This window comes from Janthinobacterium sp. EB271-G4-3-2 (assembly GCF_020858035.1).
Taxonomy (GTDB): Bacteria; Pseudomonadota; Gammaproteobacteria; order Burkholderiales; family Burkholderiaceae_D; genus Janthinobacterium; species Janthinobacterium aestuarii.
Genome location: NZ_JACYMG010000019.1, coordinates 1 through 56,663 on the forward strand (window position 1 = coordinate 1; position 56,663 = coordinate 56,663).

General features: G+C 64.2%; 52 protein-coding genes and 1 pseudogene (1 of these 53 running past the window's edge). 38 read left to right on the forward strand and 15 right to left on the reverse strand.

Annotated features, from left to right (window positions below; translation table 11 throughout):
• The 3 genes and pseudogenes from IGS55_RS26715 to IGS55_RS26725 form a co-directional block, all read left to right on the forward strand.
• Nucleotides 1–198, forward strand: a pseudogene (locus tag IGS55_RS26715) (DDE-type integrase/transposase/recombinase); the annotation flags it as partial.
• Nucleotides 199–253: 55 nt separating this feature from the next.
• Nucleotides 254–613, forward strand: a complete 360-nt coding sequence (locus tag IGS55_RS26720) for a transposase (protein WP_230519244.1) — start codon at nucleotides 254–256, stop codon at nucleotides 611–613.
• The gene (locus IGS55_RS26725; RefSeq protein ID WP_230519245.1) at nucleotides 610–1,476 is read left to right on the forward strand and encodes an IS3 family transposase; all 867 of its coding nucleotides are present in this window, start codon (nucleotides 610–612) and stop codon (nucleotides 1,474–1,476) included. Before IGS55_RS26720 ends, IGS55_RS26725 begins: the two co-directional genes overlap by 4 nt.
• Nucleotides 1,477–1,524: 48 nt before the next feature.
• On the opposite strand, the gene IGS55_RS26730 is transcribed toward IGS55_RS26725, so the two are convergent.
• A complete protein-coding gene (locus IGS55_RS26730) occupies nucleotides 1,525–2,364 on the reverse strand; it encodes an AraC family transcriptional regulator (protein WP_230519246.1) in 840 nt (279 codons plus the stop codon).
• 66 nt (nucleotides 2,365–2,430) lie between these two features.
• On the opposite strand from IGS55_RS26730, the gene IGS55_RS26735 reads away from it, so the two are divergent.
• On the forward strand, nucleotides 2,431–2,688 hold the full coding sequence (locus IGS55_RS26735) for a hypothetical protein (protein ID WP_230519247.1): 258 nt from the start codon (nucleotides 2,431–2,433) through the stop codon (nucleotides 2,686–2,688).
• Between the two features lie 66 nt (nucleotides 2,689–2,754).
• Nucleotides 2,755–3,360, forward strand: a complete 606-nt coding sequence (locus IGS55_RS26740) for an IMPACT family protein (RefSeq protein ID WP_230519248.1) — start codon at nucleotides 2,755–2,757, stop codon at nucleotides 3,358–3,360.
• A 3-nt stretch (nucleotides 3,361–3,363) separates the two neighbouring features.
• On the opposite strand, the gene IGS55_RS26745 is transcribed toward IGS55_RS26740, so the two are convergent.
• A complete protein-coding gene (locus IGS55_RS26745) occupies nucleotides 3,364–3,753 on the reverse strand; it encodes a hypothetical protein (RefSeq protein ID WP_230519249.1) in 390 nt (129 codons plus the stop codon).
• Nucleotides 3,754–3,766: 13 nt separating this feature from the next.
• Nucleotides 3,767–4,144: a nuclear transport factor 2 family protein gene (locus tag IGS55_RS26750; protein ID WP_230519250.1), complete on the reverse strand. Its 378-nt coding sequence runs from the start codon at nucleotides 4,142–4,144 to the stop codon at nucleotides 3,767–3,769.
• A gap of 262 nt (nucleotides 4,145–4,406) precedes the next feature.
• Between IGS55_RS26750 and IGS55_RS26755 the strand changes: the two genes are divergently transcribed.
• The 5 genes from IGS55_RS26755 to IGS55_RS26775 all read left to right on the forward strand — a co-directional run bounded on the left by IGS55_RS26755 (nucleotide 4,407) and on the right by IGS55_RS26775 (nucleotide 11,109).
• Entirely contained in the window at nucleotides 4,407–5,807 is a 1,401-nt protein-coding gene (locus IGS55_RS26755) for an L-cystine transporter (RefSeq protein ID WP_230519251.1), read from the forward strand.
• Nucleotides 5,808–5,887: 80 nt separating this feature from the next.
• A complete protein-coding gene (locus IGS55_RS26760) occupies nucleotides 5,888–6,652 on the forward strand; it encodes a histidine phosphatase family protein (protein ID WP_230519252.1) in 765 nt (254 codons plus the stop codon).
• A 17-nt stretch (nucleotides 6,653–6,669) separates the two neighbouring features.
• Nucleotides 6,670–7,548, forward strand: coding sequence for an NAD(P)H-hydrate dehydratase (locus IGS55_RS26765; protein ID WP_230519253.1), 879 nt, complete (start codon nucleotides 6,670–6,672; stop codon nucleotides 7,546–7,548).
• 112 nt (nucleotides 7,549–7,660) lie between these two features.
• Complete coding sequence (locus IGS55_RS26770; protein WP_230519254.1) at nucleotides 7,661–10,168, forward strand: TonB-dependent receptor plug domain-containing protein; 2,508 nt, start codon at nucleotides 7,661–7,663, stop codon at nucleotides 10,166–10,168.
• A gap of 17 nt (nucleotides 10,169–10,185) precedes the next feature.
• The gene (locus IGS55_RS26775) at nucleotides 10,186–11,109 is read left to right on the forward strand and encodes an SAM hydrolase/SAM-dependent halogenase family protein (protein WP_230519255.1); all 924 of its coding nucleotides are present in this window, start codon (nucleotides 10,186–10,188) and stop codon (nucleotides 11,107–11,109) included.
• Nucleotides 11,110–11,213: 104 nt separating this feature from the next.
• Here the strand turns inward: IGS55_RS26775 and IGS55_RS26780 are convergent, their stop codons facing one another.
• The 4 genes from IGS55_RS26780 to IGS55_RS26795 form a co-directional block, all read right to left on the reverse strand.
• Nucleotides 11,214–11,645: a hypothetical protein gene (locus IGS55_RS26780; protein ID WP_230519256.1), complete on the reverse strand. Its 432-nt coding sequence runs from the start codon at nucleotides 11,643–11,645 to the stop codon at nucleotides 11,214–11,216.
• 160 nt (nucleotides 11,646–11,805) lie between these two features.
• On the reverse strand, nucleotides 11,806–15,027 hold the full coding sequence (locus tag IGS55_RS26785) for an efflux RND transporter permease subunit (protein WP_230519257.1): 3,222 nt from the start codon (nucleotides 15,025–15,027) through the stop codon (nucleotides 11,806–11,808).
• A gap of 3 nt (nucleotides 15,028–15,030) precedes the next feature.
• Nucleotides 15,031–16,203, reverse strand: coding sequence for an efflux RND transporter periplasmic adaptor subunit (locus tag IGS55_RS26790; protein WP_230519258.1), 1,173 nt, complete (start codon nucleotides 16,201–16,203; stop codon nucleotides 15,031–15,033).
• A 240-nt stretch (nucleotides 16,204–16,443) separates the two neighbouring features.
• A complete protein-coding gene (locus IGS55_RS26795; protein ID WP_230519259.1) occupies nucleotides 16,444–16,869 on the reverse strand; it encodes a divergent PAP2 family protein in 426 nt (141 codons plus the stop codon).
• A gap of 247 nt (nucleotides 16,870–17,116) precedes the next feature.
• On the opposite strand from IGS55_RS26795, the gene IGS55_RS26800 reads away from it, so the two are divergent.
• From IGS55_RS26800 to IGS55_RS26850, 11 genes are all read left to right on the forward strand, one after another.
• Nucleotides 17,117–18,199: a DUF475 domain-containing protein gene (locus IGS55_RS26800; RefSeq protein ID WP_230519260.1), complete on the forward strand. Its 1,083-nt coding sequence runs from the start codon at nucleotides 17,117–17,119 to the stop codon at nucleotides 18,197–18,199.
• Between the two features lie 101 nt (nucleotides 18,200–18,300).
• Entirely contained in the window at nucleotides 18,301–18,876 is a 576-nt protein-coding gene (locus tag IGS55_RS26805; RefSeq protein ID WP_034759261.1) for a TerD family protein, read from the forward strand.
• Between the two features lie 187 nt (nucleotides 18,877–19,063).
• Complete coding sequence (locus tag IGS55_RS26810) at nucleotides 19,064–19,780, forward strand: TIGR00266 family protein (RefSeq protein WP_034759265.1); 717 nt, start codon at nucleotides 19,064–19,066, stop codon at nucleotides 19,778–19,780.
• 95 nt (nucleotides 19,781–19,875) lie between these two features.
• Nucleotides 19,876–20,913: an ATP-grasp domain-containing protein gene (locus IGS55_RS26815; RefSeq protein ID WP_230519261.1), complete on the forward strand. Its 1,038-nt coding sequence runs from the start codon at nucleotides 19,876–19,878 to the stop codon at nucleotides 20,911–20,913.
• Nucleotides 20,910–22,067 (forward strand): phosphoribosyltransferase domain-containing protein, encoded by a 1,158-nt coding sequence (locus tag IGS55_RS26820; protein ID WP_230519262.1) that lies wholly within the window; start codon nucleotides 20,910–20,912, stop codon nucleotides 22,065–22,067. Before IGS55_RS26815 ends, IGS55_RS26820 begins: the two co-directional genes overlap by 4 nt.
• A complete protein-coding gene (locus IGS55_RS26825) occupies nucleotides 22,045–22,797 on the forward strand; it encodes an HAD family hydrolase (protein WP_128140105.1) in 753 nt (250 codons plus the stop codon). The genes IGS55_RS26820 and IGS55_RS26825 overlap by 23 nt, the downstream gene beginning before the upstream one ends.
• Nucleotides 22,794–23,900 carry a cysteine protease StiP family protein gene (locus IGS55_RS26830; protein WP_230519263.1) on the forward strand — a complete coding sequence of 369 codons (1,107 nt, stop codon included), beginning with the start codon at nucleotides 22,794–22,796 and terminating at the stop codon, nucleotides 23,898–23,900. The genes IGS55_RS26825 and IGS55_RS26830 overlap by 4 nt, the downstream gene beginning before the upstream one ends.
• Complete coding sequence (locus IGS55_RS26835) at nucleotides 23,893–24,879, forward strand: HpcH/HpaI aldolase/citrate lyase family protein (protein ID WP_128140107.1); 987 nt, start codon at nucleotides 23,893–23,895, stop codon at nucleotides 24,877–24,879. Before IGS55_RS26830 ends, IGS55_RS26835 begins: the two co-directional genes overlap by 8 nt.
• Nucleotides 24,876–26,120 (forward strand): TerD family protein, encoded by a 1,245-nt coding sequence (locus IGS55_RS26840; RefSeq protein WP_230519264.1) that lies wholly within the window; start codon nucleotides 24,876–24,878, stop codon nucleotides 26,118–26,120. The genes IGS55_RS26835 and IGS55_RS26840 overlap by 4 nt, the downstream gene beginning before the upstream one ends.
• Nucleotides 26,121–26,220: 100 nt before the next feature.
• Nucleotides 26,221–26,595 carry a hypothetical protein gene (locus IGS55_RS26845; RefSeq protein ID WP_034759290.1) on the forward strand — a complete coding sequence of 125 codons (375 nt, stop codon included), beginning with the start codon at nucleotides 26,221–26,223 and terminating at the stop codon, nucleotides 26,593–26,595.
• A 250-nt stretch (nucleotides 26,596–26,845) separates the two neighbouring features.
• Nucleotides 26,846–27,799 carry a hypothetical protein gene (locus IGS55_RS26850; protein ID WP_230519265.1) on the forward strand — a complete coding sequence of 318 codons (954 nt, stop codon included), beginning with the start codon at nucleotides 26,846–26,848 and terminating at the stop codon, nucleotides 27,797–27,799.
• Between the two features lie 121 nt (nucleotides 27,800–27,920).
• On the opposite strand, the gene IGS55_RS26855 is transcribed toward IGS55_RS26850, so the two are convergent.
• Nucleotides 27,921–30,359: a hypothetical protein gene (locus IGS55_RS26855; protein WP_230519266.1), complete on the reverse strand. Its 2,439-nt coding sequence runs from the start codon at nucleotides 30,357–30,359 to the stop codon at nucleotides 27,921–27,923.
• Nucleotides 30,360–30,604: 245 nt separating this feature from the next.
• Nucleotides 30,605–31,618 (reverse strand): serine/threonine protein kinase, encoded by a 1,014-nt coding sequence (locus tag IGS55_RS26860; protein ID WP_230519267.1) that lies wholly within the window; start codon nucleotides 31,616–31,618, stop codon nucleotides 30,605–30,607.
• A 102-nt stretch (nucleotides 31,619–31,720) separates the two neighbouring features.
• Here IGS55_RS26860 and IGS55_RS26865 point away from each other — a divergent pair, with 102 nt between their 5' ends.
• The 6 genes from IGS55_RS26865 (at nucleotide 31,721) to IGS55_RS26890 (ending at nucleotide 38,048) form a co-directional block, all read left to right on the forward strand.
• Nucleotides 31,721–32,419: a UPF0149 family protein gene (locus IGS55_RS26865; protein ID WP_034785080.1), complete on the forward strand. Its 699-nt coding sequence runs from the start codon at nucleotides 31,721–31,723 to the stop codon at nucleotides 32,417–32,419.
• A 77-nt stretch (nucleotides 32,420–32,496) separates the two neighbouring features.
• On the forward strand, nucleotides 32,497–33,417 hold the full coding sequence (locus tag IGS55_RS26870) for a LysR family transcriptional regulator (protein WP_230519268.1): 921 nt from the start codon (nucleotides 32,497–32,499) through the stop codon (nucleotides 33,415–33,417).
• 117 nt (nucleotides 33,418–33,534) lie between these two features.
• Nucleotides 33,535–35,070, forward strand: a complete 1,536-nt coding sequence (locus IGS55_RS26875; RefSeq protein WP_230519269.1) for an MFS transporter — start codon at nucleotides 33,535–33,537, stop codon at nucleotides 35,068–35,070.
• 28 nt (nucleotides 35,071–35,098) lie between these two features.
• On the forward strand, nucleotides 35,099–36,181 hold the full coding sequence (locus IGS55_RS26880) for an HlyD family secretion protein (protein ID WP_230519270.1): 1,083 nt from the start codon (nucleotides 35,099–35,101) through the stop codon (nucleotides 36,179–36,181).
• Complete coding sequence (locus IGS55_RS26885) at nucleotides 36,178–37,617, forward strand: efflux transporter outer membrane subunit (RefSeq protein ID WP_230519271.1); 1,440 nt, start codon at nucleotides 36,178–36,180, stop codon at nucleotides 37,615–37,617. Before IGS55_RS26880 ends, IGS55_RS26885 begins: the two co-directional genes overlap by 4 nt.
• Complete coding sequence (locus tag IGS55_RS26890; RefSeq protein ID WP_230519272.1) at nucleotides 37,614–38,048, forward strand: hypothetical protein; 435 nt, start codon at nucleotides 37,614–37,616, stop codon at nucleotides 38,046–38,048. Before IGS55_RS26885 ends, IGS55_RS26890 begins: the two co-directional genes overlap by 4 nt.
• A 9-nt stretch (nucleotides 38,049–38,057) precedes the next feature.
• Here IGS55_RS26890 and IGS55_RS26895 read toward each other — a convergent pair whose 3' ends face one another.
• The 5 genes from IGS55_RS26895 to IGS55_RS26915 form a co-directional block, all read right to left on the reverse strand.
• Entirely contained in the window at nucleotides 38,058–38,846 is a 789-nt protein-coding gene (locus IGS55_RS26895; RefSeq protein ID WP_230519273.1) for an ATP-binding cassette domain-containing protein, read from the reverse strand.
• An 8-nt stretch (nucleotides 38,847–38,854) separates the two neighbouring features.
• Nucleotides 38,855–39,901, reverse strand: coding sequence for a FecCD family ABC transporter permease (locus IGS55_RS26900; protein ID WP_230519274.1), 1,047 nt, complete (start codon nucleotides 39,899–39,901; stop codon nucleotides 38,855–38,857).
• Nucleotides 39,898–40,824: a heme/hemin ABC transporter substrate-binding protein gene (locus tag IGS55_RS26905; RefSeq protein WP_230519275.1), complete on the reverse strand. Its 927-nt coding sequence runs from the start codon at nucleotides 40,822–40,824 to the stop codon at nucleotides 39,898–39,900. Before IGS55_RS26905 ends, IGS55_RS26900 begins: the two co-directional genes overlap by 4 nt.
• Nucleotides 40,812–41,897: a hemin-degrading factor gene (locus tag IGS55_RS26910; RefSeq protein WP_230519288.1), complete on the reverse strand. Its 1,086-nt coding sequence runs from the start codon at nucleotides 41,895–41,897 to the stop codon at nucleotides 40,812–40,814. The genes IGS55_RS26905 and IGS55_RS26910 overlap by 13 nt, the downstream gene beginning before the upstream one ends.
• 212 nt (nucleotides 41,898–42,109) lie before the next feature.
• Nucleotides 42,110–43,009, reverse strand: coding sequence for a DMT family transporter (locus tag IGS55_RS26915; protein ID WP_058051029.1), 900 nt, complete (start codon nucleotides 43,007–43,009; stop codon nucleotides 42,110–42,112).
• 237 nt (nucleotides 43,010–43,246) lie between these two features.
• On the opposite strand from IGS55_RS26915, the gene gcvA reads away from it, so the two are divergent.
• Nucleotides 43,247–44,191 (forward strand): transcriptional regulator GcvA, encoded by a 945-nt coding sequence (gene gcvA, locus IGS55_RS26920; RefSeq protein ID WP_070220093.1) that lies wholly within the window; start codon nucleotides 43,247–43,249, stop codon nucleotides 44,189–44,191.
• Nucleotides 44,188–44,553 carry a hypothetical protein gene (locus tag IGS55_RS26925; RefSeq protein WP_230519276.1) on the forward strand — a complete coding sequence of 122 codons (366 nt, stop codon included), beginning with the start codon at nucleotides 44,188–44,190 and terminating at the stop codon, nucleotides 44,551–44,553. Before gcvA ends, IGS55_RS26925 begins: the two co-directional genes overlap by 4 nt.
• 81 nt (nucleotides 44,554–44,634) lie before the next feature.
• Here the strand turns inward: IGS55_RS26925 and orn are convergent, their stop codons facing one another.
• Nucleotides 44,635–45,231, reverse strand: a complete 597-nt coding sequence (gene orn, locus IGS55_RS26930; protein WP_170846480.1) for an oligoribonuclease — start codon at nucleotides 45,229–45,231, stop codon at nucleotides 44,635–44,637.
• Nucleotides 45,232–45,287: 56 nt separating this feature from the next.
• Here orn and IGS55_RS26935 point away from each other — a divergent pair, with 56 nt between their 5' ends.
• The 9 genes from IGS55_RS26935 to IGS55_RS26975 form a co-directional block, all read left to right on the forward strand.
• The gene (locus IGS55_RS26935; RefSeq protein WP_230519277.1) at nucleotides 45,288–46,568 is read left to right on the forward strand and encodes a M48 family metallopeptidase; all 1,281 of its coding nucleotides are present in this window, start codon (nucleotides 45,288–45,290) and stop codon (nucleotides 46,566–46,568) included.
• Complete coding sequence (locus IGS55_RS26940) at nucleotides 46,565–46,930, forward strand: 4a-hydroxytetrahydrobiopterin dehydratase (RefSeq protein WP_046682282.1); 366 nt, start codon at nucleotides 46,565–46,567, stop codon at nucleotides 46,928–46,930. Before IGS55_RS26935 ends, IGS55_RS26940 begins: the two co-directional genes overlap by 4 nt.
• Entirely contained in the window at nucleotides 46,927–47,832 is a 906-nt protein-coding gene (rsgA, locus tag IGS55_RS26945; RefSeq protein WP_034785059.1) for a ribosome small subunit-dependent GTPase A, read from the forward strand. The genes IGS55_RS26940 and rsgA overlap by 4 nt, the downstream gene beginning before the upstream one ends.
• Nucleotides 47,833–48,115: 283 nt before the next feature.
• Nucleotides 48,116–48,532, forward strand: coding sequence for a hypothetical protein (locus IGS55_RS26950; RefSeq protein WP_230519278.1), 417 nt, complete (start codon nucleotides 48,116–48,118; stop codon nucleotides 48,530–48,532).
• A 225-nt stretch (nucleotides 48,533–48,757) separates the two neighbouring features.
• Nucleotides 48,758–51,613 carry an ATP-binding protein gene (locus IGS55_RS26955; RefSeq protein WP_230519279.1) on the forward strand — a complete coding sequence of 952 codons (2,856 nt, stop codon included), beginning with the start codon at nucleotides 48,758–48,760 and terminating at the stop codon, nucleotides 51,611–51,613.
• A gap of 277 nt (nucleotides 51,614–51,890) precedes the next feature.
• Nucleotides 51,891–52,811: an ornithine carbamoyltransferase gene (gene argF, locus IGS55_RS26960; protein WP_139090833.1), complete on the forward strand. Its 921-nt coding sequence runs from the start codon at nucleotides 51,891–51,893 to the stop codon at nucleotides 52,809–52,811.
• Nucleotides 52,812–52,880: 69 nt separating this feature from the next.
• A complete protein-coding gene (locus tag IGS55_RS26965) occupies nucleotides 52,881–54,116 on the forward strand; it encodes an argininosuccinate synthase (protein WP_035825961.1) in 1,236 nt (411 codons plus the stop codon).
• A 310-nt stretch (nucleotides 54,117–54,426) separates the two neighbouring features.
• Nucleotides 54,427–56,238 (forward strand): methyl-accepting chemotaxis protein, encoded by a 1,812-nt coding sequence (locus tag IGS55_RS26970; protein ID WP_230519280.1) that lies wholly within the window; start codon nucleotides 54,427–54,429, stop codon nucleotides 56,236–56,238.
• A 4-nt stretch (nucleotides 56,239–56,242) separates the two neighbouring features.
• Nucleotides 56,243–56,663, forward strand: the 5' portion of a protein-coding gene (locus IGS55_RS26975; RefSeq protein WP_230519281.1) for a chemotaxis protein CheW. It continues 38 nt past the right edge of the window; the window shows 421 of its 459 coding nt (coding positions 1–421); its start codon is at nucleotides 56,243–56,245; the stop codon falls past the right edge of the window.

Below are 56,663 nucleotides of genomic sequence, written 5' to 3' on the forward strand. Positions count from 1 at the left end.
CGAGGTCGACCACAGGGCCTACTGTTGCATTCGGATCAAGGTAGCCAGTACGCCAGTCGAAAATTCCGTCAGCGCTTATGGCGCTATCGGATACGACAGAGCATGAGCCGGCGGGGAAATTGCTGGGATAACTCCCCGATGGAACGGCTGTTCCGCAGCTTCAAAACGGAATGGCTGCCGTCAACTGGTTACATGAGCTAGTCCGGTTTTCATGGACATTCTAATAGGGGACAATGTGCCCCGGAGGATATTCATGAAGAAGAAACAATTACCTTCGAAGCGGGAGATCATTCCCACTTCACCGGAGTCAGCACCTAAGTTGCGTGCCACATTCACAGATGAGTTCAAGCGCGATGCGGTAGCGCGACTGCGTGCGGGCAATCAAAGCGCCACTAATTTGGCAGTAGAGCTAGGGCTACGTCGCAACCAGCTCTACAAGTGGGCGAAGAAGCTCGATGAGCAATCCTCGGGGGAAGCCCTGCGCTCTCCCGGCCGGCCACCGACGGGCAATCTGAGCGAAATTGAACAGTTAAGATGTGACCTTGCCAGTGCCCAGGAGGAGCTGGCCATCTTAAAAAAGTTAGATGCGTACTTAACTCGCCTAAAGAAGTGAAGTACGCCGTCATTGATGCACACCGCAGCGAGTTTTCAGTCACTTCGTTATGTCGTGTGCTCGATATCAGCCGCAGCCTGTACTACGCCTTCAAGAAGGCCAGACCAAGCTTACGCAGCCAGCAGGACTTGGCTTTGCGTGCCAAAATCGTTGCCATCAATACAGCGCATCGCTGGGCACCTGGGGCGGTGAAGATGTGGCATTTGCTCAAGGCCGAAGGCATCCAATGTGGGAAGCATCGCGTGATCAGACTGCGCAAACTGGAAGACATTCAAACGACCCGCATGAAACGCTTCCGCGTCATGCAAGCGAAGGAGCGTGTGCAGCCTCCAGCGCCCGATCTGGTCAAGCGCGCCTTTCAGGTTGATGCCCCTGACAAGATTTGGGTGGGAGACATTACGTCATTGCGTACTAGAGAAGGATGGATCCATCTGGCTATCGTGCTCGATTTGTTTGCACGTCGAGTGGTCGGCTGGGCCATGAATTGCACCCAGGCGGCGGCACTGCCGATCGCGGCGCTGAACATGGCACTGGCTCAGCGGCAGCCCCGCTCGGGAGTGATTTTCCACAGTGATCAAGGCACAGTTTATGGGTGTAATGATTACCGTGAACTACTGCAAAAACATGGCGTACTGGCGAGCATGAGTCGTAAAGGCAACTGCCATGATAATGCTGTAGCCGAAAGTTTCTTTTCTAATCTGAAGAACGAAGTGATGCATGATCGTCTGTTTGCATCCCGAGAAGAAGCCAGGGCGGTCGTCAATGACTATATCGAGATGTATTACAATCGCAGCAGGCTACATCAAACCCTCGCCTACCAAACGCCAGCGCAAGTAGAAGCACAGTTTCGTGTGCTTAATTAACTGTCCTGAAAATCCGAACTACCTCAGGTCCGACATTCGTACACGATTTCAGCTTTGACCGTCTCTATCAACAGCAAGTTGCGCTTTATCAAATACCGATATTTCCCATTCACTGCCATCCCCATACCTCCCCGGCGTTACGCCCATCACCCGCTTGAACATGGCGATGAAGGCGCTGACGTTGTCGTAGCCCAGGTCCACCGCAATATTCGTGACGGGCTGGCCGGCGGCCAATAGTTCCAGGGCGCGCAGGATGCGGGCGCGCTGGCGCCAGGCCGAGGGCGTAAAGCCTGTCTCGGCCGTGAATCGGCGCGCCAGGGTGCGCGGCGAGACGCCGGCCCAGGCGGCCAGCGCTTCCACGCCACGCTCGTCGGCGAGGTCGTCGAGCACGGAGCGCGCCACGCGCAGCAGGCGCGGGTCCGTGGGTAGCGACAAACCGAACGGCTCGTGCGGCGCGGCGGCGATCTCGTCGAGGATCACGCCCGCCACCCGGGCTTGCCGCGCGTCCAGTGCGTCAGACACATCCTCGTCCCAGGTGCTGGCGCGGCCCACCGCTTCGCGCAGCAGGCCCGAGACGCGCATCACGCAAGGCGCGGCGGGCAAGCCGGCGCAACTGGCCTCGTCCACATACACGCTCCAGCCCGCAAACGGGCCGTGCGAACGCAGCGCGTGCACGTGATGGGGCGGCACCCACACGCAGTGGCTGGCCGGCACCACCCACTGTCCGCTGTCGGCCGTAACGGAGAGCAAGCCCCGCATGGCGCCGAACAGCTGGCCGCTGGCATGGCGGTGCGCCGCCGTCACCCTTTCCTGCGGCTGGACAATGCGCAAGGCGCGCAGCGGCGGCGATGCGGGAAAAATTGGCGGATTTGACGTATCGAATGACATAAACAACGCAGGCAAGACAATCTGCTCATCATACAGTGACGTCTTTCCAACCTTCAGGAGTTCAGCATGCGTGCAGAAGACGTCCTAGCCGATCAACAAAACGAGGGCCAGTTCAATGGCGTCACCGTGCGCAAGGGCACGGTGGGCGCTTTCCTGGCCAATGCCCGGCTATGGCTGGACGATACGAGCAGCGTCGACGACAAGGCCATCGCCGAGCGCGACATTGTCGACGCCCTGCCCGCCCTGCACGCGCTGGGACTGTTCGAAATCCTGCAGGTGCGCGATGCGGCGCTGCGCGAACTGGTGTCCGTCGCCGCCGCGTGAGCGGACTGGCTCGTCCCCGGCGCGCATTTCCTCTATCATGCTGCTTTGCCCGCCTTCGCACCCGCCATGCCGTTTACCATTGCCGCCCCCGTCCACAGCGAACTGATTATCAAGAAAAGCCGTTTCATCGGTTGCGTGCAGCCGATGACGGACCGCGCCAGCGCGCAGCAGGTGGTCAATGACCTGAAGACGCAGCATCCGGGCGCCTGCCATGTGTGCTGGGCGCTGCTGGCGGGCGGACAGTCGGCGGCCGTCGATGATGGCGAGCCGAGCGGCACGGCCGGGCGGCCCATGCTCGACGTGCTGCGCCACCAGGACCTGGAAGGCGTGCTGGCCACCGTCGTGCGCTATTTTGGCGGGATCAAGCTCGGTGCGGGCGGGCTCGTGCGCGCCTACACGGACAGCGTGGCGCAAGCCCTGCTGCAGGCGGAAAAGACGGCCATCGTGCGCCAGCGAACCCTGCGCTGCACGGTGCCGTATGCGATGGAAGGCATGCTGCGCCGCGAACTCAATGGCGCCGGCGCCACCTTGCTGAACGTGGAACACGGCGACGCCGTGCTGTTCGACTTCAGCCTGCCTGAAACGGCGGCCACCGCCCTGCTCGCCCATCTGCATGAGGCGGGCAATGGGCGGATAACCTGGCTGAAAGTGGAAGCCGAAGAGGAAGAATAAACCCTACAAGTCGCGCGGTCGCTTGATCTGCAACAAGATGAAGTGCGTCCACGCCAGCGCCGGCAGCACCAGCAACAGCAGCATCAATCCGGCCGGCATGTCCGGCACGAAACGCACGAAGCAGGCGAGAAAACCGGCGATGGCCAGCCAGAAGCGCCAGTTGAACGCATAGGCCTTGCGCGCCACCGTCGCCAGCGCGATACGCCAGAATTCCAGCAAGGCCCACAGGCCGCCCGTCAGCAGCAGCGCGGCCAAGGCGTTGGCGCCGGGAGCGTCGGCCCAGGTGCGCACCAGGTTGTACAGCAGCACGGGATAGCCGGCCGTGATGGCCAGGGTGGCGGGGCCGGCGGCGATGACAGCTTCAAACAGCTGCCCTTTGGAACGATGATCCACTAAATCCTGCTCCTCAAGCCACGACGCCGGAATGGGCGGCGATCACTTGCAGCGCGCCGGCCGCATTGAGCGCCCAGACGCGCGTAAAACGGAAGTCGCCATGCGTTTCCACATCGTGATAGGTGCCCGCCAGCTGCATGCGCACGGAGACGACGGCCACGCTGCCATTGATGCGCACATGGCGTTCGGACGCGCGCAGATCCGTGATGGCCAGCAGGCGCTGCTCGTGCGCGGCCAGGTCCGCATGCTTGCTCAACAAATGGCCCAGGTGATTGGTAAACAACAAGTCGTCGGCCAGCAAGACATTCAACTCGGCCACGTCGGAGGCCATCATGGCCAGGCGCAAGCGCTCTTCCGCATCGAGCACTTGTACTTCAGTTAATGCATTCATCTTCTTCCTATCAAATAGTCTGGCGCATCTTAGCAAACGGGAAAACCATGCTGGCACGAAATAGCTAAATTCACAATCAGCCACAAGGCTTATACCTGTGAAGCATATTTATATAGCGTAATATTCGCAGCGGTATTGCGCAAAACGCCACCATAGTACTGTACAGTGCTTGCCCTTCCGCCCCGGGCTGGGGCAGCTGTCAGTTGTAGTACAGTTTATGTGCTCCGTGCAGTCTCGAATAAAACCAAGATAAGGCCCCTTCATGGCAATTAACATCATCCTGAACCTGCTCGTTGCGTTGTTCGTCTTCGCTTTCATGTTCCACCAGCAACGCAAACATGCGACGTTTACCGTGCGCGTCTTCACGGGCCTGGGCCTGGGCGTGCTGCTCGGCGCGGCCGTGCAGTGGCTGTACGGCGCCGGCTCGCCCGTCATCGCCGGCACCAATGAATACATGGGCATCGTCGGCAGCGGCTACGTCAAACTGCTGCAGATGATCATCATGCCGCTGATCATGGTGTCCATCATTTCCGCCATTTTAAAGCTCAAGGATGCGAGCTCGCTGGGCAAGATCAGCGCGCTGACCATCGGCACCCTGCTCATCACCACCACGATCGCCGCCGCGATCGGCATCCTGATGGCCAAGCTGTTCGGCCTGACGGCCGTCGGCCTGACGTCGAGCGTGGCCGAAGTGGCGCGCGGCGTGCAGCTGCAAGGCTCGCTGGAAACGGCGAAAGCCCTGTCCTTGCCGAAACTGCTGGTCAGCTTCGTGCCGACCAACCCCTTCCTCGACATGACGGGCGCGCGCAAGACGTCGACCATCGCCGTGGTCGTGTTCTCGATCTTCATCGGCATCTCGGCCACGGGCATCGCGGCGAAGAAGCCGGAAATTTTCGCGTCCTTCGAGCACTTCATGAAAGTGGCGCATGCCATCGTCATGCGCATGGTCACCTTGGTGCTGCGCCTGACGCCGTACGGCGTGTTCGCGCTGATGTTCGAAGTGGTGGCCTCGTCGAGCTACACGGACATTTTAAAGCTGATCAACTTCGTCGTCGCCTCGTACAGCGCGCTGATATTGATGTTCCTCGTGCACCTGGCCATCATCGCGGGCGTGGGCCTGAACCCGCTGCGCTTCGTGAAAAAAGTCTTCCCCGTGCTGGCCTTCGCGTTCACGTCGCGCACCAGCGCCGGCTCGATCCCGATGAGCGTGCAGACGCAAACCCAGCGCCTGGGCACGCCGGAAGGCATCGCCAACTTCGCCGCCTCGTTCGGCTCGACCATCGGCCAGAATGGCTGCGCCGGCATCTATCCGGCCATGCTCGCCGTCATGATCGCCCCCACCGTCGGCGTCGATCCATTTACGCTCAGCTTCCTGCTGCCGCTGCTGGCCATCATCACCATCGGTTCCGTCGGCGTGGCCGGCGTGGGCGGCGGTGCCACGTTTGCCGCCCTGATCGTGCTGTCGGCAATGGACTTGCCCGTCGCGCTGGCCGGCTTGCTGATCTCGGTCGAACCGCTGATCGACATGGGCCGCACGGCCCTGAACGTGAGCGGCTCGATCACGGCCGGCACCGTCACCAGCCGGGTCATGGGGCAGACCGACCTGGCCGTCTACAACAGCGACGACGCGCCTGACCTGGACGAGGCGGAACACGCCGCCTAAGCAGCTCTCCAGCGGCGCGCCGCGCCTTGCCGCTTTCCTCTATATTTATCAACAATAAATGCAGAGGAAGGCGTAAGGCGATGGAACAGAAATGGCCGCAGCAAATCTGGATCGTGCGTCACGGCCAAAGTGCCGGCAACGTGGCGCGCGATGCCGCCGAAGCGGAAAAGCAGTTGTTGATCGCCATCGCCGAACGCGATGTCGACGTCCCCCTCTCCGAGCTGGGCACGCGCCAGGCGCAAGCCCTTGGCGACTGGTTCGCCACCCTTCCCCCTGAACAACAACCGACCGTCGTGCTGTATTCGCCCTACGTGCGTGCCCAGCAGACGGCGCAAGCCGTGCTGGCGCGCATCGATGCCGACAGCCTCGCCTCGGTGGTGGCCGACGAGCGCCTGCGCGAAAAGGAATTCGGCATCCTCGACCGCCTGACCGTGCACGGCATCGCCAGCAAGTACCCGGAACTGCACGAACAGCGCCAGCACGTCGGCAAGTTTTACTTCCGTCCGCCGGGCGGCGAAAGCTGGTGCGACGTCATCCTTCGCCTGCGCAGCGTGCTCGACACCATCACCCGCGAATACAGGGGAGAACGGGTGCTGATCGTCGGCCACCAGGTCATCGTCAATTGCTTCCGCTACCTGCTCGAGCGCTGCGACGAGCACGCCATCCTGGCCATCGACAAGGCGGCCGACGTGCCCAACTGCGGCGTCACTTCCTATGCTTTCAATCCCTCCCTGGGCAAGCACGGCAAGCTGCAGCTGGACCTGTGCAACTTCGTCGCGCCACTGGAAGAATCGGGTACACCTGTCACGGCCCAGCCCGACATGCCGGCCGCGCCCAAGTCCTAGTGTTCCGGAGACCATGCATGGACACCACCGACATCACCGCTTCCCTGCTGCGCTGCTGGCCCCTGCCCATGCCTCAGCCCGACGGCGACAAGGAAGTGCGCGGCCATCTGCTGATCGTCGCCGGCTCGGCGGAAATGCCAGGCGCCATCCTGCTGGCGGCCACGGCAGCGCTGCGCGCGGGCGCGGGCAAACTGACCCTGGCGACGGGCGCGTCGGTGGCGGCGCAAGTGGCCATCGCCATGCCCGAGGCGCGGGTCATCGGCCTGGACGAAACGGCGCAAGGCGGCTTCCGGCACGAGGCGCAACACCAGTTGGCGCCGCTGGCCGGCAAGGTCGATGCCGTGCTCGTCGGGCCGGGCATGTGCGACACGGCCGCCAGCTGCGAGCTGATGCGCCACCTGCTGCCCCTGTTTGCCGGCAGCCGGCTGATCCTTGACGCGCGCGCCATGCAGGTCGTGCGCAAGCCCGCGCACTTTCGCTTCGACCAGCCCGTGCTGCTGACGCCGCACGCGGGCGAGCTGGCCCAGCTGATGGGCCTGTCGAAAGACGCCGTGCTGGCCGACCCGCATGCCTGTGCCGTGGACGCGGCGCGGCGCTGGAATGCCATCGTCGCCCTGAAAGGCGCGCTGACCGTTATCGCCATGCCCGATGGCACGACCTGGACGCATGCGGGCGGCAATATCGGCCTGGCCATTTCCGGTTCCGGCGACACCTTGGCCGGCATCATCACGGGCCTGGCGGCGCGCGGCGCACCGTTGGAACAGGCGTGCGCCTGGGGCATCGCCCTGCATGCGCTGGCGGGCGAACAGCTGGCCCTGCGCTTCGGTATCCTCGGCTATCTGGCGCGCGAAATCCCGGCCGAGATTCCCGCCCTGCTGCGCAATCTGGCGGCATAAAAACAACAGCATAAGCATATCCAGAAAGAATCGTTAGCGTCGGCGGGCGCCTCCCTTAAGCTCATTGCAACTGTTTCCATACGAACACTAATCGAGCCCAAAGGACACCGCCTTGTATCCGCGCCATTCAACCGCCACGCCTTCTCTTCCCGCCACGCCGCTGCGCGCCATCGTGCTGGCCTGCGCCATGCTGGCCACCGCGCCCGCCTGGGCCCAGGACGCGCAAGCCAGCGCAGGCACCACCGCTGAAACGGCCAGCGCCAGCATCGACCAGGTCACCGTCGTCGGCTCGCGCGCGCGCAACCGCACGGTGTTCGACAGCAGCGTGCCCATCGACCGTTTCGGCGCGCGCGAAGTGAGCAATGCGCTGTCGACGGGCGACGTGGGCGCGGCCCTGCAAAACCTGTCGCCGTCGATCAACTTCCCCCGCATCGAGTCAAGCGGCGCGTCGGACTCCGTGCGCGGCATCCAGTTGCGGGGATTGGCGCCCGACCAGGTGCTGGTGCTGATCAACGGCAAGCGCCGCCACACGAGCGCCGTGCTCGACACGGAAAGCAGCTTTGCCGGCACCGTGCCGGTCGACATCAATGCGATTCCCCCCAACGCCATCGACCACATTGAAATCCTGCGCGACGGCGCCGGCGCCCAGTACGGCAGCGACGCCGTGGCGGGTGTCATCAACATCGTGCTGAAAAAGGCCCGCACGGGCGGCGCCGCGTCCATCAGCTACGGCGCCAACCACACGCATTTCGATCCGACAGATCAAACCCTGACGGATGGCCAGACCGTCATCGTCAACGCCGACTATGGCGTTCCGCTGGGCGAGGCGGGTTTCTTCCGCTTCGGCGCGGAAACGCGGCGCCGCTCGCCCACGGAACGGGCCGGCCCCAGCGACGCGGGCTGGACGTCCTATAACTTCACGCCAGCCGACCAGGCGCTCGACGGCAAGGTCGTGTTCAAGTCCGGCGACTCGCGCCAGCGTAACAATTATTTGTTCTACAACACCCAGCTCACCCTGGCCAACGGCCTCGACCTGTACTCGTTTGCCACCCTCAACGAGCGCAAGTCCGACGGCAGCGCCTACTTCCGCTATCCGGGCGACCCGTCGAACGTGCCGGCCCTGTATCCGCACGGCTACCGCCCCGTCACCAACGGCGACAAGCGCGACCTCAGCATCGTGGCCGGCGTGCGCGGCAGCGCGGGCCAGTGGAACTGGGACGCCAGCGCGCGCCACGGCAGCGACCGCTTTGACTACGGCGTGAGCCATTCCGTCAACGCTTCGCTGGGCGCGGCCAGCCCCACGCGCTTCAGCCTGGCCGGCTTCGATTTCCGCCAGAACGCCTTGAACGTCGATGCCACGCGCACCATCGACATCGGCTTGCCCGCTCCCTTGAGCGTGGCCGTGGGCGCCGAATGGATGCGCGAAACCTACACCAGCTCGGCCGGCGACCCAGCCTCGTATGCGGCCGGCAGCTTCACGGACGCGCCGCCGGGCGCCCAGGCGGGACCGGGCTTGCGCCCATCGGACGCCTACGGCGGCAGCCGGCAGATCCGCTCCGTGTATGCGGACGTGGAAAGCGACCTCACGCCGCGCCTGCTGGTGGGTGCCGCCGCCCGCTATTCCCACTACAACGACTTCGGCAGCGCCAGCACGGGCAAGCTGTCCACGCGCTATAAAGTAACGGAGAATTTTCTTGTGCGCGGCTCGCTGTCGAACAGCTTCCGCGCACCGGCCCTCGTGCAGACGGGCTTCCGCTTTGCCACCTTGAACTTCAACGCCGATGGCACGGCCCTGCAAACGGCGGCCCTGCTGCCGGCCAGCGACCCGCTGGCGCGCAGCTTCGGCGCGCAACAGCTGAAGCCGGAAAAATCGACCAATTTGTCGCTGGGCCTGGCCTGGAAACCGGCCACCGCCACCAGCCTGACGGTGGACGCCTACGTGATCCGCATCCGCGACCGCATCACGCGCTCGAGCGACTTGCAAAGCGACGCCGTCACGGCCTACCTGGCCGCGAATGGCCGCAGCGACATTCAGTCCGTGGCCTACCTGGCCAATTTGCTCGACACCGCTACCCGCGGCCTGGATGTGGTGCTGAACCACGACCTGGCGTTCACTTCCGGCAAGCTGAACCTGAACGCGGCGCTGAACCTGAACAAGACCAGCGTCGACAAGGTGCGCCAGAGTTCCGCTGCGCTGGCCAATATCGATCCGAGTCTGACCCTGCTGACGGAGACGAGTTTGTTTCGCATCAAACATGCGTCCCCCAACAGCAAATTGATACTCGGCGCCGACTGGCAGGCGGCCGGCTGGGGCGTGCAGGCGCGCGCCACGCGCTTTGGCGAGCTGAAAGATTTTTCGTACGACAGCGATGCGTCCCTGATCGACGGCATCCCCGCACAGCGCTTCGGCGCCGTCTGGTCGCTGGACTTGGAAGGCCAGCTGAAACTCAGCAGGCAGCTGACCTTGAGCGTGGGCGGCAACAACATCCTCGACCGCTATCCGCAGCGCGTGCGGGAAACGAATAACGCCACGTATGGCGGCGCCCTGCCCTACAATTTCATCAACCCCATCGGCGTCAATGGCGCGTACTTTTACGCCAAGCTGAACTACACCTTCTAACGCCACGGAAAGAACCCATGATCATCAAGAAAATATCCCACCTCGTCGCCGGCGCCTGCCTGAGCGCCCTCATGCTGTCCGCCGCCCAGGCCGCCACGCCGCTGGTGCTGATGACGGACTTCGGCACGGCCGATGGCGCCGTGTCCGCCATGCATGGCGTCGCCTATGGCGTCGATCCCCAGCTGACCATTTCGGACCTGACGCACCAGATTCCCGACTACGACATCTGGCTGGGCGCCTACCGCCTGTACCAGACGGCCAATTACTGGCCGCAAGGCACGGTGTTCGTGTCCGTCATCGACCCGGGCGTGGGCACGGCGCGCAAGTCGGTGGTGCTGAAAACCAAGGGTGGACGCTACTTCGTGGGGCCGGACAACGGCCTGTTCACCCTGATCGCCGAGCGCGACGGCGTGGCGGAACTGCGCGAAATCGATGAAAAGGTCAATCGCCTGGCCGGCTCCGCCGAGTCCTACACCTTCCATGGCCGCGACGTGTACGCTTATGTCGGTGCGCGCCTGGCGTCGGGCACCATCCACTATGAACAGGTGGGCCCGCAATTGCCGAGCGAATCCGTGGTCAAGATCGCGTATCAGAAACCGGTACGCGACGGCAATACCATCCGCGGCATCGTGCCCGTGCTGGACGTCAAGTATGGCAACGTGTGGACGAATATCCCTAAATCGCTGCTCGATGAATTACAGGTGAAACTGCACGATCCGCTGCAAGTGCGCATCCTGCACAAGGGCAAGCAGGTGGCCAAGGTCACGGCGCCGTTCGAGCACACATTTGGCGGCGTGGCCAAGGGCAAGCCTCTCGTCTACCTGAACAGCCTGCTCGACGTGGCCGTGGCCATCAGCCAGGGCGACTTTGCCGCCAAACACCACGTCGAGTCGGGCGTGGATTGGGAAGTGGAAGTGAGCAAAGTTTCTTCGTCGAAATAAGCACGGTCCGCGGCCAGGACACACAGTCCTGGCCGTTTCAAATGTTTCTACTACAGGTTTGCGTTACGTCAAACCAAACGCTCTCCACGCCCCCACAACGCCGCTCATTTGTAATTGTGGTGAACCTGCGCCCACCTGCCTACTCTAAATTTTGCAAACGATGCCAGCCTTGTTCCAGATGCGCCATCTGGCAAGGCATGCTTTTCCACGACAGCATTCCACTGAAAAGGAACAATCATGACGGCTCCACTCCTGACCACCAGCAAGCTCGTTCTCGGTAGCGCCATCGTCTGTGCGCTGCTGGGCGGATGCAACAAACGTAACGACACCGACACTGGCACCGGTGCCACCACCTCGCCGAACACGACGAACCCGGCAACCGCACCCGGCACCAGCGGAACCAGCGGCACATCGGGCACCACCACGCCGGATACCACGACACCCGGCACAACGCCGGGGGCGACACCAGGCACGACCAACCCCGATGGCACGACCACGCCGCCAACCACGCCACCCAACGGCACCACGCCGGGCACAGGAACCGGCACAGGAGGTACGGGCACCGGCACGGGTACAGGCACTGGTACGGGCACAGGTACGACCACGCCGCCGCGCAGCAGTTAAGCGCAGGCAAAGCCTTCCGCAGAAGGCTCTTGCAATACCACGGCGCAGCGAAAGCTGCGCCTTGGCCCGGTATTACTTTTGCAGGCTGACCGATGTCGCTTTCGGCGTGCGGCGTCCCATCAGGAACAGCACGGCCTTCTTCAACATGCGGTAGACGAAGCGCACCAGCAGCAGGGTCAGCACGCACTCGAGCAGGGTCAAGATCATGGCCACGACCACGGGCATGCGCGCGGCGCGGCGGTGGAACTTGGCCACGGCGCCGTCGCGGGCGATCTCGATGCTGTCATAGAAGGTCGGCACGACCAGCAGGGTCAGAATCGTCGAGGTGATGGTGCCGCCGATGATGGCGATCGCCAATGGACGGTAGAACTCGCCGCCCTCGCCCAGGCCCAGCGCCACGGGGAACATGCCGGCGATCAGCGCAAACGTCGTCATCAAGATGGGACGCAGGCGCATGCGGCCCGCATACATCAGGGCGTCTTCGCGGCCATGGCCCTCTTCCTCGCGCTTGCGCGCCGCGTCGAGCAGCAGGATGGCGTTCTTGGCGACCAGGCCCATCAGCATGATGATGCCGATAAAGCTCATCAGATTGAGCGTGTTGTTCGTGATCACCAGCGCCACCACCACGCCGATCAAACTGAGCGGCAAGGACATCATCACGGCCACCGGCGCCGTGAAGGAACCGAACTGCATCACCAGGATCAAATACATCAGGCCGATACCCATCACCAGCGCGATCAGCATTTCCGTGAACAGCTCTTGCTGGTCCTGTCCCGCGCCACCGAGCGCCAGGCCGTAGCCGGGCGGGAAGTCGATGGAGTTGGCCAGCTTCATGGCGTCGCTCGTCACTTCGCCGTTCGAGCGGCCTTGCGCATTGGCCGACACGGTGATCGTGCGCTTGCCATTCTTGTGCTCGATGCCGGACGGGCCCTTGCCCATGGTAATGGTGGCGATCTGGTCGAGCGGCACCATTTGCGACGTGCCCGTCACACTGATCGGCAGGCGCTCGATATTTTCCGATGTCACGCGGTCGTCGGGATGCAGGCGCACGGCCACGTCGCGCGTTTCGCCCGTCGGATCGACCCAGTCGCCCACTTCCACACCGGCAAACGCCACGCGCAGCGATTGCGCCGCGTCGTTGACGGAGATCCCCATCGAGTTGGCCAGGCCACGGTTGAGCTCGATCTGCAGCTCATTCTTCGGATCCTGCTCGGACAAGCCCACGTCGACGGCGCCAGGAATCGCGCGCAGCTTGTCCATGTAGGCATTCGTAATTTCCATCAGTTTACGCGAATCCGGGCCCGTGAATTCCACCTGGATCGGTTTTTGCGAACCGTTGCTCAAGTCGTCCTGGACCACGTATTCGGCGCCCACCAGACGCGACATCTTCTCGCGCAGCTCGACCGCGATTTCCTTGGCCGAACGCTTGCGGGTGTTGCGCTTGCCGATGTCGACATAGACTCGTCCGCCGCCCGCATTGATGGAGCTGTTGGTATCCTTGGTTTCAGGCAAGGTGCGCGCCAATACGGCCGCCGCTTCCAGTTTCAGACGCGAATACTCGATGCTGCTCGACGATGGCGTGCGCACATTGATCATCAGGTTGCCCGAATCGGATGCCGGCAAGAAACTCGTGCCGCCATGCGTAGCGTGCAGGACAATGGCGCCCACCAGGCTGCCGAAGGCGATGACGGCCATCCAGCGGCGGTGATGCAGGGCCCAGGCGATCACGCGGCCATAGCGGTCGGCCTGATGGTCGAACCAGTGGTTGAATTTATCGAGCACGCGGCCGATGCCTTTTTTCGGCGCCGCGTGTTCCTCGACCGGGTCGCCCCAGTAGGCCGACAGCATCGGGTCGAGCGTAAACGAGATGCCCAGGCTGACGAGCACCGAGCACGTCACCGTCAAGGCAAACGGACGGAACCATTCGCCGGAGATACCCGGCATGAAGGCCACGGGGATGAAGACGGCGATGATGGAGAAGGTCGTGGCGGCCACTGCCATGCCGATCTCGGCCGTACCTTCCAGCGCGGCCGTGCGGCGGTCCTTGCCCATCTGCATGTGGCGCACGATGTTTTCGCGCACGACGATGGCGTCATCGATCAGCACGCCGATGGCCAGCGACAGGCCCAGCAGGGTCATGAAGTTCAGGGTAAAGCCGCACAGCCACACGGCAATGAAGGCGGCAATCACGGACGTGGGCAGGCTCAGCGCCGTGATCAGGGTCGAGCGCCAGGAGTTCAAAAAGGCGTAGACGACGAAAATCGTCAGCACGGCGCCCAGCACCAGCGATTCGATCACGTTGTTCAAGCTATGCTGGGCGTTTTCACCGCCGTCGCGCGTGACTTGCAGCAAGGTGCCCTTCGGCAAGGTCTTGTTGATTTCCGCCACCATGTCGCGGATCTTGTTGGCCACGCTGACGGTGGACGCGTCGCGCACGCGGGTGATCGAAATGCCCACGTTGGGTTTGCCGCTGCGCATGCTCAGGCTGTTGACTTCGGCAAAGCCATCTTCGATGGTGGCCACTTGTGCCAGGCGCACGATTTCCTCGCCACGGCGCTTGATTACCACTTTCTCGAAGTCGCTTGGCGACTCGATGCGGCCCACGAGGCGGATGCTTTTCTCGTCCAGAATACCGCGCACCTTGCCCACGGGGGCATTCGTGTTCTGGTTGCGCAAGGCGGTCACGACGTCGCTGACGGACACATTGTATTCACGCAATTTTTCCGCCCGCAGCAGCACGGACAGTTCGCGCTTGAGCGAACCGCCCACGTTGACCAGCGCCACGCCATCGACGGTACGGAAGCGGTCCGACAGCACGTCCTCGGCCAGGCGCGAAATTTCCGCATGGCTTTGCGAATTCGACGACAGCGCCAGTTGCATGATCGGTTCGGCGGCCGGGTCGATGCGCTGCAAGATAGGCTCGCGCATTTCCGTCGGCAACTTGTAGCGCACGGCGGCAATCGCATTGCGGATATTGTCGGACGCTTCGATCAAATTGGTGTTGAAGGAAAACTTCAGGAAGATGCTGGCCGAACCTTCATTCGAATCACTGTTGACTTCGGTCACGCCGGAAATGCTTTGCAGCGACTTTTCCAGGCGGTTCACCACTTCGCGCTCGACCGTGTCGGGCGAGGCGCCCGGGTAAGGAATGCTGACGACGATGAAGGGCACTTCGACGTCCGGGTTCTGGTTGACGCGCAGTTTCTTGAGCGCCAGCAAGCCGACGCACATCATTGCCAGGATCAGCACGATGGTGGCCGTGGGCCGCTTGATACTGAAATCGGAAAGGAACATGGCTTAGTTTCCTTTACCGGCAACGGCGGCGCTGCTGCTGGCCACGGCGGCGGCGGGCACGGCCTTGGCTGCCGTCAATTCCACTTTCTGCCCATCCTTGAAGGTGGAACCGGGCGTGCGCAGCACGGTGTCGCCGCTGGCCAGGCCGCTTTGCACTTCCCACTGGCCCGTGCGCACGTCGCGCGCGCCGATGCGCAAGTTGACCTTATGCAAGGCCTTGTCCTTGACCTTCCACGTGTACGTGACGTCGCCCGCCTTCACCAGGGCCGAATCGGGGATCATCAGCGCGCTGACGGTTTCCGTCTCGATGCGCCCTTCCGCGTACAGGCCCGCCACACGCGGCTGTTCCTTGTCGTTGAAATCGACCAGCACGGCCACCTGGCGCGTGACGGCGTTGGCGGCAGGGTCGACTCTGCGCACCTTGCCCGCGAAATCCTGCCCTGGATAGCCATTGATGCGGAACAGCACGGGCTGGCCCACCTTGACGACGCCGATCTTGTCGGCCGACACCAGGCCTTCGAGGCGCATGCTGGTCGGATCGATGACCCGGATCAATTCCTTGCCGATTTGCGCCGTATCGCCATTCGATACCTTGCGCTCGCTCACGATGCCGTCAAACGGCGCGCGCACGAGGGTGCGCTGCAACTGTTGGCGGGCCTGGGCGGCGCGGCTTTTCGCGGCGGACAGATCGCTTTGTGCATTGTTGCGGCGGATTTCCGCGTCTTCCAGCGCCTGCGTCGACGTCATGCCCGAGGCGCGCAAGGTTTTCATGCGCTGGAACATGCGTTCGGACTGTTCCAGCACCTGGCTCGAGGCGCGGCTCGCTTCTTCGGCCGAATTGAGGCTGTCGCGGATGGCCGTTTCGTCCAGGCGCACGAGCACGTCGCCCCGTTTCACGGCTTCGCCATTTTCCTTCAGCACCTGGATCACCACGGCCGACACTTCGGCGCGCAAGTCCGCGTTGCGCTCGGGCTGCACGGAACCGGTGATGACTGGGCCCGACGCCAGCGCATTGCTCTGAATGGTCAGCAAGTCTTCCGGGGAGACCAGCAGATTGACGGCGGCGCCCGCCTGTTCCTTGCCATCCTTGCCGCCCTTGCCGGGATCTTTGGACTCTTTGCCGCAGGCGGCCAAGGCAGAAGCGATTGCCAGAACAAACAGGGTTTTGCGCAACATGGGTATTTCTCCGGATAGATAGCGCCACGACCGTCCCGGCGGCCCGGATAGGGCTGCAGGCGATAGCAAGGCATTTATTTTTATTAAAACCACAAGCGCCAAAGTATCCATGAGCGCATCCGGGCATGTCAATCGGCGGTTTCCTGTAATGCTTTATTCAATGGATGAAACGTAGTTTTTACGCCCTGAAACGCAAAACCCCGCCTTGAAGCGGGGTTTTGCGTTTCAGGAGAAGCGAACTTAGCGGGCAAACACGTAGTTGATCAGGAAACCGATGGCCACGCCCGTGCACAGGCCGCCGGCGATTTCCACCAGGGTATGGCCCATGCGTTCGCGCAAGGTCTTGTGCGTGGCGCTGGCCGCTTCGCCGGCCAGGCGGTTGATGGCGGCTGCCTGCTTGCCCACATGCTGGCGCAGGCTGTTGGCGTCGATGATGACGATGAAGGCCAAGGTCACGGCCACGCCGAAGGCGGGGTGGCCGATGCCTTCGCGCAAGGCGATCAGGGTCGCCATGCTGGATACGACGGCGCTATGGTTGCTGGGAAAGCCGCCATTGCCGACCAGGCCGAACGCCCATTGCCGCGTGCGGACACTGTTGATCAGGAATTTGATCGGTCCGACCAGGATCCAGGCGATCAGGGGCGTGACGAGGTAAGCGATATCCACGGGGTATTCCTTCTTATATAGATGTAGAGTGTGTGTCTGGGGCTGCGGCAGCCAGACAGGCGCGCCGCAATTATCGCAGATCATCGGCCCCGGCAGAACTGTCCTTCGTCGGGCCATAAAAACGCCGCCGGCGGCGGCGATCATATAAAATCATGGCATATACAACAATTGACGTATATCAACACTGAGTGCGGCGCGCACAGCGGCGCGGATAATCAAACGTCTTCATACTTGCAACGGGGTCCTCATGCGGCATTTCAGAATTTCCTTTTTAGTCACTTTTATCCTGATGGCGGTGTCGGGCTGGTGGGGTTACAGCCATGGCGGCATGGCCGGCATGATCCAGGCGCTGTGGATCACGGGCGTGCTGGGCATCATGGAAGTGTCGCTGTCGTTCGACAATGCCGTGGTCAACGCCTCGGTCTTGCGCCACTGGAATGAATTCTGGCAAAAGCTGTTTTTGACGGTCGGTATCCTCGTGGCCGTCTTCGGCATGCGGCTGCTGTTCCCGCTCGTCATCGTATCGGTGGCCACGGGCCTGGGCCTGGTCGACGTGTGGACCATGGCCACCACGACGCCGGACGTGTACGCCAAGCACCTGACGGACAACCATGCGCAAGTGGCGGCCTTCGGCGGCGCTTTCCTGCTGCTGGTCTTCCTGAACTTCCTGTTTGACGACGAGAAGGAATTGCACTGGCTGGGCTGGGCCGAGGAAAAAGTCAACGCGCTGGGCACCGAAAGCCTGGCCGTGCTGATCACCATGGGCGCCGTGGCCGCCTGCGTGGCGATGGGTCCCGTGGATGAAAAGTACAGCGTGCTCGCTTCGGGCATCGTCGGCATCGCCGTCTACATCGGCGTGAACTGGATCAGCGGCTTGCTGGAAGAAGGCGAACCGGACTTGCAGGATGACGCGGAAGAAGACGCGGCGCCGGCCAAAAACGGCAATGGCGACTTGGTAAAAACGGTGGCGCGCGGCAGTATCGGCGGCTTCCTGTACCTGGAAGTGCTGGACGCCTCGTTCAGCTTTGACGGCGTGATCGGCGCCTTTGCCATCACCAACGACGTCGTCATCATCATGCTGGGCCTGGCCATCGGCGCCATGTTCGTGCGCTCGATGACGGTCTTCCTCGTGCACAAGGGTACCCTGGACGAATTCGTCTACCTCGAGCACGGCGCCCATTATGCGATCGGGATTCTCGCCTTGATCATGCTGGCGTCCGTCAAGTACCATATTCCGGAGTGGTTCACCGGCCTGTCGGGCGTGGCCTTCATCCTGGTCTCGCTGTGGTCATCGCTGCGTTATCGCAAACGGCACGCGGCAGAAGCTTGAAATCGGGGGTTGCGCCCCCAGTTGAAAGAGTAATGGCACGAGCGCTCTGGCGCTCATCCCATGCAGGTCTGTTTGAGTTATTTATTAAAAAGGAGCACCACATGGCAATCAGTTTGCAAAAAGGCGGCAACGTCAACCTGAGCAAGGAAGCACCGAACCTGAAGAAGATCATCGTCGGCCTCGGCTGGGATCCTCGTTCGACGGACGGCGCCACCTTCGACCTTGACGGTAGCGCGTTCCTCCTGAAAAGCGACGGCAAAGTCCGTGGCGACTCTGACTTCATCTTCTACAACAACCTGAAGTCGACCGACGGTTCCGTCGTCCACACGGGCGACAACACCACGGGCGAAGGCGAGGGCGACGATGAGCGCATCGAAATCGACCTGTCGCGCGTGCCGGCCGACATCGACCGCATCAGCGTCACCGTCACCATTCACGACGCCGACGCGCGCCGCCAGAACTTCGGCATGGTCTCGAAAGCCTTCATCCGCTGCCTGAACGCGGAAGGCGAAAAAGAAATCGCCCGCTACGACCTGTCCGAAGACAGCTCGACGGAAACGGCGATGATCTTTGGCGAAATCTACCGCTACAACGGCGAATGGAAGTTCAAGGCGATCGGCCAGGGCTTCAACGGCGGCCTGGGCCCCCTCGCCCGTTCTTTCGGCGTCAACGCCTGATTCACGCTCGTTAAACCTACTGCGCCGCTCACTTTCGGGCCTGCGTTGCTCGCTGTACCTCCGTACAGCTGCGCGACTTAACCCGAAATCGAGCTTGCTCGCTACGGTTTTCCGAGGTGAATTATCTTAATGTCATATCATTGCTGCCGCCTGCACAGATCAGGCGGCTTTTTTTTGGAGATTTATCATGCCAGTATTTAGTGTCACGGGCGACGTCGATCCATTCCTGCACGTCAGCATGAAGCAGGGCGAAACCATCTATTGCGAATCCGATGCGATGGTGATGATGGAGACGGCGCTGGACTTGAAAGGCAAGATGACGGGCGGCCTGGGCAGCGCCATCATGCGCCGCTTCGCCAATGGCGAGTCGTTCTTCCAGCAGCACATCGAAGCGGTGCGCGGCAGCGGCGACTGCCTGCTCTCGCCCACCCTGCCGGGCGCCATCGAAGTGGTCGACGTGGGCGCGCGCCAGTACCTGCTCAACGACGGCGCCTTTGTCGCCGCCACTTCGGGCACGGAAATGAAGGTGCGCACGCAAAGCATCGGCAACGCCTTGTTCGCCCAGTCGGGCGGCTTCTTCGTCATGGAGACGGCCGGCACGGGACAAGTGGTGGTGTCGGGCTTCGGCTCCATGTTCCAGCTCGACGTCGAACCGGGCAAGGATGTCGTGATCGACAATTCCCACGTCGTCTGCTGGGACAGCAGCCTGAAATACGAGATTTCCGTGACCACGGGCGGCGGCGCGAGCGGCGGCGGCATCGGCGGCTTCCTCGGCAATATCGTCAACAGCGTGACCAGCGGCGAAGGCATCGTGCTGCGCTTTTCCGGCTCGGGCAAGGTGTTCATCTGCTCGCGCAACCGCGACGCGTTCCTGAAGTGGACGGCGTCGGGCAAAGCCGGCTGATTTCCCCCCTCTAAGGCCAGGTTAAGTCTGGTCGTTTAGAATCTCCGCGCGCGCACCCGCGCGCGGCTTCCCCTATTTCCACCCGGTCCCCGTACATGCAAAGAGTCTGGTTCAACAAAACATTTTCCTCGGTCGGCACGGCCATGCGTCTGATCCGCGAGGCCGACATGGCCGCGACAAACGGCGCGCCCCGCTATCACATCGTGTGCAGCAATACGAACGCGCACGCTGCCGCCTTTCTGTCCGCCCACGAATACGCGGTCGAACCGTCGGGCCTCACAGGCCTCAATTATGTCGAGTGGTGTCTGGAATTTTGCCGCGAGCGGGGCATCACGATTTTCTGGCCCGGCAAGGAAGCGGGCCTGATCGGCAGCGCCAGCGCGCGCTTCGCCGCCATCGGCACGCGCGTGCTCAGCGTGGCCAGCGAAGAGACCCTGACGCTGATGCACGACAAGGCGCGCTTCTGCGACGGCCTCGATCTGCCGATGGCGCGCCCGGCCGACTACCGCGCCGTGACCACCATCGCCGAATACGACGCCGCCTACGCCGAGCTGCGGCCGCTGCATCGCAAACTGTGCATCAAGCCGTCCGAATCCGTGTATGCCCTGGGCTTTGCCATTCTCGATGAGGAGCGCACCAGCGCCCAGCTGCTGCTGGCCGGCGCCGCCTACCAGATCAATGCGCAGGAGCTGCGCAACGGCCTGGCGCAGATGGCATCGTTCAAGACCCTGCTGCTGATGGAGTACCTCGATGGCCACGAATACAGCGCCGACTGCGTCGCCGACCAGGGCAAGCTCATTTGCGCCGTGCCGCGCAAGAAGCTGCATGGGGGCGGCAGCGGCCAGCTGATCGAACTGCGCGACGACCTGCTGGCGGCTTGCGGCAAACTGGCGCACGACTACCGCCTGAATGGCGTCTTCAACATCCAGTTCCGCGAAGGCGCGAATGGCCTGGCGCTGCTGGAGATCAACCCGCGCATGTCGGGCGGCATCGGCATGGCTTGCGCGGCCGGCCCCAACCTGCCCTACCTGGCGCTGGCCGGTTTCGACCAGGGCTTTGACAAGCTCACCGTGCCCGCCGTCCAGGAAGGCATGCGCGTGGGCGAAGCCGCCTACGCCGTGGAGCTGCCATGAACATCGTCAAGCAGCAGATGCCCACGGGCGAGCTAACCTTGACAGTGGACGAGGCGCGCTTTCCGCTGGACTGGCTGATCGGCTTTGCCGCGCGCGCCAACGCCAAGCGCGGCTTTTTATTCCTCTCGAAGGTGCTGGGCAAGCACTGGCCCGTCACGCCGCGCGCCATGCAAACCATCCACGACGACCTGGCCGCGCAGATTCCTCCCAGCCTGCCCGGTCCCGTCGTCTTCATCGCCATGGCGGAAACGGCCGTCGGCCTGGGCCAGGGCGTGTTCGAGGCGTGGCTGCGCGCCAACCCGAATGGCAAGGCCCTGTTTTTGCACAGTTCGCGCTACCGCGTGGGCACGGTGCCCTTCTTCGAATTCGAGGAATCGCACAGCCACGCGCCGCGCCAGTTTTTGCATTTGTCGGACACTGCCAGCGCCCTGTTTTCCACGGCGCGCAGCCTGGTGCTGATCGACGATGAAGCGTCGACCGGCAACACCTTCGCCAATCTGGTACAAGTGTGCCGCGCGCGCTATCCGCAGCTGGAAAAACTGCACCTGGGCGTCATCACCAATTTCATGGGCCAGGCCGCCAACGCGGGCTTGAGCGAGCGTTTCGGCCTGCCCACCAGCATCGGCGCGGCGCTCTCCGGACAGTATGCATTCCAGGCCGGCGCTGCGCCGGCACCCGTGGCGGCCAGCGCGCAGCGCTTCGAGGCGAATGCGGAACGGGGCGCCAGCCCCGCGTTCGGCCGCATCGGCGTGGGGCGCGCCCTGGCGCCGCCGCGAGGCCTGGCCGTGCAGCTGGCGCAGGAAATCGGCGCCGGCGACTCCGTGCTGGTGCTGGGCACGGGCGAATTCATGCACCCGTCGTTCCTGCTGGCGCGCGAACTCGAAGCGCTGGGCAAGAACGTCGTGGTGCAGTCGACCACGCGCTCGCCGATCCTGTCGTGGGGCTCCGTCGGCCACATCGTCAACTGCGACGACAATTACGGCGAAGGCATCGCCAACTACCTGTACAACGTGGCGCCTGGCCAGTACCAGCACGTTTTCATCTGCCATGAAACCCCGGCCAGCCCGGCCCTCATGCAACTCGCCGGCCAGTTGAATGGCCGCCTGTTCCACTTTCAGTCAGAGACCAAAATTGAAGAAATTCCTGTTTGTTGATCTGGACGACACACTGTTCCAGACCCCGAAAAAATGCCCGGGCGAGACCGACCTGCAAGCGGCCGCCTATTTGAAAAATGGCGACGCCTGCTCGTTTACGACGGCGCGCCAGCGCGCCTTCTTCGAGTTCGCGCAAAGCGGCATGACCCTGATCCCCGCCACGGCGAGAAATGGCGACGCCTTCCGCCGGGTCGACCTGCCGTTTACCAGCTACAGCGTGCTCGATTACGGCGGCATCGTGCTGCAGCCGGGCGGCGCGCTCGACTCTGGCTGGCTGGCCCTGATGCAGGACGACATGCAGACGGCCTTGCCCGGACTGCGCGACGCCATGCGCATCATCGACGATTTCCAGGTCAAGACGGGCATGCCTTCGCGCGCGCGCCTGATCGAAGACTACAACACGCCGTTCTACATCGTCGTCAAGGACCATGAAGCGCGCGGCGAACGCCTGGCCGACATCGAAGAGCAGGTGCTGCAGCAGTGGATCGCCACCGAAGGTTCCGACTACTTCATTCACCGCAACGGCAACAACCTGGCCGTGCTGCCGAAGACCTTGAACAAGGCGCGCGCCGTGGCCTACCTGCGCGCGGAACTGGAAGCCGAACACGGCCCCATCGTCAGCTTCGGCATGGGCGACAGCCGTTCGGACGCCCGCTTCATGGCCGCCTGCGACTACGCCATCATCCCCAACGGCACCCAGCTGGCGGCACTCACGGTGGCGGCGCTATGACCGACGGCACGCAACATTTCAGCGGCAGCTACCGCCAGGAAGACGTGGAGTTTCTACTCACGCCGATGGCGCTCGAACCGATACGCGACCTGGCCGAAAAAGAGCGTTTGATCCAGTCGGGCCAGCGCCACTACAGCGAAATGCTGTCGCCGGAGTCCTTGCCCTCGCCCGCCTACCTGGCCCTGTTCCAGAGCGCGTTTGCGGCCAACCGCCTGCAGATGGCGCGCGACTGCCTGCGCCTGGCCGCGCTGATCGCGGCGCGCCGCACGGGCCCCATCACGCTGGTGTCGCTGGCGCGCGCCGGCACGCCCGTGGGCGTCATCCTCGGGCACTTGCTGCGCCAGGTATTCCAGCGCGAGTGCAGCCATTATTCCGTCTCCATCATCCGCGACCGCGGCATCGACGCGAACGCCCTGCAGCACATCCTGGCGCAGGGCCATGCGGCCGACTCCCTCGTCTTCGTTGACGGCTGGACGGGCAAGGGCGTGATTTCGCGCGAGCTGCGCCAGACGGTCCACGATTTCAACGCGGCCAATGGCACGGCGATCGACGGCGGCCTGTTCGTGCTGTCCGACCTGGCCGGCACGGCCGCCTGCGCCGCCTCGGCCAGCGACTACCTGATCCCGTCGAGCATTCTGAATGCCACCGTCTCGGGCCTCGTCAGCCGCTCCGTGCTCAACGAAACCATAGCCCCCGGCGACTTCCATGGCTGCGTGTACTACGCGCAGTTCGAGCAGCACGACCAGTCGCGCGCTTTCGCCGACGGCCTGGTGGCCGATGCCGTGGCCATTGCCGCCAGCAGCGGCGTGCCGCTGGCCGAAGCGAGCGATGCGCCAGCCATGGCGGCCCGCTCGCAAGCCTACATGGCCGCCGCGCAGCAGGAATACGGCATCAGCGACATCAACCTGATCAAGCCCGGCATCGGCGAAGCGACGCGCGTGCTGCTGCGCCGCGTGCCCGAACGCCTGATCGTGCGCGACACGAATGCGCCGGACGTGGCACATTTGCTGCTTCTGGCGCAGGAAAAAGCCATACCCGTCACAGTAGAACCGGCGCTGCCTTACCAGGCGGTCGCCCTTATCAGGAGCGCAGTCGATGGATAACAACTCCCTACACCCGCAAAGCGAACACAAAGCGGCGCTCGGCGCCTCCATGTATGTGCCGACCACGCACAAGGATTTGCTGGCGATCGCCAATGGCGACAAATTCAGCCATTTGCGCTCGGTGATCCTTTGCACCGAAGACGCCATTGCGGAACGCGACCTCAGTTACGCGCTGTTCAATCTGTCGCTGGCGCTGCAAAACATGTGCGACGACTCGGATACCTTGCGCTTCGTGCGCGTGCGCAATCTCGACGTGCTGGCGCGCGTGTTGGCCATGCCCGGTGCCGACAAATTGAGCGGCTTCGTGCTGCCGAAATCCACGCGCAGCAATTTCAACGCGTATTTCGAGCTGGTGCGCCACACGCACCATCTGCTGATGCCGACCCTGGAAACGGCGGAAGTATTCGACGACGAGGAAATGAAGCAGTTCCGCATCATCCTGTCCGCGCCGGAAGTGCGGCGCCGCATCCTGGCCCTGCGCATCGGCGGCAACGATCTGCTGGCCCTGCTGGGATTGCGCCGCCCCACCAGCGGCACCATCTACCAGACCCCGCTGGGCCAGGTCATCGGCCGCCTGGTCACCATCTTCAAGCCGCACGGCTTCCAGCTGACGGCGCCCGTCTTCGAGCACCTGTCGCAGGGCAGCTGGCTCGACGCGGAAGTGGCGCAGGACATGGCCCATGGCATGATCGCCAAGACGGCCATCCATCCGGACCAGGTGCCGCAGATCGAACGCCATTACCAGGTGGCGCAGTCGGACATCGAACTGGCGCTGCGCATCATCGACCCGGACAGCCCGGCCGTGTTCCGCATGCAGGAATCGATGTGCGAAGTGGCGACCCATTCCAGCTGGGCGCTGCGCATCATCGAGCAGGCGCGCCTGTTCGGCATCCGCCATGCGGCCGATGGCGCCGCCGCGCACCATCCGACTACCTCATTGACTCAACTCTCAAGCGACGAAGGGATTGCACGACCATGACCAATTTCACACGCGGACAAAAAGGCAAACTGGCCGACCTGGGCTTGAACGGCCCGTTTGCCGTCACGCTCGATATCGTTTCGGGTTCGATGGAAGTGGACGTCAGCTGCTTCGGCGTCGATGCGGCCGGCAAGCTGTCGGACGACCGCTACATGGTGTTCTACAACCAGAAAAGCGCGCCGGACAACGCCGTCACGGTGGAGCTGAATGGTCCCCGCTCCACCTTCCAGGTCGACCTTGCCCGCCTGCCCGCCTCGATCGACAAGCTGGTGTTTACTGCGGCGACGGAACAGGGCAGCATGCGCGCGCTGGGCAACTCCAGCATGGCGCTGGGCCAGGCGGCCACGTTCGCCTTCACGGGCAACGACTTCCAGGACGAGAAAGCCGTCATCATCGGCGAACTGTATCGCCGCGACGGCAGCTGGCGCTTCGGTGCCGTGGGCCAGGGTTTCGCGGGCGGCCTGGCGGCGCTGCTGAAGCACTTCGGCGGCAGCGAAGCGGGGGCGTCCTCCCCGGCGCCAGCACCGGCTTCCGTGCCTGCGCCAGCGGCACCGCCGCCGGCGAATAAAATCTCGCTGTCGAAAATCCGCCTGGAAAAGCGCGGCGACAAGATTTCGCTCGACAAGCGCGACAGCGGCGGCTATGGCCGCATCAAGGTCAACCTGAACTGGAACCAGAATGCGTCGCAAGGCCAGGCGCCCGCCTCGAAACTGGACACGGGCTTCCTCGGCAAGCTGTTCAACAAGCCGGCCGGCCGTTCGGGCGGCATCGACCTCGATATCGGCTGCCTGTTCGAAATGAGCAATGGCAGCAAAAGCGCCGTGCAGGCACTGGGCAACAGCTGGGGCGCCTACGACCGTCCGCCGTACATCCACCTGGAAGGCGACGACCGCACGGGCAGCATCAGCAGCGGCGAAAACATCTTCATCAACGGCACCCATTTCGACCAGATCAAGCGCGTGCTCGTGTACGCATTCATCTACGAAGGCGTGCCGAACTGGGCCGCCACCGATGGCGTCGTGACGATCGAGATTCCCGGCCAGCCCACGGTGGAAGTGCGCCTCGACAGCGACAGCCAGCACGCCATGTGCGCCATCGCCATGCTGGAAAACCACGGCGGCAACCTGCAGGTGACAAAATTGGTGGAATACTTCGGCGGCCAAGGTAAAATCACGGCGCACCAGGCCATGGACGAGCGCTACAATTTCGGCCTGAACTGGAAAGCCGGACGGAAAGACTGAGTGTAGGTACACCACTAGCGGAAGGCTGGGGTCAGACCCGCCGGGACTCGGCGTCCCCGTCTGACCCCGGGTTTTCTTCAATTTAACGATAAAAGTCAACATGACCCCTACGACCAAAAAAGTCACCTTCGCCTTTGCCATCTTCCTCGTGGCCGGCTTCCTGCTGCTGGCAGCCTACACGTGGATGGCCCTCAGCTTCTCGTACTCGGAAGGCGAACGGGCGGGCTACCTGCAAAAGTTCTCCAAGCGGGGCTGGATCTGCAAGACATGGGAGGGTGAGTTGCTGCTGACGGCGCTGCCGGGCACCATTCCGGAAAAATTCCAGTTCAGCGTGCGCGATGAGGACGTGGCGAAGCAGTTGACGGCCGCCGCCGGCAAGCGCATCCTCGTCACCTACAGCCAGCACAAGGGCGTGCCCACGCAATGCTTCGGCGAGACGGAATATTTTGCCGATAAGGTCGTATTGAGCCAGTAACACCGCAATGTCGCAGCATCGCGCCGGCCAGCCTTTCTCGCGCCGGCGCCATTCCCTCCTCCAGCTACCGCCCCTCTTCCAGCCATCGATGCATGGCGCGCCTCACGCATTCTCGCTTTCTTATACACTCGTGATGAGTTCTGGCTGAAACAGTTTACAAATGTAGTCAATGTGCAAGAAGCTTGCGCAATCGCATGACACTGCGCCAGACGACCGTTAGCGTGTATTCACCTCTGTCACTGGAAACGCCATGCGCCTGCCATACACCGTCCTGGCCCTGCTGGCCGCCGCTCTCCCCCTGTCCCCCCAGGCACAGGATATCTCCGGCATGGCAGGTTCCCTGAAAGTCAACTCGACCAATGAACGCACCTTTGTCGGCGCCATCAGCTACACGCAGCCGGTGGGCAATTACAATGCGGTCAGCCTGTCGTATATCAACGAAGGGCATCCGGAAAACCATCACCGCGACGGCATGGCGGGCCAGGTCTGGCTGCGCACGAAAAACGTGGAGCAGGGCTTGATGCTGGGCGCCGGCATCGGCCGCTATTTTTTCTTCGACACGGCCAAGACGGACGAAGCGCCGCACAATTTCGACAATGACCACGGCTGGGGTTCCATCGCCAGCCTGCAGGCGCGCTGGCAGTTCGACAACCGCTGGTATGCCTTGGCCCAGGTCAACCGCATCCGCCCCAGCGGCAAGGACACCACCACGCACCTGCTGATCGGCGCCGGCTACCGCTATGACGGCGTGCCGGGCGCCAAGCTGCACCTGCAGAACTGGGCATACGACGACACCTTGACCTTGTCGACAGGCCACACCATCGTCAACAGCTTCCGCTCCGAATCCTCGCGCCCGTTCACCCTGGAATACCGGCGCGCGGCGGGAAAATACGTGGACTGGAGCGCCACCCTCATCGACGAAGGCAGCACGGCGCTGGCGCACCGGCGCGGCGCGGCCGCCCAGCTGTGGCTGATCCGCTCGCTCAATGAAAAGGTGGAATTCGGCATGGGCGCCGGGCCGTACGTGGCGTGGGACGGCCGCAACACCCAGGGCCACGACACGCGCCTGACAGGCTTGCTGTCAGCCGTGGCCCGCTACCACGTCAACCGCGACTGGCTGGCGCAAGTGGCGTGGAACCGGGTCATCACCGATTATCACCGCGATGCGGATGTGCTGCTGGTGGGGGTGGGGAGAAAATTCTGATGGAAAGACGTAAAAAATCTTGCTCTCCACTAAAATAACGATATCGAACAAAACCGTAGCGAGCGGCAGTGATTTGTGGCCGCAAAGCGCGCCGCGCGGTAGGTTTGGTTCGGTATCCTGCCTAGCGCGAACGCCAGACGGCGCCGGCTGACTCGTTCGGCTGCGTCAATCTCTCGATCACTTCCCGCGTCAAACTGGCCGAGCTGACCTGTTCGGCTTTCGCGCGGGCGGCGGTCAATGAACTGGAAAACGCGCTTTGCGGCTGTTCCAGGCTGGCGCGCAGAGCGGCCAGTTCGCGCTCTTGCTGCTGCGCGCGCTCCATTTCCCGTTCCAGCAATTGCTGCTTGGCGGCCGCCATCGCGCGCGTCGTCTCGGCCGCCTTGCGCTGCAGGGCCGCATGGGCCTGGGCGCTGGCCAGCAAGGCTTGCTGCGCGTCGAGTTTCTCGCTGGCGGCCTGCTGCGCGGCCAGTTCCAGCTGCTCGCGCTGGCGCATGGCGTCGAGCGCCTGCTGTTCCATCGCGGCGCGCGTTTCGGCGGCTGCCGTCGCCTGCTTTTCCGCTTCCAGACGGCCGGCGATGGCTTGCGAGGCGCGCTCTTCCGCGCTGCTGGTCTGGCGCTGCTGCACCAGTTTTTGCGCGATCAGGGCCAGCGACTCGCGTTCGGCCGCGACGAAATCGCGCTCGGACGCCAGCAGCGCATCGGCTGCTTGCGCCTTGTCTTCTTCCACGCGGGCGCGCTCGCTATGCACCTGGCCCAGCTCCACGGCCAGGCGTGCCTGCGCCTGCACGGCTAGCGCTGCGGCGGCCTTTTTTTCGCCTTCGACCAGGGCCTGGTCCATCAGGATGCGGATGGCGTCCGCTTCCTTTTGCGCCGCTTCCCGCAAAGCCTGTTCGGCCGCGTGCTGGCCGCGCAGCAGTTCCGCTTGCGCGCCTTCTGCGGCGATGCGTTCCTGCGCCGCGTTGAACGCCAGCGCTTCCGCCTCCAGTTTTTCTTTCAGAGCGGCGATAGCGGCTTGTTCGGCGGCCAGGCGCTCCTGCTCCGCTTGCAGCAGCTGCTCTGCCTGACGGGCTTTTTCCTGCGCCAGTTGCGACGCTTGTTCCTGCGCGGCCAATGTCGCCTTGCCGGCATCGACTTCGGCCTGCTCGGCTTCATTCTGGCTGGCGGCCAGTTCCGACGCCTGGCGCGCCAGTTCGGCGCGTTCCTGCGCCAGGCTGGCGGCGCGCTGCTGCTCTTCCAGTTCACGGGCGGCTGCCACGGCGGCGGCCTGCTCGGCCGCTTCGCGTGCCTTGGTTTCTTCGAGGGCCGCCGTTTCCGCTTCCAGCTTGGCGTGGCCGGCGATTTCCGCATCCTGTTCGGCCGTCACGCGGGCCAGCGCCACGGCGCGCAGCTGGCGGTCCACCTCGATGCGTGCTTCGGTGGCGGCAAGGATGCGCACGTCGGCATCGCGGCGCGCCTGCGCGCTGGCCACGGCGACCATTTCCAGGCGCTCGCGGTGGATGGCCGCGTCGCGCAATTCTTTTTCCGTCTGCAGGCGCAAACGCAGCGACTGCGCCGCATGGCGTTCCGATTCCGCCTGCGCCAAGGCGATGGCTTCGCGCTCCTGTTCCAGATGCGCCAGCGCGCGCGCTTCTTCCAGGGCGCGCACTTCGGCGGCGGCGCGGTTGAAGGCCGATTCCAGCGCGATCTGGTCGGCGCGCTCGCGCTGCACCGTCAAGTCCAGCGCTTCGCTTTCCGCTTCGGCCAGCATCTGCGCCGTCTGGCGCGCGCCGTGCGCATGGCGCTCGCGTTCACGGGCCAGCACGGCAACTCGTGCATCGGCCGAGGCGATGCCCACCATTTCTTCCTTGGCCGCCTGCACGGCGGCGACGCGCTCGACGGCCTGCAGGCGCGCCTGCTCCGTCTGCACTTGCAATTCTTCGGCGGCGCGGGCGGCCTGCTCGGCCAGTTCCGACTGCACAGCCACCTGCTCGCTGGCGCGCAAGCGGCTTTCCTGCTCGGCGCGCGAACGCTGTTCGGCGGCCAGGCGAATTTCATTGTCGGACTCCACGCGGGCGCGCAGTTCGGCCGTCTCCTGTTTGACGGCTTCCAGGCGGGCCACGCTCGCTTGCGCGGCGGCGCGCATGGTATCGAGACGTTCGCGGTTGGCGGCAATCGCTTCCTCGGCTGCCTGCGCATTTTGCTGGGCGGCGGCGGCGGCCGCCGCGTCGATGGCGGCGCGGTCCTCGGCCAGCGAGCGCACGCGCGCCTCGGCCAGGGCCCGGCTTTCGGCGGCGCACGTGGCCTTCGCTTCCGCTTCCACCCGGGCAATCGCCTCGTGGATGGCTTTCAATTCCATTTTCTGGCGTTCGACGGCGGGCGCCTTGGTATCGGCTTCGGCTGCCGGCTCGGCTTGCGGTTCGGCTTGCGGTTCGGACGCGATGGCGGCAGCTGGCACTTCCGCCTTGCGCTCCAGGTCCTTGAAATCATGCAGCGAAACGATGCTGTCCTGGTCGAACTCGTCGTCGGCGGAATACGCAACGGTGAGGGAGGCGGCCTGGCGCTGATTTTGCTGTGCTTGCATGATTTCTCGCTTGTTCGGGTGAATTCCGTTGCTTCTAGGAATTTATTAGCACCATTATCGAACAGGCATGCGCAAATCAGCGCGGCAAGAAGAGCCTGTTTTACCGCCCTTTTCATCATTTCACCAATCAAACCTACTGCGCGTCGCGCTTTGCGTCCGGCGATGCTCACTGGGCGTCAGCCCAGTTGCGCTTCTCGGACGCAAATCACTGCCGCTCGCTACGGTTTTATTGGCAAAATATGCATTCAGATGGGCCAGAGGGGCGCCTCATCCATCAAGGCCACCTGCTCCCTGAGTTCCAGGATGCGGTCCTGCCAGTAGCGCTGCGTGTTAAACCACGGGAAGGCGACGGGGAAGGCGGGGTCGTCCCAGCGGCGCGCCAGCCAGGCCGAATAATGGATCAGGCGCAGGGTGCGCAGCGCTTCGACCAGGTACAACTGGCGCGGGTCGAAATCGCAAAAATCCTCGTAGCCGGCCAGGATGTCGCTCATCTGGCGCACCATCTCGCCGCGCTCGCCCGACAGCATCATCCACAGGTCCTGGATGGCCGGTCCCATGCGGCTATCGTCGAAATCGACGAAATGGGGGCCGGCGTCCGTCCACAGCACGTTGCCGCCATGGCAGTCGCCGTGCGTGCGCAGCATGGCCACGTCGCCCGCGCGGTCATAGCAGCGCTTGACGCCATCGAGCGCCTGCTGCGCCACGCTGGAATAGGCGGCCAGCAGTTCGGGCGGCAGGAAATTACCTTCCAATAGAAACTCGCGCGGTTCGACGCCAAACGTCTGGTGGTCGAGCGCAGGCCGTTCCTTGTAGGCCGACAGCGCGCCGACGGCGTGGATGCGGCCGATGAAGCGCCCTATCCATTCCAGGGTGGCCGGGTCGTCCAGCTCGGGCGCGCGGCCGCCGTGGCGGGGGAAGACGGCAAAGCGGAAGCCCTGGTACTGGTGCAGGGTGCTGCCGTTGATTTCCAGCGCCGGCACCACCTGGATTTCACGCTCGACCAGCTCGGACACGAACGCGTGTTCTTCCAGGATGGCCGTATCGCTCCAGCGCGCGGGACGGTAAAACTTGGCCACCAGCGGCGCGCCGTCTTCGATGCCGACCTGGTAGACGCGGTTTTCATAGCTGTTCAAGGCCAGAAGACGGCCATCGCCGCGCAGTCCCACGCTGTCGAGGGCGTCGAGCACGCAATCGGGGCTCAGGGCGGAAAAGGGATGGACGGGCCGGTCGTCCTCGTGCGGCTGGTTTTCATTGTGCATAAGCGACATTGTAAGGCGCGCGCGGGCCGCAGGTGCAAACACTTCGGTGATGAAGCGCCGCAAGGCGTATACTGGCGCCTTACATTCATAAAAGAGCAAGCCATGCAACTCGAACAGCCATTATCAGAAAAAGAATTTGACGAATTAGACCAATTCCTGTTGTCGGAGCGCTGCTCCGAAGACGCGATGACCATGGATATGCTGCACGGCTATCTGACGGCCGTCGCCATCGGCCCGGAACCGATCATGCCGGCCGAATGGTTGCCGCGCGTGTGGGGCGAAGATGCCGAAGATGCGCCGAAATTCAAGAACAGCAAGGAAGAAGAACGCATCGTCAACCTGATCATGCGCTTCATGAACGAAGTGCTGGTGACGTTTGAAGTGGCGCCGAAGGAGTTCGAAGCCCTGTTCGTCGAACACGACTACGAAGGCCAGACCCTGATCGACGCCGAAGCCTGGTGCTGGGGCTTCTGGGACGGCATGGAACTGCGTCCGGGCTCGTGGAATGAGATCTGGGATTCCGAAGTGGCCGAACTGATGCAGCCGATCTACCTGCTGGGCGCCGACGAAATCAAGGAAGAAGAGCTGAAACTGGTGGAAGACCCGGTCAAGGCGCACAAGCTGGCGCAGGAACTGGAAGCGAACCTGCCGGCCATCCACCGTTTCTGGGTCCCGCGCCGCAAGGCACCGGTGCAAACCATGAAGCGCGAAGAGCCGAAAGTGGGCCGCAACGACGACTGCCCTTGCGGCAGCGGCAAGAAGTTCAAGAAATGCTGCGGCGCCGAGCCGGCAGCCGAGTAATCGCGCAGTAGCATCCCTGTTGCGCCGGCATCCTGCCGGCGCAGCGCCGGCGCTGGCCCCCGGGCTATAATCGCCGCATGAAACTCCCCGACCTGAACCTGCTCGTCGCCCTCGACATCCTGCTCGAGGAAGGCAGCGCCGTGGCCGCCGCGCGGCGCATGAACCTGAGCGCGCCGGCCATGAGCCGCACTCTGGCGCGCATCCGCGACGCCATCGGCGACCCCGTCTTCGTGCGCTCCGGGCGCGGCCTGGCGCCCACACCGCGCGCGCTGGAGTTGCGCGAGCAGGTGCGCGGCGTGGTGGAGCAGGCGCACGCCATCTTCACGTCGGGCCGCGAAGTCGACTTGCGCACCCTGGAACGCACGTTCAGCCTGTGCGCCAATGACGTGTTTGTCGGCGCCTACGGCGGCAAGCTGCGCGACCTGCTGGCAGTGCACGCGCCGCACACGGTGCTGCGCTTCGTGCCCGAAGGCGACGGCGCCACGGAAAACGACGCCCTGCACGCGGGCCGCATCGACCTGTACATCAGCGCGCGGCGCGCCTTTGCACCCGACATCAAGCTGCAGCAGCTGTTTACCAGCGGCTTTGTCGGCATCGCCCGCAGCGACCACCCGATCTTCGACGGCCCCGTCAATCTCGACAGCTTTACCGAGTACGAACATATCAGCGTCTCGCGGCGCGGCCTGGCGCGCGGCCCGTTCGACACGGCCCTGGCCGAGCGGGGCTACACGCGCCGCGTCTCGCTGATCAGCCCCAACTTCCAGTCCGCCATCTTCGCCGTGGCCGATTCGCGCCTGCTGCTGCCCTTGATGCCCACGCCGCTGCTGGCCATCGTCGAGCGCCTGGGCCTGAAGCTGCGCACCTTCGAGCTACCGATTCCCGTCGACAGCGTCGACGTGATGCAGGCCTGGCACCCGCGCCTCGACCACGACCATGCGCACCGCTGGCTGCGCCGGATGATCAAGGAGCTGTGCGGCGGCACGCCGCCAGGCACCTAAGGGCTGAGCTCAACCACCATTGCGCCAGACGCAATTCACACTTCCTTAATTATCAATTTTCACAAGATTAACGGCTACCTATACTGCGTGGACTGATCCTTATCCACGGAGTTCCCTGTGTCCGCTGTACCGCTTCCCGGCGCCGCCCCCGCGGCCGCGCCGCCTGCTCCCCCTGCTTTCGGCCTGCGCCTGGCCACGGGCCTGACCGGCGTGCTGCTGGCCGTGCTGGTGTCCGGCCTGAATGAAAACATCACCAAGGTCGCGCTGGCCGACATCCGCGGCGCCATGGGCATCGCGCGCGACGACGCCAGCTGGCTCGTGGCCCTGTATGCGGCCGCCTCGGTGTCGGCCATGGCGTTCGCGCCGTGGTGTTCCGTCACTTTTTCGCTGCGCCGCCTGACGGCCGCCGCCATCATCGTCTGCATGGCCGCCGGCCTGCTATGCCCGTTTGCGCCGAACCTGTCCGTGCTGATGTTCCTGCGCGTGGTGCAGGGCGCGGCCGGCGGCGCCCTGCCGCCCATGCTGATGACGGTGGCGCTGCGCTTCCTGCCGCCGAACATCAAGCTGTATGGCCTGGGCGGCTATGCGCTGAGCGCCACTTTCGGCCCCAGCCTGGGCACGCCGCTGGCCGCGTTCTGGACCGAGTATCTGGGCTGGCGATGGGCGTTCTGGCAAGTCGTCCCGGGCAGCATCGTCGCCCTGCTGATGGTGTCCTGGGGCTTGCCGCAAGACCCGCTGCGCCTCGAACGTTTCCGCCAGTTCGACTGGCGCGGCCTGCTGCTTGGCCTGCCCGCCATCAGCATGCTGGTGGTGGGCATGCTGCAGGGCGAACGCCTGGCGTGGTTCGCCTCGCCGCTGGTCTGTGTGCTGCTGGGCGGCGGCGCCGTGCTGCTGGTACTGTTCTTCATCAACGAGTGGTCGCATCCGCTGCCGTTTTTCAAGCTGCAGCTGCTGTCGCGGCGCAATCTCAGCCATGCCTTGCTGACCCTGGGCGGCGTGCTGTTCGTGCTGCTGGCCGTGATCCTGATCCCCTCGTCCTACCTGGCACAGGTGCACGCCTACCGCCCGCTGCAAACGGCGCCCGTGATGCTGATGGTGGCGCTGCCGCAGCTGATCGCCCTGCCGCTGGTGGCCGCCCTGTGCAATCTGCGCGCCGTCGACTGCCGCTGGGTGCTGGCCATCGGCCTGGCCCTGCTGGCCCTGTCCTGCGTGTTCGGCGCGCGCATGTCGCCCGACTGGATACGCACGCATTTCTACCTGCTGCAAGCGGTGCAGATCTTTGCGCAACCGATGGCCGTGATTCCCTTGCTGCTGCTGGCCACCACGGGCCTGGCGCCGCAGGATGGCCCATTCGCCTCGGCCTGGTTCAACACCATCAAGGGCATGTCGGCCGTCGTCGCCACCGGCGTGCTCGATGCGCTGATCACGCGCCGCAACCATTTCCATTCGACGGTGCTCAGCGACCGCCTGGGCAACCTGCCGGGCGGCATGGACATGCCAGGCCTGGGGTCTGGCCTGAGTGCGCGCATGCATGCGCAAGTCGTCACCCTGACCTCGTCCGACCTGTACCTCTGCGTGGCCGCCATCGCGCTGGCCATGATTGTGATCATCCCCATCCTGCCGACGCGCGTCTATCCGCCGCGCGCCGCTTGAATTTTCATTTTTACGAAAGAGCATCCCCATGCAAAAAACCATACTGCGCTCGCGCGCTTTCCTCCTCGGCCTGGCCCTGCTGGCCTGCGCCCTCGCCTTTTGCGCCTGGCAACTGCTGTTCGCCCGCGGCGACGAACAAGGCACGGACGACGCCTTCGTCAGCGCCGACTACACCGTGCTCTCTCCCAAGGTGGGCGGCATCGTGCGGGAAGTGCTGGTGGAAGACAACCAGGCTGTCAAGGCGGGTCAGCTGCTGGCCCGCATCGACGACCGCGATTACCAGGCCGCCGCCGCCTCGGCACGCGCCGAAGTCGCGGGCGCCGAGGCGCAGCTGGACTATGCCCGCGCCACCTTGCAGCGCCAGCAATCGGTGATCGAACAAGCCAGCACCCTGGTCGAGGCCAACCAGGCGGAAGACAAACTGGCGCAGCAGGAACTGGCCCGTTCAACGCACCTGGCCGGCCAGGGCGCGGGCAGCGTGCAAAACGCCCAGCAGGCGCAATCGCGCTACGACGTGAGCCGCGCGCGCCTGGCGCAAAACCGCGCCGCCCTCGTCTCCACCCGCAAGCAGACGGACATTTTGCAAGCGCAGCAAGGCGCGGCCGAAGCGGCCCTGCTGCGCGCCCGCGCCAGCCTGCAACGGGCCGAACTGGATCTGTCGCATACGCAGCTGCGCGCCCCGATCGACGGCATCGTGGGACGCCGCGCCGTGCGCGTCGGCGCCCTGGTGGCGCCCGGCGCCAGCCTGATGGCCGTGGTGCCCTTGAACCGCAGCTTCGTCGTCGCCAACCTGCAGGAAACCCAGCTCACGCACGTGCGCCAGGGCCAGCGCGCCAGCATCGCCGTCGACGCCTATCCGGGCATGCTCCTGCACGGCACCGTGCACAGCATCGCGCCCGCCACGGGCGTGACGTTTGCCGCCATCGCACCGGAAAACGCCACCGGCAACTTCACCAAGGTGGTGCAGCGCATCCCCGTCCGGATCGCGCTCGACCCGGAGCAGGATGGCGACCGGGACCGGGGCACTCGCCTGCGCGTGGGCATGTCGGCCGAAGTGCGCATCGATACGGCCATGCGCCGTCAAGCATTGACACAGGTGAGCGCGCGATGAAAGCACTGATCTTGATCACGGCCCTGGGCCTGGCCGGCTGCGCCAGCGTCGGCACCGACTTCCAGCGCCCGCGCAATGACCTGGGACAGCAATGGCGTCAGGCGCAGGATGCCCGATTCGCGGCGGCACAGGATGGCGCCATCGAACAGCGCTGGTGGGACGGCTTTGGCGACGCGACCTTGTCGTCCCTGCTGCGGCGCGCCGCCGGCGCCAACCTCGACGTGCTGGCGGCCGCCAGCCGGCTCGAGCAAAGCAGCGCCGCACGGGGCGTGGCCGGCGCCGCGCAAGGCCCCTCGCTGGGCGCGAATGGCGGCTACAACCGCGCGCGCAACAGCGAACAAGGCTTGAGCGACCCGTCGCGCAACAACGGCCAATCCGCCTACAGCCTGTGGCAAGGCAATCTTGACGCGGCCTGGGAGCTGGATCTGTGGGGCCGCGTGCGGCGCGAAGTGGAAGCGGCCGACGCGCGGATCGACGTGGCCCAGGAAACGCAGCGCGGCGTGCTGCTGGCCGTGCTGGCCGAGACGGCGCGCGACTACATCGAGCTGCGCGGCGCGCAGCAAACCCTGGCCATCACGCAGCAGCTGCTCGACATCGCCCGCCATACCCTGGAGCTGACCCGCATCCGCCTGCGCGAAGGCGCGGCGACGCAGCTCGACGAGGCCGAGGCGGCGGCCCACGTGGCCACCATCGAAGCGCGCCTGCCGCCGCTGCAGCAGCGCGAAGCGCGCCTGGGCAATGCCCTCGCCCTCTTGCTGGCGCTGCCGCCGCAAGCCTTGCAGGCGGAGCTGGCGGCGGTCAAGGACATTCCCGCCGTGGCCATGCAAGTGCAGCTGGGCGTGCCCAGCTGCCTGGCCGAGCGGCGTCCCGACATCCGCCGCGCCGAAGCGCAGCTGCACGCGGCCACGGCCGCCATCGGCGTGGCGCAAGGCGATTTTTATCCGCGCATCACGCTCTCGGGCAGCGTCGGCCTGCAAGCGATGCAGCTGTCCGATATCGGCTGGGACGCCAAGCGCTTCGCCTTCGGTCCCGGCTTCAGCGTGCCCCTGTTCGATGGCGGCCGCCTGCGCGGCAGCCTGCAATTGCGCGAGGCGCAGCAGCAGGAAGCGGCCATCGCCTACCGCCAGACGGTGCTGGCCGCCTGGCACGAGGTGGAAGACGCCTTGTCCGGCTACCAGGCCAACGCCCGCCGCCAGGCCAGCCTCGATGAAGCCGTCAAACAGGGACGGCGCGCGCTGGGCAGCGCGGAACTGCAGTACCGCCAGGGCGGCACGGACTTGATCAACGTGCTGCACGTGCAAAACACTTTATTGAACAACGAAGCGGCGCTGGTCGACAGCCGCGCCACCGCGTCGCTGTCGCTGGTCCAGGTCTACAAGGCGCTGGGCGGCGGCTGGCAAGCCTTTTCAAGCACCTCGCAAGAAAGTACCCAATGAAACCGAACCCCGCACATTTTTCCATCCACGACGTCAGCGACTTTCCCATCGTGCGCTTTCGCCCTGAAACGGCCGTCGCCGGCTATGCCCCGCTGTGGGAAAACGACATGGATGCGCTGCTGCGCCACGGCGAACCGTTCGTCATGCTGTTCGAAGAGGAACGCAGCGACGAAGCGCACGTCGACCGCAAGCGGCGCGGCCTGTGGCTCAAGCACAACAAGGTGGCGCTGGCCGCCATTTGCCGCGGCCTAGTGTCCATCGAGGCGGACGCGGAACGGCGCGCGCGCCTGCAGGCGATGGCGGCCGGCGCCATGAAAGCGTTCGGCATCGTGCAAGAGGTGGCGGCCACGCGCGAACAGGCCGACGCCCTGATGGTGTGGCTGCTGGGCAGCGGCCAGATGGCGCGGCCGCGCGCGGCGGACGTCTGGTAAATGGATCGATCAGGCGGCCCTGCGCACCGCGCTTCTGGCGGGGATGACGCACACGTGGCCGTCGCTGCTGGTCGCCGTCGTCAGGGCGATGCCGTACAGCGCGGCCAGGGCGGGCACGGCGCCGGCATCGCTGGCGATGTCGCCGACCAGCTGGCCCGAGCGCACGAGCAGCAGCCGCTCGAAACCCAGCAAGGCGTGATTGATGTCGTGCAGGATGGCGATGACGGCGTGGCCGCGCGCGGCGCAGAACTGCCGCAGGCTGTCGAGCAGATCGAACTGCAGGCCGGGATCGAGCGCCGCCAGCGGTTCATCGACGAGTATCAAGCCATCGCGCACATCCCACATCTGCGCGAAGATGCGCGCCAGCTGCACCCTGGCCTGTTCGCCGCCGGATAAAGTATCCAGGCGGCGGCCCAGCAAATGGGCGGCGTGCGCCAGCGCGGCCGCGTCCTGCACGATCCGTTCCAGTTGCGGATCGACCAGGCGCGCCACCCGTCCCAGGCCGATCACCAGTTCGCACTGCAAGCCGAAGGCCATGTTCGCGCCTTGCGGCAGCACGGCGCGGCACCGCGCCAGGTCGGCCAGCGGCCACTGCGCCAGGGGGCGGCCGGCAAGCATCACCTGGCCCGCCTGCGGCTGCAATTCGCACGCCATCAGTTTCAACAGGGTCGACTTGCCCGCGCCGCTGGGACCGAGGATGGCGACGCGCTCGCCGGGTGCCACCTGCAGATTGAACGGGCCGAAATACTGCTGGCCCAGTTGTGTCGTGGCGAAGGAGAGTTCCAGCAGTGGCGTCATGTTCACCTCTAGGCGGTGCCGTGGCGGAAGCGCCGCAACAGCATCAGGAAAAATGGCCCGCCCAGCAAGGCCGTGAAAATGCCGACGGGGACTTCCGCGGGCATCGCGACCGTGCGCGCGAGGGTGTCGGCCAACAGCAGCAGCAAGCCGCCGGCCAGCATGGACAGCGGTAGCACGCGGCGCTGGTCCGCGCCCAGCCAGGTGCGCACCAGGTGCGGCGCGATCAGGCCGATAAAACCGATGCCGCCGCACCAGGCGACGGCAAACCCCGTCAGCACGGCCACCAGCACGATCACCTGCGTGCGCAGCCGGCCCACATCGACGCCCACGTGCAGCGCCTGCGCCTCGCCCAGCGCCAGCGCGTTCAATGAACGCATCAGGTAACGCGTGGCCCACAGCGCGCCGGCCAGCACCAGCAGCAAGGCCGCCACCTGGCGCCAGCTGCCGGCCGACAGCGAACCCAATGTCCAGAAAGTCAGGGTGCGCAACTGGTCGTCGCTGGCCAGGTAGATGCACAGGCCCATGACGGCCACCGTGATGGCGTTCAGCGCCACGCCCGTCAGCAGCAGGCCGACGATGGAGCCGGGCGTGGCCCAGCGGGCAACCCTGTCGAGCAGCACGCAGATGAGCATGGCGCCGGCAAACGCGGCCCCCGGCAGCAGCCACACGCGCAGCTCGGGCGCCACGTGCAAGCTGGCGGCAAAGACGATGGTGGCCGCGCCCGCGCAGGCGGCGCCGCTGCTCACGCCCAGCAGCCCCGGGTCGGCCAGCGGATTGCGAAACAGCCCTTGCGTCAGGCCGCCGGCCAGCGCCAGCGCGGCGCCGATCAGGGCGGCGAACAGGGCGCGCGGCAAGCGGATATGCCACAGCACGTACGCGCCGCCGGACAATGCCTCGCCGCCCGCCTGAAACGGCGCCAGCCAGTCGGCCAGTGTCACGGGCACGGCGCCCGCCTGCACGGCGACGAGCAAGCCGCAAGCCAGGGCGGCGGCCAGCAGCCCGCCTGCGCCCCAGCGTGGCCAGGACAATGCCGGCGTCATCGCGCGCACGTTCATGCGGCCATGGCTTTGACAAATGCGGCGTCGAGTTCGGCCAGCGCCTGCGGCATGCGCGGGCCAAAGCCCAAGAGCAGCATGGCTTCCTGCGAGACGATGCGGTGCTTGCGCCCGGCCGGCGTCTGCGCCAAGCCAGGCAGCTTCAAGATGCCGTCCACGCCGCCCGACGCTTTCAAGCCCTGGTCCGTGACCAACACGATATCGGGCCGCGCGGCGATCACGGCTTCCGGCGTCAGCGGCTTATAGCCGGCGAATCCACCCTGCCCGCCCATCACGTTGACGGCGCCCGCATACGCGAGCATGGCGTCGGCGCCCGTCTCGCGCCCGCCCACCATCACTTGGTTCGGCGCATGGGCGAGGATGAACAGCACGCGCACGGGCGCATGCTGGCGCTGCCGCACCTTGGCCAGGGCGCCGTTCCACTGTTGCTGCAGGGTGTGCGCCAGGCGCGCGGCCGGGTCGGCGCGGCCCGTGATCTGGCCCACCTGTTTTACCCGTTCGAGCAAGCCTTCGAATTGGTTGTTCGCGCTGAGCACCGCCACCGGCACGCCCGCGTCGCGCACCTGGCGCAGCACGGCTTGCGGCCCCGCTTCCTCGGTGGCGATCAGCTGCGTGGGCGCCAGCGACAGCACGCCCTCGGCCGACAAGGCGCGCGCATAACCGACCTGCGGCAGCTGTTGCGCCACGGCCGGATACAGCGAGGTCGTATCGACGCCCACCAGTTCGCCCTGCGCCTCGAGCGCGTAGACGATTTCCGTCAGGGCGCCGCCCACGCTGACGATGCGCCGCGCTTTCGCCACAGGCTTGCCCGCGTCCGACACGGCGGCCAGCACCTGCATCGGCGCGGCCAGGGCCAATGCTCCGGCCCCCATCTTTTTCAGCGCGATGCGGCGCGCCACGCTGGCGGCGATCATGCGGCGCATAGTTCGCCCTCCTGCGCCACCCGGTCGACGATATGGCGCCATTCGCACAATTCATGCACGCCTGGCTTGCGTTCGCCGAAGAACATGACGATGGTGTCGCCCTTCGCGTCGAACAGTTCCACGGACGTCACCAGGCCATCGACCGTGGGCTTTTTCACCACCCAGGCGCTGGCGATATGGTCTTCGCGCAAATGCAGGTTGAAGCGCGTGTCGAGGATATTGATCCACGGCCCCATCACGGCGATCTTGTGCACGGGGCCCGAATGGATCTGGATCATGCCGGCATTGCCGACGAAAGCCATGATCGATACTTTTTCAAGGGCGGCGTCCTTGAGCAGGTCGAGCACGCAGGATTTGTCGAGCTGCTGCACGAAACGGGATTCCGCCAGGCGCAGGCCCTGCAGGCGCGAGACCGAATATTTTTTCAGCACGGTGAAAAATTCATGCGTGTCGCGCAAGTCGGCCCAGGCGGCACGAAAGCCGGCCACGTCGATCTGCGCGTCGGGCAATTCGGCCGGCGCCGGCGCTGGCGCCATCACGGCGATGCCGGCCGTTTGATCAGCGTCGGCAAAATGCGCCACCAGCGCGTCATAGGCGGCAAGGTCGCTTTGCGGCTTCAGGAAAATCTTGTGCACGGCCTGGCCGGCCGCATCGAAAAACTGCAGGCTGCGCTGCACTTCCTTTTCTCCCATCTCGCGTACGGCAAAGCCGTGCGCCCACTGGCGGTAAAACACGCGCAGGTCGATGTCGCCACCGAGCACCAGGCCCACGTGGTTGTTGTGGCTGGCTTGTCGATAGACGCCCGTCTTTTCATGCACGCACGAGGCGTTGCGCGTCAGCGCCATGACTTCGCCCAGCGGTTCCAGCGCGGCGATGATGGCGGGCCAGTCGGCCTGCAGGCGCTCGGCGCCCAGCAAGGCGCCATTGGCCAGCGACAGGCCGGCATGCGCGGCGATCAGCTCGCCTTCGGAAATGCCCAGGTCTTCGGCGATGTCGCGGTGGCGGGCTTTTTTCTCGCGGCGCAGGCGGGTAAATTCGCTGGTGACCAGCTCGGTATTGCAAATAGGGGGCATGCTCGACACGGTGTCTCCTTTCAAGGCGAACACTGGCTGGCACGGGCTGGCTGGTGGTGGGGGAATCTTGAAGTCAATTATAAATGAGAATCATTCGCAATCAAGTGTTATTTATATGAAGAAAATACGCGCGAAAAAAAGCGCCGCGACAGGAAACCCGTCGCGGCGCAAAGGAGACCGATCGATACAACCGATCAGTTCGGGAAAAAAGGTCAGGCGCTCGCTTGCACGGCCGGCATGGATACCGGCTTGGCAGTGGGCCGCTGCGCCAGCAAGACCACGGCGGCCAGCACCATGGCGCCGCCCAGCAATTGCGTGCCGCTGACGGACTCCTTCAGCAAGGTCACGCCGAAGGCCATCGTGATCACGGGCTCGAACGTGGAAATGATGGATGCCTTGGCCGCGCCGATCTGCGCCACGCCGGCAAAGAAGGCGGCGATGGCGATGGCCGTCGAGAACAGGGCGATGGCGCTGACGGCCAGCCAGCCCGTCGCCGTGCCTGGCAAGGACACGCCCTGCCACAGGGCGATCGCGCTGTTCGACAGGCCGGCCGTGCCCAAAATCACGACGCAGGCGGCCAATGGATGAATATTCTCGCGGCTTTTCGACAGGCTGTTGCCAAACAGGATGTACACGGCATACACGCCGGCGGCCATCAATGCCAGGGCGATGCCGATGGGCTGGCCCTGCAGCTTGCCGCCCAGGGTGATGGCCATGCCGGCAATGGCCAGCGCCATCAGCACCAGCATGCGGCGGTCCAGCTTTTCCCAGCCCAGCGCCAGCGCGAGGATGGTCACCAGCACGGGATACACGTACAGCAACATGCCGCACAGGCCGCTGCTGGCATACATGAGGGCGTTGAAATAGCCTTGCGACTGGGCCGTGTACATCAGGCCCATCAGCATATAGCCGGCCAGCAGGCGGCCACGCGGCAAGCGCCAGCCGCCGAGCCACACGAGCGGCAGCAACAGCATGGCGGCGATAACGAAACGCAAGGCCAGCATGGTCGACGGGTTGACCCCGGACGCATATGCCGCCTTGGCAAACACTGCGGAACTGCCGAAACCGGCGGCCGACAGCAACACCAGCGCAACAGCGCGGCGATCAGACATGACTAAACCTCTTTGAGTACGCCTGGGCAAACCTGCTGCGTAGCGCGACGGTTTTCCAGGCGTTGTAACGTTGTAAATATAAATGCCCTGCCAGGCCGGGAGATGTGCATGCGTGAATCCTGTTGCGGGTCACTTCACGCGATGATGGCATCATATTCGCTTGCGCAAAATGAAACAAACCAATATTCTTCACGGATAGGCCAAATAATACTGAGGCTCAATTCTCTTGAGAATGCCATGTCACGTCCCCTGCCCCCACTCGCCGCCCTGCACGCCTTCGAGGCGGCCGCCCGCCATGAAGGCTTCCAGCGCGCGGGCGAAGAATTGCACGTGTCGGCCGGCGCCATCGGCCACCACGTGAAACAGCTGGAAGCGTGGCTGGGCATCGTGCTGTTCCAGCGCCTGCCGCGCGGCGTGGTGCTCACCAGCGCGGGCCAGCGCTATGCGGCCTCGCTGGGGCCGATCCTCAACCAGCTGGCCGACGTGTCCGAGCAGGCCAGGCGCCAGGGCGATGACAAGGTGGTGACGGTGACGGCCACCAGCTCGCTCGTCTCGCGCTGGCTGATGCCGCGCCTGGGCCGGCTGCGCGACCGCTATCCGCAGATCGAGCTGCGCGTGCTGGCGTCGATGCACCCGGTCGACCTGGCGCGCGACGGCGTGGACGTGGCCATCCGCCTGGGACCGGGCCGCTATCCGGGCCTGAAAGTCGATTTGTTGATGGAAGAATGGTTTTCCGCCGTCTGCAGCCCCGGTTTCCGCGCCAACGCGGCCAGCCTGCGCCAGCCGGCCGACCTGCTGCGCTACCCGCTGCTGCACGACGAGCCGGAAGTGCACTTGCCCGGCGAAATCGACTGGACGCGCTGGCTGCACAGCTGCGGCGTGCATTACAGCGGCAATAGCGGCAACAGCGGCGCGCGCTTTTCGCACACCTATCTGTGCCTGGACGCGGCCGCCAGCGGCCAGGGCGTGGCCATTGCCGCCAGCCCCCTGATCGGCGACGACCTGCGCTCGGGCCGCCTCGTGCGCGTATTCGAACACGCCGTGCGCGGCCCCCACTGCTATTATCTGCTGCGCTCGCCCCAAGCGGAAACGCGGCCCCTCGTGCATGCATTCTGCGAATGGCTGATCGCCGAGGCGCGCGCCGACCAGGAAACCGTCTGGCCCACCGTGGAGACAGCATGACGAGCAGGGAACTGGCGCGCAGCGCCGCATATATTGTCCAGCATGAGTACGAACAGGCAAGCGTGATCGCGGCCGATGGCAGGCAAGCCCGAGTGGGCGCGTTCTATGGCGACCCGGCCGTGGCCTTGATCGATGTCCATGAGCAATGGTGCGCCGTGGCGGGCGAGGGATTGGTAATTTGCCGGCTGGAACAGGGGTTCGGCCAGTGCGCGGAATACTACCGCCAGCCTGGCGAAGTGCGCTGGATTACGGACTTGCGGCAAACGGGACCGTTTGTGCTGGAGTGGCAAGGCGAGGATGGTGCGTGGTCCACCCTCGATGTCGAGCCGGTGGATGCGTCGGCTTACGCGCAAGGGCGCTAAGCCGACCTACGCCGACCTCCTCCAGCGTCGGTGGATGGCCCGTAGGTCGGCTTAGCGCGCAGCGCGTAAGCCGACAACACATTACAACTTGATGAAGTGCTCGCGGTAGTACTTCAATTCCTCGATCGATTCCAGAATATCGGCCAGCGCCGTATGCTTCTGGTGCTTCTTGAAACCGGTGGCGATTTCCGGCTTCCAGCGCTTGCACAGCTCTTTCAGTGTCGACACGTCAACATTGCGATAGTGGAAGAACGCTTCCAGCTTCGGCATGCCGCGCACCATGAAGCGGCGGTCCTGGCCGATGGTGTTGCCGCACATGGGCGACTTGCCTGCCGGTACGTATTTCTTCAGGAACGCGATCAGCTCCGCTTCCGCCTGCGCTTCCGTCACGGTCGACGCTTTCACCTTGTCGATCAGGCCCGAGCGGCCGTGCGTGCCCTTGTTCCAGGCATCCATCTTGTTCAGGGTTTCATCGGACTGATGAATCACGAACACGGGGCCTTCGGCCAGCAGGTTCAAATGCATGTCCGTGACCACCACCGCCACTTCGATGATGCGGTCGGTATCGGGCTCCAGGCCCGTCATTTCCATGTCGACCCAGACCAGGTTCATCTCGTTTGGACGTGCCGGCACGGCGGGTGCGGGGGTGGATGCAGTTAAGTCGGTCGCTTGTGACATAATTCTCTCTTGGCCTAATCAAACTAAATAATCAGCCATTTTCTCACAGGCACAGAATGTATTCACTCGCGTTTTCGATTTTGTTTGTATCCGTCCTCGTTTTGACCCTGGCCGTGCGCTTCTGGCTCGCTTCGCGGCAGATTCGCCACGTGCTGGCCCACCGCGCCGCGGTGCCGCCCGAATTCGCGGAAAAAATCCCGCTGGCCGCGCACCAGAAGGCGGCCGACTACACGGTGGCGAAGACCAAGTTCGGCCTGCTGACCCTGCTGGTCAACTACGCCGTGCTGATCGGTTTTACCTTGCTGGGCGGCCTGCAATGGCTGGCGCTGCACCTGAATGAATGGATGGGGCCGGGCTCGCCCATGCTGTACCAGATCGGCCTGATCGCCGCCTTTGCCGCCATTTCCGGCCTGATCGACCTGCCCTTCGATTACTACCGCCAGTTCGTGCTGGAGCAGCGCTTCGGCTTCAACACCATGGCGCGCAAGCTGTTCTTCACGGACATGCTCAAGGGCGTGGGCCTGGGCGCGGCCATCGGCCTGCCGCTGATCTGGGTCGTGCTGACCCTGATGGCCAAGTCGGGCGACCTGTGGTGGCTGTACGCATGGGTCGTCTGGAGCGGTTTCCAGTTGCTGATGATGGTGCTGTTTCCCACTGTCATCGCTCCCCTGTTCAACAAATTCACGCCGCTGGCCGACGAAGCGCTGAAAAGCCGCATCGAAGGCTTGATGCAGCGCGTCGGCTTCGCCTCGAAAGGCCTGTTCGTCATGGATGGCTCGAAGCGCAGCGCCCACGGCAATGCATATTTCTCGGGCTTTGGCGCCAACAAGCGCATCGTCTTCTTCGACACCCTGCTGTCGCGCCTGGCGCCGCAGGAAATCGAAGCCGTGCTGGCGCATGAACTGGGCCACTTCAAGCTCAAGCACATCGTCAAGCGCATCGCCATGCTGTTCGTCATTTCGCTGGGTTTCCTCGCGCTGCTGGGCTTCCTGAAGACGCAGCCATGGTTCTATGCGGGTCTCGGTGTCGACCCTGTCGCCCTGGCGCTCACCGGCCAGCCGACGGACGCGCTGGCCCTGCTGCTGTTCATGCTGGCCTTGCCCGTCTTCACTTTCCTGCTGGGACCGTTGACGTCGCTCAGCTCGCGCAAGCACGAATTCGAAGCGGACGCCTTTGCCGCCACGCACACGCAGGCGGACGACCTCGTCTCGGCCCTCGTCAAAATGTATGAAGACAATGCGTCGACCTTGACGCCCGACCCGCTGCACTCGGCCTTTTACGACAGCCACCCGCCGGCCAGCGTGCGCATCCGCCACCTGAAAGGGGCTACGACATGAATACGCCATCGACTTCGCAAGACCTCGCCCAACTGAGTTGCTCGCCGCGCCAGCAGGCGCTGGGCGACACGGACATCGCCACCCTGCATGCCCTGCTGCCCCAGTGGACGGTGCAAAATGGCAAGCTGTGCCGCGACTTCGGCTTCAAGAATTACTACCAGACCCTGGCGTTCGTGAACGCCCTGGCCTATATGACCCATACGCAAGACCACCATCCGGAGCTCATCATTACTTACAAAACCTGCGCCGTGCGCTACGACACGCACTCGGTCAACCAGGGCGCCGGCGGCCTGTCCGAAAACGACTTCATCTGCGCCGCCAAGGCAGACCTCATCTACCAGAGCAGCCAGGTGACCGCATGAGCGAAGGCAAGTTGACGGGCGTCATCATCGCCGCCCACGGCCGCCACTACCTGGCCGACGTGGACGGCGCCAAACTGCAATGCGTGACGCGCGGCAAGAAAACCAATGTGGCCGTGGGCGACATCGTGCACCTGACGCGCACCTCGAACGACCAGGCCGTCATCGACCGCATCGAAGAACGCAAGACCCTGCTGTACCGCTCGGACCAGTACAAGTCGAAATTGCTGGCCGCCAATTTGACGCAACTGTTCATCGTCGTGGCGACAGAGCCGGGCTTTGCCGACGACCTGATCTCGCGCTCGCTGGTGGCGGCCGACGCGGCCGGCATCGAGGCGCGCATCATCCTCAACAAAACGGACGTGACCGCGTCGCTGGAACGCGCCCGCGAACGCCTGCTGCCGTATTCCTCGATGGGCTATCCCGTCGATGAAGTGTCGGCGCGCGCCGAACCCGAGCACGCCGTGGCCACCCTGGCCCCCCTGCTGGCGGGCCAGTCGTCGATCCTGATCGGCCAGTCGGGCATGGGCAAGTCGTCGCTGATCAACCTGCTGGTGCCGGACGCCGACATCGCCGTGCGCGAAATCTCGGCCGCGCTCGACACGGGCAAGCACACGACGACCTTTACGCGCCTGTACAAGCTCGACGAACTGGGCGCGAACAGTTCCATCATCGATTCGCCCGGCTTCCAGGAATTCGGCCTGTACCACCTGTCCGAGGGCATGCTGGAGCGGGCCTTCCGCGAATTCCAGCCGTATCTTGGCGGGTGCAAGTTCTATAACTGCCGCCACCTGATCGAACCGCAGTGCGCCATCCTGCAGGCCTTGTCTGAAGGCAAGATCGCCAAGATGCGCCATACCCTGTACGGCCAGCTGCTGCACGAATCGGCGCAAACCTTGTATTGAACACGCATGGCGCCCGCCGCCGGGGCGGGCGCCAAACCGATAAAAACATTACCACCACGAATTAAACAGAATTAAATTCCGCTGCACAGCCCGCTTTCCGCCATTCATTCCAAAACCGTCCGTCGTCCGATTTCGCGTTTCATCGCCGGATTCCTGCGTTTCATCGCTTTGCGCTGGCATCGCACCGGTCCACTTGCTACCTTGGCATTGTCCCCGCCAGCGAACCTGCTGGAGACAACATCAGTCTAACTCCAACCAGCATTTTTGATCACAAGGTGAAATCATGACAGCATCGTTCTCGCGTACCCTCGCCCTCGGTAGCGCCGCCCTCGTCCTCGGCCTGTCTTGCCTCAGCGCCAGCGCACTGGAAATCGGCGAACAGGACAAGGTCCAGATCTCCGGCAAGGTCTATAAACTGGCCCCGCAGGAATTCAGCCAGTACGGCAATAGCTACCAGCTCGACACGGGCGATACCTTGCTGCTGCGCCAGCAAGTGAACCGCTATTTCACGCAAATCAAGGGCCAGCCCGAAGTAGAACTGTTCGGCCGCGCGCCGGGCGTCTTTGAAACGGCCGGCGGCACCCGCATGGAATTTCGCAACGATGGCGACGTCATCGCCATTAGCGGACTAAACAATATTCCGGGCGCCGTGGCCAAGGCTGGCGAAACGGCCAGCACCGTGCACTTCGCTGGCCGCTAAAGCAAGCGGCACAGCAAACGACCGCCGTCGCCACGCTGTCCATGGGGCGTGCATCAGCCGGCAGGGGCTGGTGCACGCCCCGCCTGCTTTGCGCAGCCTGAAATGACGCGCGCAAAAAATACTGTCGAGCCTGCCAAACAACTGCATCCGAATGCAGCTTACAATGCGATCCAATAAGGTGTCACTGGCCGCTGGCCAACACCATCGCCTTGCAGGAGATTTCGGATGGAAATGTTCGCGCTCGAACATGACATTGCACAGTGGGAAGACACACTGCGGCCATTGCGCGCCTTGGAGCGCCTGCCCTTGCTGATGCTGCTGGCATGGCATTTACGCCAGCGCAACTGCGCACAAGCGCTGCACCATGCGGCCGAAGCGGCAGCCTTGCTGCCCCAGGCCCAACTGCCGGCCCACGCCCTGGCGATCGCGCAAGCGCGCCTGCAACTGGTGCAAGCGGAAGTGGCGTGGCTGCAAGGCGCGCTCGATACGGCCGAAAGCCTGGCCATGGCGGCGCACGCCACCTTGTGCGCACACGGCGACGGCGCCGGCTGCGCCGACGCACACTGGCTGCTGTCCTCGATCGCCGTCGACCGCGGCGACCATGCCCGCTGCGATGCCGAACTGCTGGCAGCAGCGGAGCAAGCGCGCAGCGCCGGCGATGCGATGCGCGCCAGCCTGGCCGACGCGGCCACGGCGCGCTGGGCCGTCTTGCGCGACGCGCCAGCCGCCCAGGCCCGCTGGGGCGCCGACTTCCAGGCCGACGGCACCAGCGGCAAGCTGCCCGCGCCACTGGCCGCCTGGGTGCACGATTTCCGCGGCTTGCTGGCGCACACCTCGCGCGACCTGGGCGCGGCCGCCGGCCACTACATGCAAAGCTATGAGGCGGCTCTGGAAAGCGGCCAGTTGCGCGGCGCCATCACGGCCGCCATCAATATCGGCGACTGTTTCTCCAGCCTCAACGACAACGAATCGGCCCTCGAATGGATGCAGTGCGCGCTGGACCTGGCGCGCCCCACCGGCTGGCCGCGCAGCATCGGCGCCTGCCAGACGCATACGGCCGAAACCATGCGCAAGCTGGGGCGCCTGGCCACGGCCGAAGACTTGCTGCGCGAAGCGCTGCTGATCCTGGCCCCCGTGGCGAGCGCGCGCACCTATGCCAACGCCCTGTTCCACTTGGGCGAACTGAGCCTGGACAAGGGCGACTACGACACGGCGCTCGACGCCTTCAGCCGGCTGGCACAGCGCGCCGAAGCGCTGGGCCAGGCCGACTTCCGCAGCATGGCGCAGCGCGGCAGCGCCCACGCGCTGTCTTACCTGGACCGCCCGGACGAAGCGCTGCAGGCGGCAGAGCGGGCTTGTCAGCTGGCCACCGCGCAGGGCGACGCCATGCACCAGGTGGCGGCGCTGCGCGTGCTGTCCATGCTGCATGCGCGCCACGACCTGCCGCCGCCCGCAGGCATGCAGGAACGCAATCCCGCCCTGCATTTCCTGCACCAGGCGCTGCAGGTGGCCGACTCCATCGACGGCTATGTGCCGCCCGGCGAACTGCTCGATGCGCTGGCGCGCGAATACGCGCATGCGGGCGACTATGCGCGCGCCTACGATATCGCCCTGGCGGCGGGCGCGGCGCGCGAGAAAAGCCACACCCAGCAGGCGAGCAACCGCGCCACCGCCATGCAGGTCTACCACCAGACCGAACATGCGCGCTCGGAAGGCTATCACCACCGCGAACTGGCCGCCTCCGAAGCACGGCGTGCCGAAGTGCTGCAGCAAACCAGCGACACCCTGGAACGGTTGTCGGCCATCGGCCAGGAAATCACCACCCACCTCGACGCCAGCGCCGTGTTCCAGGTGCTGGACCGCCACGTGCATGCCTTGCTGCCGGTCAACACCTTCGCCGTCTACATGCTCGATGCGGCGGGCACGGCGCTGCACCGCGCGCACGGCATGGAAGCGGGCCGGCCCCTGTCCGACAACGCCATTCCACTGAGCAACCCGCGCGCCTATTCCGTGCGCTGCCTGCTGGGCCGGCGCGAAGTGTATATCGACCAGGTGCCGCCGAAGCGCCACGCCTACACGGTGCCCGGCACCCTGCATAACCAGAGCGTGCTGTACGTGCCGTTGACGGTGGGCGAGCGCGTGCTGGGGGTGATGACGGTGCAGGCTTGCCATGCCCATGCCTACGGCGAACGCGAACGCCTGATCTTTCGCACCCTGTGCGCGTACGGCGCCATCGCGCTCGACAATGCCAGCGCCTACCGGCAACTGCAGGACGCCCAGGCGCAATTGGCATCGCAGGAAAAGCTGGCCGCCCTCGGCTCGCTGATGGCCGGCGTGGCGCATGAACTGAATACCCCGATCGGCAACAGCCTGTTGATCGCCAGCACCATGCTGCAAAAGACGGAAGACGTGGAACGCCTGATGAACGGCCCCGGCCTGCGCCGCTCGGACCTGGCCGCCTACATCGACGATGCAAGCAAGGCGTCGGCGCTGGTGATGCGCGGCCTGCACAGCGCGGCCGACCTGGTCAACAGCTTCAAGCAGGTGGCCGTCGACCGCACCACCGAACAGCGGCGCCAGTTCGACCTGCAACAGGTGAGCAATGAAATCATCGCCACCGTCATGAACCGCATCCGCAGCTCGGGCCACCGCATCGAAACGGACATCGCGTTCGGCATCGCCCTGGACAGCTATCCGGGTCCGTTCGGCCAGGTAATCACCAACCTGATCAATAACGCCCTGCTGCACGCCTTCGCTCCCGCGCCCAACGATGGCGCCGCCGGCACCGGTTGCATGCGCCTGTCCGCCACGCTGGACGGCGCGCGCGTGCGGATCGTCTTCGCCGACAATGGCGGCGGCATCGCCGAACAGCATTTGTCGCGCATCTTCGACCCCTTCTTTACCACCAAGCTGGGCCAGGGCGGCAGCGGCCTCGGTTTGTCGATCAGCTACAACATCGTCACGGCCCTGCTGGGCGGCACCATCCAGGTGGCCAGCAGCCCCGCCGGCACGCGTTTCACGCTGGATCTGCCCCTGGTGGCGCCCCAGCTGGACGGGGCCGCGCCCGCCAGCATCTATTAAGACGTTTCCCGGGCGCAGGCTTGCCTATACAAGTACGCGCCCGGACGGTCTTTCCAATCTAAAAGCAAAACCCTTATAATTGAACGGCTGAAGTACTTGCCATTGCATTATTTTCAACATGGCAAACCGCATCGACCCGCGCGACAAGCGTCGCGCTGGCACCGATCAACACAGCAGCGCGCCGGGCGAGGCAGTCATCAGACGAGATGTTGTACGCTGATGCAACCCGGCGGGAAAGGCACGCCGCCGGCGGCCTGCGCATCTTCAAGTGGTCATTATGTCGACAAAAAAACCGATCAAGCACTACCTCCAGTTCTCCGATTTCACGTTGGAAGAGTATGAATATGTGATCGAACGCGCCCATCTGATCAAGCGCAAGTTCAAGAATTACGAAATCTACCATCCACTGATCGACCGCACCCTGGTGATGGTCTTTGAAAAGAACTCCACCCGCACGCGATTGTCGTTCGAGGCCGGCATGCACCAGCTGGGCGGCGCCGCCATCTACCTGAACACGCGCGATTCCCAGCTGGGCCGCGGCGAGCCGGTGGAAGACGCGGGCCAGGTCATGTCGCGCATGTGCGACATCATCATGGTGCGTACCTTCGGCCAGGAAATCATCGAGCGTTTCGCCGCCAATTCGCGCGTGCCGGTGATCAATGGCCTGACCAATGAACACCACCCGTGCCAGGTCTTTGCCGACATCTTCACCTACATCGAACACCGCGGCTCGATCGCCGGCAAGGTTGTCGCCTGGATCGGCGACGCCAACAACATGCTGTACTCGTGGCTGCAGGCGGCTGAAGTATTCGGCTTCCACGTCAACGTGTCGACGCCCAAGGGCTACGACATCGACCTGGCGCAAGTCAAGACCGAGCGCTACACCTTCTTCGCGAACCCGTCGGACGCCTGCGAAGGCGCGCACCTGGTCAACACGGACGTGTGGACCAGCATGGGCTACGAAGCGGAAAATGCGGCCCGGATCGCCGCCTTCGACGGCTGGATCGTCGATGGCGCGAAGATGTCCCGCGCCGCGCCCGACGCCCTGTTCATGCACTGCCTGCCCGCCCACCGCGGCGAGGAAGTGGCCGCCGAAGTGATCGACGGCCCGCAATCGGTCGTGTGGGACGAGGCGGAAAACCGCTTGCACGTGCAAAAAGCGCTGATCGAATACCTGTTACTCGGTAAAATCCAATAATTCGCCCGGCACTGCATAAAACCTGGCAGCATCGCAATACATACATCGACAACGACAACTGGAAGCAATATGAGCGACATTAAAAAAGTAGTCCTGGCCTATTCCGGCGGACTCGACACCTCCGTCATCCTGAAATGGCTGCAAGATAACTACCAGTGCGAAATCGTCACCTTCACGGCCGACCTGGGCCAGGGCGAAGAACTGGAACCGGCGCGCGCCAAGGCCATCAAGTTCGGCATCAAGCCGGAAAACATCCATATCGAAGACGTGCGCGAAGAATTCGTGCGCGATTTCGTCTTCCCGATGTTCCGCGCCAACACCGTGTATGAAGGCGAATACCTGCTGGGCACTTCGATCGCCCGTCCGCTGATCGCCAAGCGCCTGATCGAAATCGCCAACGCCACGGGCGCCGACGCCATCTCGCACGGCGCGACCGGCAAGGGCAACGACCAGGTGCGTTTCGAACTGGGTGCCTACGCGCTCAAACCTGGCGTGAAAATCATCGCCCCATGGCGCGAGTGGGATCTGCTGTCGCGCGAAAAACTGCTGAAGTACGCGGAAGACGCCGGCATCGAAATCGACATGAAGCACAAGAACGGCGGCGCGCCGTACTCGATGGACGCCAACTTGCTGCACATCAGCTTTGAAGGCCGCCACCTGGAAAACCCGAGCGCCGAAGCGGAAGAGACCATGTGGCGCTGGACCGTCAGCCCGGAAAACGCCCCGGACGAAGCGGAATACCTGGACATCGAATACGAAAAAGGCGATATCGTCGCCATCAACGGCGTGCGCATGTCGCCCGCCACCGTGCTGGCCGAACTGAACAAGGTTGGCGGCAAGCATGGCGTGGGACGCCTGGACCTGGTGGAAAACCGCTACGTCGGCATGAAGTCGCGCGGCTGCTATGAAACCCCGGGCGGCACCATCATGCTCAAAGCCCACCGCGCCATCGAATCGATCACCCTGGACCGCGAAGTGGCCCACCTGAAAGATGACCTGATGCCGCGCTACGCGTCGATGATCTACAACGGCTACTGGTGGGCGCCCGAGCGCGTCGCCCTGCAAACCCTGATCGACCACACGCAGGAAACCGTGAACGGCTGGGTACGCATCAAGCTGTACAAGGGCAATGTCATCGTCGTGTCGCGCGATTCGAAAACGGATTCGCTGTTCGACATGAACATCGCCACCTTCGACGAAGACGGCGGCGCCTACAACCAGGCCGACGCCGGCGGCTTCATCAAGCTGAACGCCTTGCGCATGCGCATCGCCGCCATCGCCCGTGAAAAACGTGGCCAGAAGTAATTAGTTGCCGGGAGGCACTGCCTCCCGCGCCAACCAAAGCCGCCCATGGGCGGCTTTTTTACATTTGAAACGCACTCGACCACGATTTACGGCCCGGCGCGCGCCCGGATCACCCCCATTTTGCTGTGCGCGTGGCAAAATGCTACAGTGCAATTTAAAACACCTAACATAACCTACTGCGCGTCGCGATTCGCGGCCTAAGATGCTCACTGTGCATGCGCACAGTTCCGCTTCTCAGCCGCAACTCACTGCCGCTCGCTACGGTTCTGTAGGCGCTCTTTCGAAAAAATCCCGCTTCCGGAGCCCTCCCATGTTCAAAGACCTGAGTATCAAGAATAAACTGTACCTGGGCTTCGGCTCCATCGTGGCCATCATCCTGATCCTGCTGGGCGTGTCCTACAACAGCTTTTCGCGCCTGTCGGAAGCCAATGCGTGGGACCGCCACACGATGGAGGTGCTGGGCGAGATCGACAGGATTCACAATTCCATCCTGCAAATCCAGGTGGAAGCACGCGGTTTCGTTCTGACCGGCAGTGAAACGTCGCTGTCGCCGGAATCGAATGAAATGGACGTGCTGAGCCAGCACACGCAAAAAGCCATCGCCATGACGGCCGACAACAAGGTGCAGTCGGAACGCTTCCGCAAGATCGACGCGCTGACCGCCACCTGGGTCAAGGAGTGGATCACCCCGCTGATCGAAAAACGCCGCGCGCTGGGCAATGCACCGGGCGCCACCGAAACGGTGGCGCGCACCATGCCGGCCGGCGGCTACCCTGCCGTCAGGCAGGCGAACAAGCTGCTCGACGAAGTCGCCGCCGAGGAAACCCGTTTGCTGGCCGAACGCACGGCCAACACGGAGAAACTGCAGGAAACCATGGTAATGACCCTGGCCCTGGGCGGCCTGCTGTGCGTGGCGCTGGCGCTGGGCATTTCCTACCTGCTGGGCCGCGCCATCCTCGGCCCGCTGAACAGCCTGACGGACGCCGTCGGGCGCATCGCCAGCGGCGACCAGCGCGCGCGCGCCACCATCCTCTCGCGCGACGAGCTGGGCAAGGTATCGGCAGAATTCAACCGCATGGCGCAAACGATTCAGGACAACCAGGCCAATGAACAAGCCGCCACCAACACCTTGCGCGCCAAGGTCGATTCGCTGCTGGAAGTGGTCTCGAAAGCCGCCTCGGGCGACCTGACGGGCAAGGTCGGCATCACGGGCAGCGACGCCATCGGCCAGCTGGGCAATGGCCTGGCGAAGATGTTTGAAAACCTGCGCAGCCTGCTCAACAATGTGCAAAAGGCGGGCATCCAGGTGACGACGTCCGCCACGGAAATCGCCGCCTCGGCGCGCCAGCAGGAAGCCACCGGCATCGAGCAGGCGCAAACGAGCGTGGAAATTCTCAGCACCACCAAGGAAATCTCGGCCAATACGAGCCAGTTACTCAAAACCATGGAAGACGCCACCGCCGTGGCCGACTACACGACGAATGCGACGGCCGAGGCGCAGAACAACCTCAAGCGCATGGATTCGACCATGCAGCACATGGTCTCGGCCACCGATTCCATCAACGCCAAGCTGGCGGCCCTGTCGGAAAAAGCCAGCAATATCAATAGCGTGCTGATCACCATCACCAAGGTCGCCGACCAGACCAACATCCTGTCGCTGAACGCCGCCATCGAGGCGGAAAAAGCGGGCGAAGCGGGCCGCGGCTTCTCCGTGGTGGCCACCGAAATTCGCCGCCTGGCCGACCAGACGTCCGTGTCCACGTGGGATATCGAGCAAATGCTCAAGGAAATGCAGTCGGCCGTCTCGGCCAGCGTGATGGGCATGGACAAATTCTCGGAAGAAATTCGCCGCAGCGTGGGCGAAGTACGGCAAGTGGCCGAGCAGCTGTCGTCCGTAATGGACCAGGTGCAGAAACTCACGCCGCAATTCGACGCCGTGCTGCAAGGCATGCAGTCGCAGGCCCTCGGCGCCTCGCAGATTTCCGACACCATGATGCAGCTCAACGACGCCACCCAGCAGACGGTGGAGTCCTTGAAGGCCACCAGCGAGGCGGTGCACCAGCTGCAATATGCGGCGGGCGACCTGCAGTCGAGCGTGTCGACTTTCGCCGTCACCATCTGATCCCATGAAAGTGCTGCTCTTTCACATCGGACGCGACCGCTACGGCCTGCCCCTGGCCCGCATCGTGCGCGTCCTGCCGCTGCTGGAGCTGAAACAGTTGCCGCTCACGCCAGACTACGTGGCCGGCCTGATGGACTTGCATGGCACGCCCGTGCCCGTGATCGACCTGTCGCGCCTGGCCGGGCTGCCGGCCGCCGCCGCGCAGTTCGACACGCGCATCGTCGTCGTCGACTACCGCGCGCCTGGCGGCGAAACCATGCACGCGCTGGGCTTGCTGGCCTCGCAAGTGCGCGGCATCGCCGACATCGACCCGCTCCAGCTTGAAGACAGCGGCGTGGCGACAGTGCCCTTCCTGGGCCAGGTGGCCAGCGACGCCGACGGCATCGTGCAGCTGGTGGAACTGGAACACCTGCTGCCGCCGGACG

What these genes read in the sequence shown, in the direction of transcription:
- IGS55_RS26890 (WP_230519272.1), top strand. Translation starts at nt 37,614, where the DNA reads ATGAAACCGAACCCCGCACATTTTTCCATCCACGACGTCAGCGACTTT.
- IGS55_RS26900 (WP_230519274.1), bottom strand. Translation starts at nt 39,901, where the DNA reads ATGAACGTGCGCGCGATGACGCCGGCATTGTCCTGGCCACGCTGGGGC.
- IGS55_RS26730 (WP_230519246.1), bottom strand. Translation starts at nt 2,364, where the DNA reads ATGTCATTCGATACGTCAAATCCGCCAATTTTTCCCGCATCGCCGCCG.
- IGS55_RS26740 (WP_230519248.1), top strand. Translation starts at nt 2,755, where the DNA reads ATGCCGTTTACCATTGCCGCCCCCGTCCACAGCGAACTGATTATCAAG.
- IGS55_RS26845 (WP_034759290.1), top strand. Translation starts at nt 26,221, where the DNA reads ATGACCCCTACGACCAAAAAAGTCACCTTCGCCTTTGCCATCTTCCTC.
- IGS55_RS26815 (WP_230519261.1), top strand. Translation starts at nt 19,876, where the DNA reads ATGCAAAGAGTCTGGTTCAACAAAACATTTTCCTCGGTCGGCACGGCC.
- orn (WP_170846480.1), bottom strand. Translation starts at nt 45,231, where the DNA reads ATGTCACAAGCGACCGACTTAACTGCATCCACCCCCGCACCCGCCGTG.
- argF (WP_139090833.1), top strand. Translation starts at nt 51,891, where the DNA reads ATGTCGACAAAAAAACCGATCAAGCACTACCTCCAGTTCTCCGATTTC.
- IGS55_RS26905 (WP_230519275.1), bottom strand. Translation starts at nt 40,824, where the DNA reads ATGCGCCGCATGATCGCCGCCAGCGTGGCGCGCCGCATCGCGCTGAAA.
- gcvA (WP_070220093.1), top strand. Translation starts at nt 43,247, where the DNA reads ATGTCACGTCCCCTGCCCCCACTCGCCGCCCTGCACGCCTTCGAGGCG.
- IGS55_RS26850 (WP_230519265.1), top strand. Translation starts at nt 26,846, where the DNA reads ATGCGCCTGCCATACACCGTCCTGGCCCTGCTGGCCGCCGCTCTCCCC.
- IGS55_RS26970 (WP_230519280.1), top strand. Translation starts at nt 54,427, where the DNA reads ATGTTCAAAGACCTGAGTATCAAGAATAAACTGTACCTGGGCTTCGGC.
- IGS55_RS26860 (WP_230519267.1), bottom strand. Translation starts at nt 31,618, where the DNA reads ATGCACAATGAAAACCAGCCGCACGAGGACGACCGGCCCGTCCATCCC.
- IGS55_RS26765 (WP_230519253.1), top strand. Translation starts at nt 6,670, where the DNA reads ATGGACACCACCGACATCACCGCTTCCCTGCTGCGCTGCTGGCCCCTG.
- IGS55_RS26790 (WP_230519258.1), bottom strand. Translation starts at nt 16,203, where the DNA reads ATGTTGCGCAAAACCCTGTTTGTTCTGGCAATCGCTTCTGCCTTGGCC.
- IGS55_RS26785 (WP_230519257.1), bottom strand. Translation starts at nt 15,027, where the DNA reads ATGTTCCTTTCCGATTTCAGTATCAAGCGGCCCACGGCCACCATCGTG.
- IGS55_RS26760 (WP_230519252.1), top strand. Translation starts at nt 5,888, where the DNA reads ATGGAACAGAAATGGCCGCAGCAAATCTGGATCGTGCGTCACGGCCAA.
- IGS55_RS26895 (WP_230519273.1), bottom strand. Translation starts at nt 38,846, where the DNA reads ATGACGCCACTGCTGGAACTCTCCTTCGCCACGACACAACTGGGCCAG.
- IGS55_RS26935 (WP_230519277.1), top strand. Translation starts at nt 45,288, where the DNA reads ATGTATTCACTCGCGTTTTCGATTTTGTTTGTATCCGTCCTCGTTTTG.
- IGS55_RS26800 (WP_230519260.1), top strand. Translation starts at nt 17,117, where the DNA reads ATGCGGCATTTCAGAATTTCCTTTTTAGTCACTTTTATCCTGATGGCG.
- IGS55_RS26835 (WP_128140107.1), top strand. Translation starts at nt 23,893, where the DNA reads ATGGATAACAACTCCCTACACCCGCAAAGCGAACACAAAGCGGCGCTC.
- IGS55_RS26775 (WP_230519255.1), top strand. Translation starts at nt 10,186, where the DNA reads ATGATCATCAAGAAAATATCCCACCTCGTCGCCGGCGCCTGCCTGAGC.
- IGS55_RS26955 (WP_230519279.1), top strand. Translation starts at nt 48,758, where the DNA reads ATGGAAATGTTCGCGCTCGAACATGACATTGCACAGTGGGAAGACACA.
- IGS55_RS26870 (WP_230519268.1), top strand. Translation starts at nt 32,497, where the DNA reads ATGAAACTCCCCGACCTGAACCTGCTCGTCGCCCTCGACATCCTGCTC.
- IGS55_RS26735 (WP_230519247.1), top strand. Translation starts at nt 2,431, where the DNA reads ATGCGTGCAGAAGACGTCCTAGCCGATCAACAAAACGAGGGCCAGTTC.
- IGS55_RS26840 (WP_230519264.1), top strand. Translation starts at nt 24,876, where the DNA reads ATGACCAATTTCACACGCGGACAAAAAGGCAAACTGGCCGACCTGGGC.
- IGS55_RS26910 (WP_230519288.1), bottom strand. Translation starts at nt 41,897, where the DNA reads ATGCCCCCTATTTGCAATACCGAGCTGGTCACCAGCGAATTTACCCGC.
- IGS55_RS26865 (WP_034785080.1), top strand. Translation starts at nt 31,721, where the DNA reads ATGCAACTCGAACAGCCATTATCAGAAAAAGAATTTGACGAATTAGAC.
- IGS55_RS26880 (WP_230519270.1), top strand. Translation starts at nt 35,099, where the DNA reads ATGCAAAAAACCATACTGCGCTCGCGCGCTTTCCTCCTCGGCCTGGCC.
- rsgA (WP_034785059.1), top strand. Translation starts at nt 46,927, where the DNA reads ATGAGCGAAGGCAAGTTGACGGGCGTCATCATCGCCGCCCACGGCCGC.
- IGS55_RS26805 (WP_034759261.1), top strand. Translation starts at nt 18,301, where the DNA reads ATGGCAATCAGTTTGCAAAAAGGCGGCAACGTCAACCTGAGCAAGGAA.
- IGS55_RS26820 (WP_230519262.1), top strand. Translation starts at nt 20,910, where the DNA reads ATGAACATCGTCAAGCAGCAGATGCCCACGGGCGAGCTAACCTTGACA.
- IGS55_RS26750 (WP_230519250.1), bottom strand. Translation starts at nt 4,144, where the DNA reads ATGAATGCATTAACTGAAGTACAAGTGCTCGATGCGGAAGAGCGCTTG.
- IGS55_RS26915 (WP_058051029.1), bottom strand. Translation starts at nt 43,009, where the DNA reads ATGTCTGATCGCCGCGCTGTTGCGCTGGTGTTGCTGTCGGCCGCCGGT.
- IGS55_RS26885 (WP_230519271.1), top strand. Translation starts at nt 36,178, where the DNA reads ATGAAAGCACTGATCTTGATCACGGCCCTGGGCCTGGCCGGCTGCGCC.
- IGS55_RS26965 (WP_035825961.1), top strand. Translation starts at nt 52,881, where the DNA reads ATGAGCGACATTAAAAAAGTAGTCCTGGCCTATTCCGGCGGACTCGAC.
- IGS55_RS26940 (WP_046682282.1), top strand. Translation starts at nt 46,565, where the DNA reads ATGAATACGCCATCGACTTCGCAAGACCTCGCCCAACTGAGTTGCTCG.
- IGS55_RS26925 (WP_230519276.1), top strand. Translation starts at nt 44,188, where the DNA reads ATGACGAGCAGGGAACTGGCGCGCAGCGCCGCATATATTGTCCAGCAT.
- IGS55_RS26810 (WP_034759265.1), top strand. Translation starts at nt 19,064, where the DNA reads ATGCCAGTATTTAGTGTCACGGGCGACGTCGATCCATTCCTGCACGTC.
- IGS55_RS26855 (WP_230519266.1), bottom strand. Translation starts at nt 30,359, where the DNA reads ATGCAAGCACAGCAAAATCAGCGCCAGGCCGCCTCCCTCACCGTTGCG.
- IGS55_RS26830 (WP_230519263.1), top strand. Translation starts at nt 22,794, where the DNA reads ATGACCGACGGCACGCAACATTTCAGCGGCAGCTACCGCCAGGAAGAC.
- IGS55_RS26720 (WP_230519244.1), top strand. Translation starts at nt 254, where the DNA reads ATGAAGAAGAAACAATTACCTTCGAAGCGGGAGATCATTCCCACTTCA.
- IGS55_RS26755 (WP_230519251.1), top strand. Translation starts at nt 4,407, where the DNA reads ATGGCAATTAACATCATCCTGAACCTGCTCGTTGCGTTGTTCGTCTTC.
- IGS55_RS26950 (WP_230519278.1), top strand. Translation starts at nt 48,116, where the DNA reads ATGACAGCATCGTTCTCGCGTACCCTCGCCCTCGGTAGCGCCGCCCTC.